Source organism: Nocardiopsis moroccensis (assembly GCF_055763695.1).
In genome coordinates this window covers 5,999,025-6,056,695 of record NZ_CP199747.1, presented here as the reverse complement: position 1 = coordinate 6,056,695, position 57,671 = coordinate 5,999,025, and the positions used below count along the sequence as shown (strand labels likewise).

At 70.6% G+C, this 57,671-nt stretch carries 45 protein-coding genes and 1 riboswitch (2 of these 46 cut by a window edge); of the genes, 10 read left to right on the top strand and 35 right to left on the bottom strand.

Annotated features, from left to right (window positions below):
- Positions 1-535, top strand: the final stretch of a protein-coding gene (locus tag ACUKCB_RS26775) for an acyltransferase family protein (protein WP_473038297.1). The gene continues 851 nt to the left of window position 1, outside the view; the window shows 535 of its 1,386 coding nt (coding positions 852-1,386); its start codon lies off the left edge, out of view; it ends in the stop codon at positions 533-535.
- Positions 536-566: 31 nt separating this feature from the next.
- On the opposite strand, the gene ACUKCB_RS26770 is transcribed toward ACUKCB_RS26775, so the two are convergent.
- Positions 567-2,606, bottom strand: a complete 2,040-nt coding sequence (locus tag ACUKCB_RS26770; protein WP_473038296.1) for a hypothetical protein — start codon at positions 2,604-2,606, stop codon at positions 567-569.
- A gap of 170 nt (positions 2,607-2,776) precedes the next feature.
- Between ACUKCB_RS26770 and ACUKCB_RS26765 the strand changes: the two genes are divergently transcribed.
- The 3 genes from ACUKCB_RS26765 to ACUKCB_RS26755 all read left to right on the top strand — a co-directional run bounded on the left by ACUKCB_RS26765 (position 2,777) and on the right by ACUKCB_RS26755 (position 5,002).
- Entirely contained in the window at positions 2,777-3,517 is a 741-nt protein-coding gene (locus ACUKCB_RS26765; protein WP_473038295.1) for a class I SAM-dependent methyltransferase, read from the top strand.
- Positions 3,514-4,275, top strand: a complete 762-nt coding sequence (locus ACUKCB_RS26760; RefSeq protein WP_473038294.1) for a class I SAM-dependent methyltransferase — start codon at positions 3,514-3,516, stop codon at positions 4,273-4,275. Before ACUKCB_RS26765 ends, ACUKCB_RS26760 begins: the two co-directional genes overlap by 4 nt.
- Before the next feature lie 184 nt (positions 4,276-4,459).
- The gene (locus ACUKCB_RS26755) at positions 4,460-5,002 is read left to right on the top strand and encodes a class IV adenylate cyclase (protein WP_473038293.1); all 543 of its coding nucleotides are present in this window, start codon (positions 4,460-4,462) and stop codon (positions 5,000-5,002) included.
- A 98-nt stretch (positions 5,003-5,100) separates the two neighbouring features.
- On the opposite strand, the gene ligD is transcribed toward ACUKCB_RS26755, so the two are convergent.
- The 9 genes from ligD to ACUKCB_RS26710 form a co-directional block, all read right to left on the bottom strand.
- On the bottom strand, positions 5,101-6,018 hold the full coding sequence (gene ligD / locus ACUKCB_RS26750) for a non-homologous end-joining DNA ligase (protein WP_473038292.1): 918 nt from the start codon (positions 6,016-6,018) through the stop codon (positions 5,101-5,103).
- A gap of 179 nt (positions 6,019-6,197) precedes the next feature.
- Entirely contained in the window at positions 6,198-7,142 is a 945-nt protein-coding gene (locus ACUKCB_RS26745; RefSeq protein WP_473038291.1) for an electron transfer flavoprotein subunit alpha/FixB family protein, read from the bottom strand.
- A 33-nt stretch (positions 7,143-7,175) separates the two neighbouring features.
- Entirely contained in the window at positions 7,176-7,955 is a 780-nt protein-coding gene (locus ACUKCB_RS26740; RefSeq protein WP_473038290.1) for an electron transfer flavoprotein subunit beta/FixA family protein, read from the bottom strand.
- 431 nt (positions 7,956-8,386) lie between these two features.
- The gene (locus tag ACUKCB_RS26735; protein WP_473038289.1) at positions 8,387-10,717 is read right to left on the bottom strand and encodes a protein kinase domain-containing protein; all 2,331 of its coding nucleotides are present in this window, start codon (positions 10,715-10,717) and stop codon (positions 8,387-8,389) included.
- 310 nt (positions 10,718-11,027) lie between these two features.
- Positions 11,028-11,837 (bottom strand): enoyl-CoA hydratase/isomerase family protein, encoded by an 810-nt coding sequence (locus tag ACUKCB_RS26730; RefSeq protein WP_452547284.1) that lies wholly within the window; start codon positions 11,835-11,837, stop codon positions 11,028-11,030.
- A gap of 38 nt (positions 11,838-11,875) precedes the next feature.
- Entirely contained in the window at positions 11,876-12,667 is a 792-nt protein-coding gene (locus ACUKCB_RS26725; RefSeq protein WP_473038288.1) for an energy-coupling factor transporter transmembrane component T family protein, read from the bottom strand.
- Positions 12,664-14,307: an ABC transporter ATP-binding protein gene (locus tag ACUKCB_RS26720; RefSeq protein WP_473038287.1), complete on the bottom strand. Its 1,644-nt coding sequence runs from the start codon at positions 14,305-14,307 to the stop codon at positions 12,664-12,666. Before ACUKCB_RS26720 ends, ACUKCB_RS26725 begins: the two co-directional genes overlap by 4 nt.
- Positions 14,308-14,310: 3 nt before the next feature.
- Positions 14,311-14,940, bottom strand: coding sequence for an ECF transporter S component (locus ACUKCB_RS26715; protein WP_191274356.1), 630 nt, complete (start codon positions 14,938-14,940; stop codon positions 14,311-14,313).
- 82 nt (positions 14,941-15,022) lie between these two features.
- Positions 15,023-15,130: riboswitch (TPP riboswitch) on the bottom strand.
- A gap of 157 nt (positions 15,131-15,287) precedes the next feature.
- A complete protein-coding gene (locus tag ACUKCB_RS26710) occupies positions 15,288-17,423 on the bottom strand; it encodes a transglycosylase domain-containing protein (RefSeq protein WP_473038286.1) in 2,136 nt (711 codons plus the stop codon).
- A 742-nt stretch (positions 17,424-18,165) separates the two neighbouring features.
- On the opposite strand from ACUKCB_RS26710, the gene ACUKCB_RS26705 reads away from it, so the two are divergent.
- From ACUKCB_RS26705 to glgB, 4 genes are all read left to right on the top strand, one after another.
- Complete coding sequence (locus tag ACUKCB_RS26705; protein WP_473038285.1) at positions 18,166-20,133, top strand: alpha-1,4-glucan--maltose-1-phosphate maltosyltransferase; 1,968 nt, start codon at positions 18,166-18,168, stop codon at positions 20,131-20,133.
- A gap of 92 nt (positions 20,134-20,225) precedes the next feature.
- The gene (treS, locus tag ACUKCB_RS26700; RefSeq protein ID WP_473038284.1) at positions 20,226-22,139 is read left to right on the top strand and encodes a maltose alpha-D-glucosyltransferase; all 1,914 of its coding nucleotides are present in this window, start codon (positions 20,226-20,228) and stop codon (positions 22,137-22,139) included.
- A 1-nt stretch (position 22,140) separates the two neighbouring features.
- The gene (locus tag ACUKCB_RS26695; RefSeq protein WP_473038283.1) at positions 22,141-23,538 is read left to right on the top strand and encodes a maltokinase N-terminal cap-like domain-containing protein; all 1,398 of its coding nucleotides are present in this window, start codon (positions 22,141-22,143) and stop codon (positions 23,536-23,538) included.
- Positions 23,539-23,938: 400 nt separating this feature from the next.
- Positions 23,939-26,083, top strand: a complete 2,145-nt coding sequence (glgB, locus tag ACUKCB_RS26690) for a 1,4-alpha-glucan branching protein GlgB (protein ID WP_473041152.1) — start codon at positions 23,939-23,941, stop codon at positions 26,081-26,083.
- A gap of 114 nt (positions 26,084-26,197) precedes the next feature.
- On the opposite strand, the gene ACUKCB_RS26685 is transcribed toward glgB, so the two are convergent.
- From ACUKCB_RS26685 to rpsB, 6 genes are all read right to left on the bottom strand, one after another.
- Positions 26,198-27,379: a pyridoxal phosphate-dependent aminotransferase gene (locus tag ACUKCB_RS26685; RefSeq protein WP_473038282.1), complete on the bottom strand. Its 1,182-nt coding sequence runs from the start codon at positions 27,377-27,379 to the stop codon at positions 26,198-26,200.
- 125 nt (positions 27,380-27,504) lie between these two features.
- Positions 27,505-28,458 (bottom strand): phosphatidate cytidylyltransferase, encoded by a 954-nt coding sequence (locus tag ACUKCB_RS26680; RefSeq protein ID WP_473038281.1) that lies wholly within the window; start codon positions 28,456-28,458, stop codon positions 27,505-27,507.
- Between the two features lie 3 nt (positions 28,459-28,461).
- On the bottom strand, positions 28,462-29,019 hold the full coding sequence (frr, locus tag ACUKCB_RS26675; protein ID WP_191274340.1) for a ribosome recycling factor: 558 nt from the start codon (positions 29,017-29,019) through the stop codon (positions 28,462-28,464).
- Positions 29,020-29,078: 59 nt separating this feature from the next.
- A complete protein-coding gene (pyrH, locus tag ACUKCB_RS26670) occupies positions 29,079-29,822 on the bottom strand; it encodes a UMP kinase (protein WP_191274687.1) in 744 nt (247 codons plus the stop codon).
- A gap of 171 nt (positions 29,823-29,993) precedes the next feature.
- Positions 29,994-30,830 carry a translation elongation factor Ts gene (gene tsf / locus ACUKCB_RS26665; RefSeq protein WP_473038280.1) on the bottom strand — a complete coding sequence of 279 codons (837 nt, stop codon included), beginning with the start codon at positions 30,828-30,830 and terminating at the stop codon, positions 29,994-29,996.
- 133 nt (positions 30,831-30,963) lie between these two features.
- Entirely contained in the window at positions 30,964-31,920 is a 957-nt protein-coding gene (gene rpsB / locus ACUKCB_RS26660) for a 30S ribosomal protein S2 (protein ID WP_473038279.1), read from the bottom strand.
- A gap of 341 nt (positions 31,921-32,261) precedes the next feature.
- Between rpsB and ACUKCB_RS26655 the strand changes: the two genes are divergently transcribed.
- Entirely contained in the window at positions 32,262-32,885 is a 624-nt protein-coding gene (locus ACUKCB_RS26655; protein ID WP_473038278.1) for a M23 family metallopeptidase, read from the top strand.
- 425 nt (positions 32,886-33,310) lie between these two features.
- On the opposite strand, the gene ACUKCB_RS26650 is transcribed toward ACUKCB_RS26655, so the two are convergent.
- The 18 genes from ACUKCB_RS26650 to ACUKCB_RS26565 all read right to left on the bottom strand — a co-directional run bounded on the left by ACUKCB_RS26650 (position 33,311) and on the right by ACUKCB_RS26565 (position 51,363).
- Positions 33,311-34,222: a tyrosine recombinase XerC gene (locus ACUKCB_RS26650; RefSeq protein WP_473038277.1), complete on the bottom strand. Its 912-nt coding sequence runs from the start codon at positions 34,220-34,222 to the stop codon at positions 33,311-33,313.
- Positions 34,219-34,578, bottom strand: coding sequence for a RidA family protein (locus tag ACUKCB_RS26645; RefSeq protein WP_473038276.1), 360 nt, complete (start codon positions 34,576-34,578; stop codon positions 34,219-34,221). Before ACUKCB_RS26645 ends, ACUKCB_RS26650 begins: the two co-directional genes overlap by 4 nt.
- A gap of 79 nt (positions 34,579-34,657) precedes the next feature.
- Positions 34,658-35,818, bottom strand: coding sequence for a DNA-processing protein DprA (locus ACUKCB_RS26640; RefSeq protein WP_473038275.1), 1,161 nt, complete (start codon positions 35,816-35,818; stop codon positions 34,658-34,660).
- 83 nt (positions 35,819-35,901) lie between these two features.
- Positions 35,902-37,425: a YifB family Mg chelatase-like AAA ATPase gene (locus ACUKCB_RS26635; RefSeq protein WP_473038274.1), complete on the bottom strand. Its 1,524-nt coding sequence runs from the start codon at positions 37,423-37,425 to the stop codon at positions 35,902-35,904.
- Positions 37,425-37,796 carry a YraN family protein gene (locus ACUKCB_RS26630; RefSeq protein ID WP_452548094.1) on the bottom strand — a complete coding sequence of 124 codons (372 nt, stop codon included), beginning with the start codon at positions 37,794-37,796 and terminating at the stop codon, positions 37,425-37,427. Before ACUKCB_RS26630 ends, ACUKCB_RS26635 begins: the two co-directional genes overlap by 1 nt.
- 619 nt (positions 37,797-38,415) lie before the next feature.
- Positions 38,416-38,730: a DUF2469 domain-containing protein gene (locus tag ACUKCB_RS26625; RefSeq protein ID WP_191274323.1), complete on the bottom strand. Its 315-nt coding sequence runs from the start codon at positions 38,728-38,730 to the stop codon at positions 38,416-38,418.
- A gap of 237 nt (positions 38,731-38,967) precedes the next feature.
- Entirely contained in the window at positions 38,968-39,843 is an 876-nt protein-coding gene (gene lepB, locus ACUKCB_RS26620; RefSeq protein WP_473038273.1) for a signal peptidase I, read from the bottom strand.
- Between the two features lie 62 nt (positions 39,844-39,905).
- Positions 39,906-40,262, bottom strand: a complete 357-nt coding sequence (gene rplS, locus ACUKCB_RS26615) for a 50S ribosomal protein L19 (protein ID WP_191274319.1) — start codon at positions 40,260-40,262, stop codon at positions 39,906-39,908.
- A 178-nt stretch (positions 40,263-40,440) separates the two neighbouring features.
- The gene (gene trmD, locus ACUKCB_RS26610; protein ID WP_473038271.1) at positions 40,441-41,268 is read right to left on the bottom strand and encodes a tRNA (guanosine(37)-N1)-methyltransferase TrmD; all 828 of its coding nucleotides are present in this window, start codon (positions 41,266-41,268) and stop codon (positions 40,441-40,443) included.
- An 11-nt stretch (positions 41,269-41,279) separates the two neighbouring features.
- On the bottom strand, positions 41,280-41,798 hold the full coding sequence (gene rimM / locus ACUKCB_RS26605; RefSeq protein WP_473038270.1) for a ribosome maturation factor RimM: 519 nt from the start codon (positions 41,796-41,798) through the stop codon (positions 41,280-41,282).
- 150 nt (positions 41,799-41,948) lie between these two features.
- Positions 41,949-42,191 carry an RNA-binding protein gene (locus ACUKCB_RS26600; RefSeq protein ID WP_191274314.1) on the bottom strand — a complete coding sequence of 81 codons (243 nt, stop codon included), beginning with the start codon at positions 42,189-42,191 and terminating at the stop codon, positions 41,949-41,951.
- A 2-nt stretch (positions 42,192-42,193) separates the two neighbouring features.
- Complete coding sequence (gene rpsP / locus ACUKCB_RS26595; RefSeq protein ID WP_473038269.1) at positions 42,194-42,694, bottom strand: 30S ribosomal protein S16; 501 nt, start codon at positions 42,692-42,694, stop codon at positions 42,194-42,196.
- 249 nt (positions 42,695-42,943) lie between these two features.
- Complete coding sequence (gene ffh / locus ACUKCB_RS26590) at positions 42,944-44,536, bottom strand: signal recognition particle protein (RefSeq protein ID WP_473038268.1); 1,593 nt, start codon at positions 44,534-44,536, stop codon at positions 42,944-42,946.
- A gap of 94 nt (positions 44,537-44,630) precedes the next feature.
- The gene (locus ACUKCB_RS26585; RefSeq protein WP_473038267.1) at positions 44,631-45,893 is read right to left on the bottom strand and encodes a hypothetical protein; all 1,263 of its coding nucleotides are present in this window, start codon (positions 45,891-45,893) and stop codon (positions 44,631-44,633) included.
- A gap of 391 nt (positions 45,894-46,284) precedes the next feature.
- Positions 46,285-47,628, bottom strand: a complete 1,344-nt coding sequence (locus ACUKCB_RS26580) for an ammonium transporter (RefSeq protein ID WP_473038266.1) — start codon at positions 47,626-47,628, stop codon at positions 46,285-46,287.
- 415 nt (positions 47,629-48,043) lie between these two features.
- Positions 48,044-49,234, bottom strand: coding sequence for a signal recognition particle-docking protein FtsY (gene ftsY, locus ACUKCB_RS26575; protein ID WP_473038265.1), 1,191 nt, complete (start codon positions 49,232-49,234; stop codon positions 48,044-48,046).
- Between the two features lie 59 nt (positions 49,235-49,293).
- Positions 49,294-50,325 (bottom strand): FecCD family ABC transporter permease, encoded by a 1,032-nt coding sequence (locus ACUKCB_RS26570; RefSeq protein WP_473038264.1) that lies wholly within the window; start codon positions 50,323-50,325, stop codon positions 49,294-49,296.
- Positions 50,326-50,367: 42 nt separating this feature from the next.
- Positions 50,368-51,363, bottom strand: coding sequence for an ABC transporter substrate-binding protein (locus ACUKCB_RS26565; RefSeq protein ID WP_473038263.1), 996 nt, complete (start codon positions 51,361-51,363; stop codon positions 50,368-50,370).
- A 636-nt stretch (positions 51,364-51,999) separates the two neighbouring features.
- Between ACUKCB_RS26565 and ACUKCB_RS26560 the strand changes: the two genes are divergently transcribed.
- A complete protein-coding gene (locus tag ACUKCB_RS26560; protein ID WP_473038262.1) occupies positions 52,000-54,669 on the top strand; it encodes a S8 family serine peptidase in 2,670 nt (889 codons plus the stop codon).
- A 112-nt stretch (positions 54,670-54,781) separates the two neighbouring features.
- On the opposite strand, the gene smc is transcribed toward ACUKCB_RS26560, so the two are convergent.
- Positions 54,782-57,671, bottom strand: the 3' portion of a protein-coding gene (gene smc, locus ACUKCB_RS26555) for a chromosome segregation protein SMC (RefSeq protein ID WP_473038261.1). 656 nt of this gene lie beyond the right edge of the window; only the last 2,890 of its 3,546 coding nucleotides appear in the window; its start codon lies off the right edge, out of view; its stop codon occupies positions 54,782-54,784.

Genomic DNA, 57,671 nt, shown 5'->3' with positions numbered 1-57,671 from the left:
CGCCGCGGCCTTCTACGTGCTGGAGGCGACCCCGGCCGCCGGGGGCAGGTTCTTCGAGCCCGGCAACCTGTGGATGTCGATCGTCGAGTCGACCGCGAGCATCGGCTTCGCCTTCTTCGTCGTCGCCCCGGTGGCCCTGGCCCCGCCCGCGCCCGACGGTCCCCGCCGCCGCCTGCGCTCCCTGGCCACCTGGGCCGAGGGCGCCTGGCTGGACGGGCTGATGCGGCACCCGGTGATGGTGTACTTCGCCCCGATCAGCTACGGCGTGTTCCTCTGGCAGTTCGTCGTCCTCTACCTGTGGCGCGACTTCACCGGCCAGGAGATCTTCACCGGGTCGTTCTGGCTGGACCTGGTCCCGGTGCTGATCGGCAGCGTGCTGCTGGGCAAGCTCACCCACCACCTGGTCGAGGAGCCGAGCCGGAGGTGGTCGCGGGAGTTCTTCTCCTCCGGGACACGCTCCGGGCGCGGCCGGAGGCGACACGGAGGGGACGGGCGGGACCCGCGGCCGCCCGCGCAGGACCGCTCCCGGGAGTGAGCCGGGTCCGACCGGTCGACCCGGCCGGGCCTCACTCGCCCTCACCGGCGTCCTCCGCCCCGCCCTCCTCGGCTTCCCCGGCCGCCGCCTCCTGCTCCGCGACCTGGCTCGCCGGGGCGAGCTGACCCAGCGAAGCCCAGGTCACACAGGTCTTCCCCGCGTCGGTGAACAGGGTGAACTTCGTGTCGCGCTCACTGACGGGCACGTACCAGAAACCGCCCTCGGGGGCGGCGGGGAGTTCGGTCCGGACCTCCTGCTCACCGACCACCACGACCAGGTCGGCGTCCTCCTCGGAGGTGTAGCCGATGGTCGCGACCTGCGCGACCCCGCCGACCTCCCACACGTTCCAGGACATCAGGCCGTCCCAGCTCGCCATGCACTCCTCGCCCTCCTGCGGACGGAAGGCGTTGGCCCAGGAGATCGGCGCGGCCTCCACCAGGTGCCCGTCGTCGTCGAAGACGTAGGCGCTGTCGGACTCCTCCGGCGTGTACATCCGGGCGGCCACCTCGCGGTCGGCCAGCGGGGCCAGGACGTAGGAACTGAGCCTGCGGGGCCCGTTCCACTCCAGGACGAGGTCGGTGGGGACCGGTCGGCTGTACAGGCCCGCGTCCCCGGGCACGTCCTCCAGGGACTCCCGCACGTTCGCCAGGTACTCGCGCTGCCGGTCGCCGCTCAGGGTCTCGGTGTAGGTGTAGGTCGAATAGGACGCCGAACCCGCGTACACGAGCGTGACGGCCGTCGCGGCCACCCACACGCCCCGGGTGTGGCGCAGGAGCTGGAGCCGGCTCCGTCCGCGCTCCTCGCCCGCGTTGCCGACCCACTCCCGGGCCCGCTCCTCCCGGGTCGCCAGGAAGGCCAGCGCCAGGACGAGGGCGAAGACCAGGGCCGCGTCGGCGACGTAGCGCGGGTCCGAGCCGACCTCGCCGTACATCCGTCCGCGGGCGATGACGGTGGGGAGCGCGTCGACGAACACCAGGTAGCCCGCGAGCAGGGCCCAGGCCCGCCAGGACGCGCGCCGCACCCGCACACTGGCGAGCACGATCGCGACGAGGACCGCCCAGGCACCGATCAGCACGACCCCGGGGGGATCCACCAGGCCGCCGGCCGGGGTGATCGGCCCCCACTGGAAGGGCCCGCCGAGCGCACCGGTGGGGAAGACCTCGCCGAGCATCCGACCCACCAGTTGGGCCACGACCTCGGACTCGGGCACCGAGGCGCCCTCCCCCGAGGTCGAGGCGCGCTGTCTGAACAGGTAGAGCAGGAGGTAGCCGCCGGTGACCGCGACCATCGAAAGCCAGTACGTGCGGTGCCGCCGGAAGGCGTGACCCAGCGCCGTGAACAGGCCGCCGGGGTAGAGGAAGGCGACCGCGAACACCAGCGCCAGGGACGGCAGGAACAGCGCCTTGACGGAGAACAGCATCCCGAACACGACGGCGCCGCCCGCCCACCAGGCGAAGAGCGGGGTTCCGGTGCGCAGGTAGCGGACGGTCCACAGCAGCGCCAGCACGGTCGCCAACTGGAGGGGGACGGCGTTGAGCGCGGCCGCCCACCAGCCCAGGACCGGGATCGTCAGGGGCGCCAGCGCGTACACCGTGAGTGGGACGAGCAGGGCCCAGCGGCGTCCGAACAGTTCCCACAGCAGGCGGAGGAAGGCCAGGATCGACACCGCCTGCAGGAGCAGCATGGTGCCGGCCGCGGACGCCCAGTGGTAGGGGCCGAAGGCCGTCTGGACGTACACCAGGAAGAGCCCGCCGGGCATGAAGTGGCCCTTGTGCAGCTCCAGCAGGTACGCGGGGGCGAGCTCGCTGGTACGCGCGCCGGCGAAGAAGAGGAAGTCGTCCTCGACGAAGTAGGACTCGCTGAGCACGTACACCTTGAGCAGGAGGGCGGCGAGAACGATCAGGAGACCGGCCTGGAGGACCCGGTCCCGCAGCACCCCCCGCAGAGAGGCGATCGAGTCGCCCAACACGTCGCCGTACGTGGGCTCCTGGTCGTCGGCCTCCTCCACCGGTCGGCGTAGCCTGGTGGCTCCGTCGTCCTCTGCGCGCCCTGTGGGGGAATCAGGCGACATGGGTACTCTCCCCGACGTAGGTTGGCCAACCCGGAAAATGGGTGCCAGAATACAACACGTTCCACTTTTTCCTTGACCCTTGGCGCAGGTCCTGATGACCCGCGCGCCCATAACAGGAACAAGCTCCAGTCGGAGCTGACCGGTGGGCGGTCGCAAGCACTGTGGGGGTGATGTCGGTGGGGCTCGAACAGGTCCGCCGCGACTGGACCCGACTGGGTTCCACCGAGCCGCTCTGGGCGGTCTGCGTGGACCCGGACAAGCGCGACGGCGGGTGGGACGACGACGAGTTCCTCGCCTCCGGCCGCGCCGACATCGACCCGGCTATCGCCCGTCTGGACGAGCTCGGGCTGGCGCCGGGACGCGGCCGTGTCCTGGACTTCGGCTGCGGGGCGGGGCGGCTCTCCAACGCCCTGGCCGCGCACTTCGAACGGGTGGTGGGTGTGGACATCTCCGCGCCCATGCTGGACGAGGCGCGCCGCCTGGACCGCTCCGGGGGCCGGATCGACTTCGTGCTGAACGAGCGCCCGGACCTGTCGCTGTTCTCGGACGACTCCTTCGACCTCGTCTACACCGACCTCGTCCTCCAGCACCTGCCGACCGACCTGGCCGAGGGCTACCTGCGCGAGTTCGCCCGGGTGGTCCGCCCCGGCGGCGCCCTGGTGGTCGGCGTGCCCGAGTCCGAGCGGCGCACCTTCAAGGGCCTGGTGTTCCGGTACGCGCCGTGGCCGCTGGTGGCCCTGGCCCAACGGGTGATCCTGCGCTACCCGGCGCCGATGCGGATGCACACCCTGCGGACCGGGCGGATCGCCGAGCTGCTGCCCGGGTCGCGGATCGCCGCCTCCGACGAGTACTGGGGCGGCGACCACTGGCGCCACCTGCGCCACTACGTCGAGGTCGGTGGCGCGCGGTGACCCCGACCGCCACCCGTTCCGACGGCACGGTGCCCTTCCGCGCCACCCTCGCCCGTTCCGTGGGTCTGTTCACGGCCTTCCGCAGGGAGCAGACCGACCCGGCGTTCTTCTACGGCAGGCTGGCCCGCGACACGGTCGACCAGTTGCGGTCCTACACCCCGTTGGCCGGAGAGCTCGTGGTGGACGTGGGCGGCGGCCCCGGTTACTTCGCCGACGAGCTCCGGGCCGCGGGCGCGCGCTGCCTGTGCGTGGACTCCGACGCGCACGAGATGACCCTGCACGGCCGCGAGGCCGACTCGGGGGCCGTACAGGGCAGCGCTCTGGACCTGCCGCTGCGCAGCGGGACCGTGGACGTGTGCTTCTCCTCCAACGTGCTGGAGCACGTTCCCGACCGCGTCCGGATGGCCGACGAGATGGTGCGGGTGACCCGGCCGGGCGGTCTGGTGTACCTGTCGTACACCCTGTGGCTGTCACCCTGGGGCGGGCACGAGACCTCGCCCTGGCACTACCTGGGCGGGTCCTACGCGGCCGAGCGCTTCACGCGCAAGCACGGCCGGCGGCCCAAGAACGACTTCGGCCGGAGCATGTACGCGGCGCACGCCAAGGAGATGCTGCGCTGGGCGCGGGGGCGTTCGGACGTGGATGTGGTCGACATCCGGCCCCGGTACCTGCCCTCGTGGATGAAGCCGGTCGTGCACGTGCCGCTGCTGCGGGAGATCGTCACCTGGAACCTGCTGATCGTCCTGCGCAGGCGCTGACCCGCCCCGGTCTCCGCGTCGACCGCGCCCCGGGCCCCTCGGGCTTTCGCGGGGTTACGGCGGGCCCCAGAAGGGCTTTTGGGTCGCAGGGACCGTTCCGTGTTCCGCCGAAACCGGGACACGGGGAGCACACGCGGTTACGCTCCCCCGGGAATGATCACGGTGAGACGCTGGGGGGCGGCTGGTGCGGGAGATCGAGGCGAAGTACAGGACCGGTGACCTGGAGGCCCTTCTGGCCGCGTTGAAGTCCGCCGGGGTGATGGTCACCGACCCGGTCTTCCAGGACGACCAGACCTATGCCCCGGCCGGGTGGGAGCCCGGGTACGGGAAGGTCGGGCACACGTTCGCCCGTCTGCGCACGGAGGACAACACCCATGTCCTCACCACCAAGACACCGCTGGGCAACGCCATGGAGTGCATCGAGTACGAGACCGTGGTGGCCGACCGGGAGCAGACGCACGGTGCGCTGTTGGCGCTGGGGTACGAGCCGTTCGTGCGCATCGTCAAGGACCGGCGCAGTGGGACCGTCGGGTCGGTGGGGGTGTGTGTCGACGTCGTCGAGGGCGCGGGCACCTTCCTGGAGTTGGAGCTGGTGGTCGACGACGACCGGGACGGGAGGGCCGCCCAGGATGAGCTCGATGCCTGGGCGCGGGGGCTCGACGTCGAGCTGGAGCGCACCACCGAGACCTACGACGCCCTGGTGCGGCCCGGCGCGCGGTCCCGATGATCCTCCCCCACCCCAACCCTCCGTGATCTTGCTACCAGGGGCGATTCCGGCGCCGAAGTTGCCCCTGGTAGCAAGATCGCCGCGAAAAGGGGCCAGCCCTACTCCGCCTGGCTGGCTCGGGGGCGCGGCACCACGCCGCCCTCGCCCCGGTCCAGCAGGGACAGCGCCCGGCGCGGGGACCTCGCGTGCCTGCGCATCCCCGCGAACGGGCACTCCTCGCGTTCCAGGTCGATCGTGAAGTCCCGTGACGAGGTGAGCTGGTCCAGTTCCTCCCAGGTCACCGGGGCGGCCACCGGAGCCCCGGGCCTGGCCCGGACCGAGTACGGCGCGACCGCGAGCTGGGCGGGACCGTTGCGCAGGTAGTCGACGAACATCCGGCCGCGCCTGGCCGCCTTGCGCACCCGGGTGGTCCACTCCTCGGGTGCGCGGGCCGCGACCCGGTCCGCGACCGCCTTGGCCAGCCGCCGCACCTCCAGGTCACCCACCTCGGGCCGCAGCGGCGAGTGGACGTGCAGCCCCCGGGAGCCGGTGGTCATCACGTACGCGGCCAACCCGAGTTCGGTCAGGACCTCGCGCACGCTCCAGGCGGCGTCCCGGCAGGACTCGAAGGCGTCCTCACCCTCGCCCACCGGGTCGAGGTCCAGGACCATCCGGTCGGGCAGGCCCAGGCGCGGGGTACGCGAGGACCAGGTGTGCAGGGTGATGGCGGCCTGGTCGGCGCACCACACCAGGGCGGCCGCCTCCTGGCACTCCATCATCCGCCCCGAGGAGGTCCACACCGTACGTATCCACTTGGGGTGCGGCGGGTGCTGGGACAGGAAGCCGGAATCGTCGATGCCGTCCGGGAATCGCTCCAGCGCGACGGGCCGGTCCCGGACCAGCGGAAGCATGAGCGGCGCGATCCTGGCGTAGTAGTCGGCGAGGTCGGCCTTGGTCGCCCCGTCTGGCCCGAAGAGCGGCTTCTCGGCGTGCTTGACCTCCACCTTGCGCCGCCCGGCCCGTACCGTCGTCCGCATCGACCGGACCTCCTCCGGTCAGGAACATCGTGCGCCGGACTTACCCGGACACACCACGCGAAAACCACACGGAACCTTTCACATAGGGCAAACCACCTGCCCTTCCGCACACAAAAGCCAACGCCCGGCCGGGGCGGACCCCGGTCGGGCGTTGGCTCGGATACGCGAAGCGCTCGCTACTACTTGCGCTTGTTGATCTCCTCGGTCAGCTGCGGGGCGACCGTGTGCAGGTCACCCACGACGCCGAAGTCGGCGAGCTCGAAGATCGGGGCCTCGGGGTCCTTGTTGACCGCGAGGATGTTCTTCGAGGTCTGCATACCCGCCCGGTGCTGGATCGCGCCGGAGATACCCAGGGCGACGTACAGGTTCGGGCTGACCGTCTTACCGGTCTGGCCGACCTGGAACTGGTTCGGGTACCAGCCGGAGTCGACGACGGCGCGCGAGGCACCGACGGCGGCACCGAGGGAGTCGGCCAGGTTCTCGACGACGGTGAAGTCGTCGGAGCCCACGCCGCGGCCACCGGAGACCACGATGGCGGCCTCGGTGAGCTCGGGGCGCGCGCCCTTCTCCTGGACGACGCGCTCGACGACCTTGGCACCCTTGGCGGCGTCGGAGATGTCGACCGAGACGGCCTCCTCGGCGGCGGCGCCGGCGGCGGCCTCCGGGACGACCGAGTTCGGGCGGACCGCGACGATCGGCACACCGGTCCGCACGCGGGCGTGGGTGACGGTGGCGCCACCGAAGATGCTGTGCTCGGTGACGAGCTCAGCGGTGACGTCGACGACGTCGGTGAGCACACCGGAGCCCAGCTTCACGGCGGTACGGCCGGCGACCTCCTTGTTCTCGGCGGTGGCCGAGACGAGGATGGCGGCTGCACCCTTGTCCTGGGCGAGCTTGGTGAGCAGCTCGGCCTTGGGGGCGACGACGTAGTCGTTCACCTCCGCCGGAGCCACGTAGACCTTCTCGGCGCCGAACTCGGCCAGCGTGGCCTTGCCCGACTCCGCACCTTCGCCGACCCACACCGCGGCGGGCTCGCCGATGCGGCGCGCAGCGGTCAGCAGCTCGGTGGTGACCTTCTTGACCTGTCCGTCGACGTGGTCGACGAGGACGAGGACCTCAGCCATAATCCTTGAACCTTCCTGAGTCTCTCGCCTGACCTACACGAACTTCTTCTCGGCGAGGAAGTCGGCAGCCTTGGCGCCACCGTCGCCCTCGTCCTTGACGATCGTGCCCGCGGCGCGCGGCGGCGCGGCGGCGAAGTCAACGGTCTCGGTGGTGGCGTTGGCCAGACCGACCTTGCCGGTGTCGATGCCCGCGTCGGCCGCGGACTTCTTGTCGACCGGCTTCTTCTTCGCCTGCATGATCAGCTTGAAGGACGGGTAACGGGGCTCGTTGATCTTCTCCATGACGGAGACGACCGCCGGGAGCTGAGCCTCGACCACGTCGTAGCCGTAGTCGGTCTGACGCTGGATCTTGATGGCGCTGCCGTCGATGTCGACCTTGCCGGCCAGCGTGAGCTGGGGCAGGCCGAGGTACTCGGCGAGCGCGGCACCGACGACACCGGTACGGGCGTCGGTGGACTCCGAGCCGAGGACGACCAGGTCGAACTCGATGGTGCCCAGGGCCTGCGCGAGCGCGTAGGCGGTCTGGATCGCGTCGGAGCCGTGCAGCGCCTCGTCGTTGACGAAGACGGCCTTGTCGGCACCCATGGACAGGGCCTTGCGGATCGAGTCCGTGGCCTGGTCCGGTCCCATCGTCAGGATGGTGACCTCGCCGCCGTGCTTCTCCTTGAGCAGGAGAGCCTCTTCGATCGCGTACTCGTCGAGCTCGTTGATGACGCCGTCGGACGCTGCGCGGTCCAGCGTCTTGTCATCGGCGTTGAGCTTCCGTTCGGTCGCCGTGTCCGGGACCTGCTTGACCAAAACGACAATATTCATGGCCGGTGGCCGACCTCCCTGCACTCCCATATCCGCCGTCAGGCGGGTGGGCGCTGGCGCGCCCCGTTACTGCCAACAATGCCGAATGCCGTTCGGTCATCCGACGGCGGGTCCGGTGTACACGTCTACACCCGCCCCGCCAGTGCTCATAACACAGATGTTACTCGCTAGTAGCTTGAAGGCCAACCCGTGACCCCAAGTTCGACTTAGGAAACCCTAACCAAGTTGCCCGCGACGGTCGTCGCCGGGCCGCGGGTACTGCGCCCACCAGCGTCGACGGACCGGGAACGCGGGGCCCCTGCCCCCACCTTAGTGACCGGTTCCACGCCCTTGGCGGGCGCACCACCGCCAACGGCCGAGGCGCCCCCTCCCGGTGGGAGTGGGAGCGCCCCTGATCGCCTCGCGCCCCGGCCGGGGCCGGATCTCGCCCGCTAGTCGCTGAACCAGTCGGACGGGCCACTGAGCGAGCCCATCGTCCAGATCGGCGCCGCCGTGAGGCCGGTCGACAGGACGAGCATGGTGAACAGGATGATCGCGATCACCACACCCGCGTACACGTACAGGTTGCTGAACCGGATCCGCTCCACCAGCCAGACCGCCTGGTGACGAGTCTCACGCCCGCTCGGCATGATGTAGCTCAGCAGGATCATCACGAACACCGCGAAGGCGCCCGTGTAGTTGGCCCCTTCGCCCGGCATGTCCATGATCCTCGCGTAGACCATCCCGATCAGGATGCCGCCCAGCAGGTAGATCAGACCGAACCCGACCGTGCGCACCGCCATGCGGCCGAAGGCCCACGGAAAACTGAGCGCCACCACCATGCTGTCGGAGTTGCGCGGCCCCCGGGTCTGGAGGCGCCGAGCGTGCTCGGACTTGACCACGTCCAGCGCGCCCAGCCCCGCGATGACCACGATCCCCAGGAAGATACCGATCCACGGGAACCACAGGGCCACCCCGGCCAGCATGACCATGACGGGAACGAGCACCAGCGGGTGCATCCGCCAGGACTCCTCGTACTCGTCGTACTCGTCGTCGTAGTCCTCGTCGCCGCCACGGAAGTAGTCACCGAACCGGTCGCCGCCGCCGCGCCGGAAGCGCGCCAGCAGGCCGCCGCGCTCCTGGTAGTCCTCCTCGTCGAACTCCTGAGTGCTGTTGGGCCTGTTGTCCCGGCCCACCGGGGTCAGGATGTCCTGGAAGGCGTTCGGGTCCAGCGGGGAGTTGAAGAACTGGGTCTGCGGGGCGTCCTGCGGCCCGCGGTGGTCGTGCTGGGGCCGGCCGGGCTCGACCGGGCCCATCATCATGGTCCCGGCCGGGTCCTCGGGGCGCGCCAGGTCGCCCGGGTCGATCCGCTGAGTGCCCTGGACGTCGTTCTGGCCGGGCTGGATCCGCATCGTGCCCTGCGGGTCGTTCAGGTCCTCCGAGGAACGCGGGGCGATCCGATCCGTACTGGGCAGGTTGTCCGACAGGTCGTCGGTGGCCTCGTCATCGGAGGCCCAACCCGAACCGGAGGCGTGTCCGACACCGGCGGAACGGGCACCGCTCAGGTCGTCGGTGGCCTCCTCGTCGGAGTTCCAACCCGAACCGGTGTTGGCGGGCCGTCCTCCGCTCAGGTCGTCGGTGGCCTCGTCGTCGGCCGTCCAACCGCCGGAGCGGGCGTGACTGGTCTGTGGCGCCGAGGGGTTGGACCAGGCGCTCACCGTGTTGGGCGGGGTCGCGGCACGCGTGTGGGAGGGGCCCCAGCCCTCGCTGGCCCGGCCCGCGAGGTAACCCGCGGCACCGCCCATCCCGGCGCCCGCCGCGCCGGCCGCGGCCGCACCGCCCGCCCCGGAGCCGCCGCCCCGGGTCCCGGGCTCGTGGACGGGCGCGGGCGCCTGCATCGTGTGGTTGCCGGTCAGGCCCGTGGCCGGGGCGCTTCCGGTGGTCTCGGTCCAGGGCAGGTCGAGGTTGAGCCGACCGGTCTCGACGACCAGCTCCGCGGCGGTGGGCCGCGCCGACATGTCCCGGGAGACCGCGCGGTTGACGAGCGGGCGCAGCGCCTCGTGCATCCCGTCCATGTCGATCTCGCCGTTGAGGATCCGGAAGAAGATGACCTCGAACGAACCCGCGCCGTAGGGCGGGCGCCCGGTCGAGGCGAAGGCCACGGTGCCGCCCCAGGCGTGCACGTCGGTGGCCGGACCCAGGTCCGTACCCTCGATGACCTCCGGGGAGAGGTAGCTGGGCGTACCGACGAACGTACCGGTCTGGGTCAGCTTGGCGCCGTCCACGGCGTGCGCGATACCGAAGTCGATGACGATCGGCTCACCGTTGGAGATGATCACGTTGCCGGGCTTGAGGTCGCGGTGGATCACGTCCACCGCGTGGATGTCCTTGATCGCCCGGGCCATGCCGGTGACGAAACGGGTCAGAGCGCGGCCGCGCAGGGGCCCGTGGTCGGTGACGGTCGCGTCCAGGGTGGGCCCCGGAATGTACTCGGTGACCACCCAGGGCAGTTCGGCCTGGGTGTCCGCGTCGATGACCTCGGCCACGTTGGGGCTCTGTACACGACGCATCGTCTCGACCTCGCGGGCGAGCCGGGCGCGGGCGATGTGGTCTCCGGCGACCTCGGGCTTGAGGACCTTCACCGCGACGAACTGGTCCGTCCGGGTGTCCTCCGCCTGGTACACCACGCCCATCCCACCGGCACCGATGCGACGACGGATCACGTAGTGGCCGATGCGCTCCGGCAGCTCTTCACCCGTGGGGAAACCTGCCGACATTGACATCGAGAACTCATCCCCTCAAAAGACCGCATACCGCCACGTCCAGCTTATCGGCCGGGGGGATGGGTCAACGTTGGCTTGTGTGGCCCCTCCGAGGGGCGCGTGTGGTCTTCCTCGGCCCCCGCCGGAGGGTGCGGACGCGGCGCGCACCACCGGGAACTCCGGGCGGACCGGCCGCCTCGGACGACCATTGACGAGTATGACGGAAAAACCACGCGGGCGGTTCCCCGCCCCATGTCCCGGTTGGCCGGATCCGGACGTCCTGCCCGGTTGGAACATTGCCGGGCGACCGGGAACCGGCCGCCCGGAGCCATCAGCGGCCGTTGAAGACGGCCTTGCCCGGTCCCTGCTCGACGAAGCTGCGCATACCGGTCTTCTGGTCCTCGGTGGCGAAGAGGCCGGAGAAGTGGAGGCGCTCGATCTCCAGGCCGGTGTCCAGGTCGGTCTCCAGTCCGCGGTCGATCGATTCCTTCGCTGCGGCCAGCGCCACGGCCGGGCCGTCGACGTACCGGGCGACCAGGGCGACGGCGGCCGAGTAGACCTCCTCGTCGGCCACGACCTCGTCCACGAGGCCGATCTCCCTGGCCTCCTCGGCGCGCACGTGACGACCGCTGAACACCAGGTCCTTGGCCCTGGCCGGGCCGACCAGGCGCGGCAGCCGCTGGGTGCCGCCCGCACCCGGGATGACGCCCAGCTGGATCTCGGGCTGACCGAGTTTGGCCTTGGTGCCCGCGACCCGGAAGTCTGCGCACAGTGCCAGTTCGCAGCCGCCGCCCAGCGCGTAGCCGCTGATCGCCGCGACCACGGGCTTGGGGATGCGGGCGACCGCCGTCAGGGCGCGCTGGAGGGCACGCGAGTACTCCAGCATCCGGGCGTGGGTGAGGTCGGCCATCTCCTTGATGTCGGCCCCGGCCACGAACGCCCGCTCACCGCCGTAGATCACCACCGCCCGCACGGAGTCGTCGGCGGACACTGCGGCTGCCGCCTCCCCGATCTCCTTGGTGACCTGGCCGTTCAGCGCGTTCAGCGCCTTGGGACGGTCAAGCCGGATGACGGCCACACCGGGGTTTTCCGGGTCGGCCTCGACTCGCACGAACTCGCCCACGTTGGACACCTTCCTCACTTCGACGTCTGTGTCAGTTTCCCACCCAACCACCGGGGTCAGGAGAACAGCAGCACCAGGGTCCCCAGCCGGGTGGACAGGGTGTAGGCGCCCACGAGCAGCAGGACGGTCCCCGCCAGCAGCAGGGTGTCGGCCGCGCGCCAGCGGCTGTGCCGCGCGTGCGTGCGCCTGCCCGTGCCGAAGGCGCGCGCGTCCATCGCCGTGGCCAGCAGGGTCCCGGTCCGGATGGAGCGCACCAGCAACGCGAACAGCCGCCCGAAGAACAGCGTGACGATCCGCACCGGATTCCGTCCGGCCTCCAGCCCGCGGGCCCGGCGGGCGAGCGTGATGGTCCGCCACTGGTCGGCGAGCAGCGGGATGAGCCGCAGCGCCGCGAGCACGCCCATGGCGGGCCGCTCGGGCACCCTGAGCTTCTGCACGAGCCCGTCGGACATCTCCGTGGGATCGCTGCTGACCGCCGCGAGCAGCCCGGGCAGGGCGATGGCCAGCAGACGCACCGCCGCGCCCACCGCCCCCTCCAGCCCGTGTTCGCCGTACAGGTAGTTGACAGCTCCGCTGCTGAGTCCCATCAGCAGGAAGGGGCCGCCCAGGACGAGCAGGGTGCGCCGATCGACGCCGCTGAACGGCACGGTCAGCAGGACCGCGAGCAGGACCACGCCGCCGGTGACCGCGTCCACGGCAGGAATCAGCCCGATCCCGATCGCCAGCGCGGCCAGCAGTTTGGCGGCCGGGTTCAGACCGGTGAGCCAGTAGCGGGCTCCCCCGCCTCCGGGCACGTCAAGGGTCAGCGTGTCCCCGCCCGTCGCGCGGGTGTGCGGTGGGGTGCTCACGAGTCCCCCTCACGCCGTGCCGGCCGCGGGTTCGCCGCAGCCGGGACCCCCAGGGGCGGGCCCACGACGGGCGGAGCCCTGTCCGGGGGCGCGGTCGGGGGCGGGACCGTTTCCCGGGGCCCCGTCGCAGGGTCGGGGACGGCACGGCCGTCGGCCACCCGCACGCGCACGTCCGTCAGACTGCGCAGGAGCAGTTCGTCGTGCGTGGCCATGGCCACGGCCCGGCCCTCGGCCCGCAGGGCGCCGAGCAGCTCCACCAGCTCCGTCCAGGTGCGGGTGTCCTGGCCGAAGGTCGGCTCGTCCAGGGCCAGTACGTCGGGTGCGTGCGAGGGGCCCGAACTGAGCGCGGTGGCCACCGAGAGCCGCCGCTTCTCCCCGCCGGAGAGCGTGTACGGGTGCGCGTCGGCCAGGCCGCTGAGCCGCAGCCGTTCCATCAGCTCACCGACCCAGCGTTCCGTCCCGGCCTCGTCCAGCCCCGCGCGCAGCGGGGCGAAGCGCAGCTCGTCGCGGACGGTGCCGGTGACGAACTGGTCCTCGGCGTGCTGGAAGACCGTGCCCACGTGCCGGGCCAGGCGCCGTGCGGGCCAGCGCACGAGCGGACGCCGGTCGGCCTCGGCCAGCGGTCCGCGCGGCAGCACCCGGCCCCGGTGCGGCTTGGACAGTCCGGCCAGCATGGTGAGCAGCGTGGACTTGCCCGCGCCGTTGGGGCCGGTCAGGGCGGTCGCCGTTCCGGCCGCCAGGGTGAGGTCCACCCCGTCGAGCACCGTCCGCCGGGGTGCGGCCCGCACGCCCACCTGGAAGGGGGTGCGCGCGGCGACGCCGACGGTCTCGACCAGGGCCGGCCCGCCGGGCGCAGGCGGGACCTCGGGCACCGGTTCGTTCCCGGGGATCCACACGCCCTGTCGGGCCAGGGACCGTCCGTGCTCCGCGAACACCCTCCTCGGCGCCCCGTCGGCGATCACTCCGCCGCCCGGCTCGACCACCACGACCCGCTCCACCAGGTCCACGACGTCGGCGACCCGGTGTTCGACCAGCACGAGAGTGGCCTCGGTCTCGGTGAGCAGGCGGGCCAGCAGCGCGCGTACCAGTTCGGCCCCGGCGGGGTCGAGGTTGGCGGTGGGCTCGTCCAACAGCAGCAGGCGCGGACGCATCGCCAGCGCCCCCGCGATGACCAGGCGCTGCTTCTCACCGCCGGACAGGGCCCCGGTGGAGTGCCGGAGTCCGTAGGGGAAACCGACCTCGGCCATGGACCGCTCCACCCGGGGCCAGATCAGCTCCGGGTCCACACCCAGGTTCTCCAGGCCGAACGCGACGTCGTCACCGGCTCGGGCCATCACCAACTGGGTCTCGGGGTCCTGGCTGACCAGCCCGACGCCTCCCCTGCCCCGGTCGGCCGGGCGGCCGTTCACGAGCAGCGATCCCTCCTGGTCGCCGCTGATGGCGCCGTCCTGGCCGGTGAGCCCGGCCAGGGAGTGCAGCAGGGTGGACTTACCCGCCCCGGAGGCGCCCAGCAGCAGTACGCGTTCACCGGGTTCGATGGTCAGGTCCACGCCCCGCAGCGCGTGGGTGGCACGACCCGAGTGCTTCCAGCCCCACCCGGAGAGTTCCACGCGCGCGCCGCGGGCGTTCGGTCCGGCCACGGGTCAGCCCTTGGCCGACGGGAAGGGCGCCAGGGCACCGGAGCGGGCCAGCGCCGTGGTGAGCAGACGCGCACCCACACCCGCGATGACCGCCGCGCTGATCACCACGATCACCCCGTAGGTCACCTGGTAGTGGAGCGGCCAGGTGACGTTGTAGGCGATGTTGTCGCGGATGGCCGGGGAGACACCCGCGACCGCGGCCGCGAGCACGGCCACGCCCATGTTCCACCGCCGGTAGGCGAAGGCCAGGAAGACCAGTTCGGGCAGCAGCCCCTGGAGGGTGCCGTCGAGGATGACCATGATCCCCCACTGGGTGCCCAACACCGCCGAGACCGAGGCGGCCGCGACCGAGGTGAGCAGGGCCGCGCCCGGCTTGCGGATGATCAGGCCGCCGAGCACGCCGGAGATCAGCCACATGCCGTAGACGACGGCCTGCCCGGGCGGGAAGGCGACGAACAGCGGCGTGGTGACCGACCAGACGATGTTCCACAGCCAGAAGACGACGCCGACGGCGACGCCGATCACGGCGGCCACGACGATGTCGACGGTGCGCCAGCTCCGGAACCTCTCGCGGATCTGACGGACGAAGCCCGTCCGCTCGGTGCCGGTTCCGGGGTCGGATTCGGTACTCATTCTGGTGATGTCCCTTCGTCGGGGGTGACGAGGGCCCATGTGGCTAAGAGCGCCACACCGGCGTACCCGGGTACGCGCACGGTGGCGAGTTCCTATGACTTCCTTCGCTGGCATGACCCAGATCAGGTGTGTAAGGGTCTGCGGCTCGGTGCCGCACTCTCAGCGCTCACGCGCTCCCCTGTCGGATTGGCTCCATTATGGGGCAACAAGGAGAGCTGTGGGATGTTTCCACCCCACAGCCCTCACTGTGACCGTTTGGAGGTTCCGCCCAGTGACGGCCCCGTTCCCGTTCCCGGCACGGGATCCGGTCCGGGTGTGGAACCCCGTTCCAGGCCTCGGATTCCGGCCTAGGCGTCGGAGTCGTCCTCCTTCTCCTTGGGTGGTTCGGCCTTCGGGTCGCCGAAGGCGCCCGGCGAACCGGCGAAGCTCTCCGCGGGCAGCGAGCCGGTGGCGCCGCGCATGCTCTCCTGCCAGATCGGACCGGGCAGGGTGCCGCCGTAGACGATGCCGTAGTAGCGGCCGCCGATGGTCACGCCCTGGAGCGGGTGCTTCTCACCGCCGCGCACGTCGCCGACGGCCACCGTCGAGGCGAGGTTCGGGGTGTACCCGGCGAACCAGGCGTAGGCGGCGCTGTCCGTGGTGCCGGTCTTGCCCGCGACCGGACGGCCCAGGCCCAGACCGTTGGCGGTACCGCCGTTGAAGGTCTGCTGGAGCAGGTGGTTGACGCCGTCTGCGGTCCGCTTCTTGATCACCTGCTCGCACTCGGAGCTGGCCTTGGTCTCCTCGCCCGTCTCGTCGTCGGTCACCGAGCGCACCGGGCGGGGCTCGCAGTACTCGCCACGGGCCGCGAAGGTCGCGTACGCGGCGGCCATGGTCAGCGGGGAGACCTCCTGGTCGCCGAGGGTGAACGAGCTCCACACCCCGAGTTCACCGCCGTCGGCGCGGTGCACGCCGAGTTTCTTCGCCATCTTCGCGGTGTCGCACAGGCCCACCCGCTTCTGGAGCTGGGCGAAGTAGGTGTTCACCGACCCCTTGGTCCCGCTGATCATGTTGTGGCTGCCCCCGTCGCTCTCACCGGCGTTGCGCACGCTCCACGAGGACATCGTGCCGCCCTCGCAGTTGGTCATGCCGCTGATCGACATGCTCTTGGGCGCGGAGAAGCTGGTGCCGTACCCCAGGCCCTCGTCCAGCGCGGCGGCCAGCGTGAAGGGCTTGAAGGTCGACCCGGCCTGGTATCCGGTGGAGCCGCCGTCGGCCTGGTCGACCGCGAGGTTGATCGAGGTCGTGCCGACCTGGTCGTCGTCGAACCCGTGGCGGAGGTTCTGGGCCAGACCGCGCACCCGGCCGGAACCGGGTTCGACGAAGGCCTGGGCGGCGAACTTGGTGGAGTCATCGTGCGGGACCCGCTTGTCGATGGCGGCCTGCGCAGCGTCCTGCGCGGCGGCGTCGAGCGTGGTCCGCACGGTGAACCCGCCCCGGCTGATGAGCTGTTCGCGTTCGGCCGCGCTCTCGCCGAGCAGGTCCGACTCCTTCAGCCAGCGCATGGTGTAGTCGCAGAAGAACGGGTAGTCGCTCTCCGAGCAGCTGCCCGCCCGCGGGGTGGGGTCCAGTCCCAGGTCGCTCTCCTTGTACCCGGCGGCCTCCTCGGCTCCCAGCACCTCGGTGGCGACCATGCGGTCGAGCACCAGGTTCCGGCGCTCCAGCGCCGCCTCCGGGTTGCTGAGGGGGTCGTAGAACGAGGGTCCGCGGACCAGGCCGGCCAGCAGGGCGGACTGCCCGGGGTCGAGTTCGGCGGCGGACACGGAGAAGTACCGTTGCGCGGCGACCTCGATGCCGTGCGCGCCGGCGCCGAAGTAGGAGAGGTTGAGGTAGCCCTCCAGGATCTCGTCCTTGGTGTGGCGTTCCTCGATGTCGATGGCGTAGCGCAGTTCGACGAGCTTGCGGTTCAGGGTCTGCGCACTGGCGCTCTCGATCTCCTCCTCGCTCTCGGCGGTCTCGATGAGGAGGTTCTTCACGTACTGCTGGGTGAGGGTCGATCCGCCCTGTGTGTCACCCTGGGCCGTCCGCGTCGCCGCGCGCAGGACACCCCGCAGGTCCAGGCCGCTGTGCTCGTAGAAACGGTCGTCCTCGATCGCCATCAGGGCACCGGTCATCCACGGGCTGATCTCGTCGAGGCCGACGACCTCGCGTTCGCGCTCGGCGACCTCCGCGAAGGGCTCGCCACCGTCGGTGGTGAGCAGGATGCGCGAGGACAGGGGCGGGACCTCCAGATCACTGGGCATCGCCATGAACCCGGCGGCCGTGTCCCTGGCGACCAGCCCGATGCTGCCCGCCCACGGCAGGACCAGGGCCGCCGACAGGAGTCCGGCGACCACACCGAGCCCGGACAGGCGCAGCAGTGTGTCTCCCCTTCCCTTGAACAGGTCACCCTTCAGGAACTCCCGGGCCCCCCGGAACGGACCACTCCGGTTCGACTCCGTCACGTCGCCCCCCTACGGCCGTGTGCTGTCCGTCCGCGGTGCGGAACGAACACTGCGTCGCCCACACTCGCAGGGACGCCGTAAAGGGAACTCCGCCAAATCGGGCGTGTCGCCGAAAAGCTTCCCCAATCTACGGCAAAAAGCACAGATCACCCATGAGGCACGAGCAAGGGCGCATCACACGAAACCCACCGCCCTCTTTCTTGACGTCAAGAAGAGTTGGCCAACAAAGTCACCCCCGGAACGCCAGCTCGACCAGATATGGGGCGAATGCTTCGCATGGGACCCAACGGACACAAGGGGATGTCCGGAATACGGCTCGACTTCCCGCTGGATACATTCGGTCATCCCTACCCACCCCGAAGGCATCGACAACACACGGGCGGAATTTTCCGACTTTTCACGAGGGGGAATGCGAAAACAACCACAGAGACCCCTGAATCGCATGTGTACTTATGCCCGCTTTGAGAGGTTCACCCGGGCGAAACGCGGCAAATACCAGGTCTTGGCGCTGACAGCGAGTGTGATGAGGATCACATAAATTATCCGGCCCCGACACTCCGCCAAACCCAACCAGAGGACCGACGATAGACAGGGGAGAGCACCGAAGCCGCAATCCGGACAGTTTCCGATCCAGCACTTCGTTAACTCCACCTCACCCCGGATTAAGTTCCGATTATTTCCGCACGTAAGCCACTGCGTGCTACCCCATAACGCCCGAACCACGACAATTACGGTGTAGCCAGTGATCGGACGACTGCCCATCCTCGATATCTCTCCAGACAACGACCTGGGCCCGGTGAAAGCCGTTCCCGGAGAGCGCTTCACGGTGAGCGCCACCGTGATCCGGGAGGGGCACGACTCCCTCGCAGCGGGCGTGGTGGTCCACCCGCCCAAAGGCCGCCGGACGGCCCTGGTCCCGATGCGCGAGAAGGCCCCCGGAACCGACCGGTACGAGGCCGAGATCAGCCTCCCCCGGGAGGGGGACTGGTCGTTCTCGGTCGAAGCCTGGAGCGACCCCTTCACCACCTGGCTCCGCGTCGCCCGCGTGAAGCTGCCCCTGGACACCGACACCGACCTCGTCCTGGAGGAAGGCGCGCGCCTGCTGGAGCGGGCCGGCCGCCGAGTCCCCCGCGTACCCGCCCTGAACAGGGCAGCCAAGATCCTGCGCGACACCTCCCTGCCGCCCGTGGAGCGTTTCGCCGCCGCCGTCACCGACGACGTCCTCGCCCGGATGGAGCGCAACCCCCTGCGCGAACTCCTCACCCGCTCCAGGCGCACCAGGGTCGTCGTCCACCGCGAACGGGCCCTCTTCGGCTCCTGGTACGAGTTCTTCCCCCGCTCCGAGGGAGCCCAGGTGGACACCGCGCCCGGCCAGGAGGTGTCAGGGACCTTCTCGACCGCGGCCAAACGCCTGCCCGCCATCGCCGACATGGGCTTCGACGTCGTCTACCTGCCACCGATCCACCCCGTCGGCGAGTCCCACCGCAAGGGCCGCGACAACACGCTCCGGGCTGGCCCGGGAGACCCCGGCTCGGTGTGGGCGATCGGTTCGGCCGACGGCGGCCACGACGCCGTCCACCCGGACCTGGGCACCCTCACCGACTTCGACTCCTTCGTCGCGGAGGCCCACGAGAACGGCCTGGAGATCGCCCTCGACCTGGCCCTGCAGTGCTCCCCCGACCACCCCTGGGTGGCCGAGCACCCCGAGTGGTTCACCCGGCGCGCCGACGGGTCGATCGCCTACGCCGAGAACCCGCCCAAGAAGTACCAGGACATCTACCCGCTCTGCTTCGACCACGACTTCGAGGGGCTCTACCGGGAATGCCTGCGGGTGGTCAGGCACTGGATCGACCACGGCGTCCGGATCTTCCGCGTCGACAACCCGCACACCAAACCGGTCGCCTTCTGGCAGCGGCTGCTCGCCGACGTCGCCGAACGGGACCCGGACGTGCTCTTCCTCGCCGAGGCCTTCACCCGCCCCGCGATGATGCGCACCCTGGCCAAGGTCGGCTTCCACCAGTCGTACACCTACTTCACCTGGCGCAACGGCAAGGACGAGCTCACCGACTACCTCACCGAGCTCAGCCAGGAGACCGCGCACTACCTGCGTCCCAACTTCTTCGCCAACACCCCGGACATCCTCAACGCCTACCTCCAGGAGGGCGGCCGCCCCGCCTTCGAGGTGCGCGCGGTGCTCGCCGCACTGCTCTCCCCCACCTGGGGCGTCTACTCGGGCTTCGAGCTGTGCGAGAACACCCCCGCCGCCCCGGGCAGCGAGGAGTACCTGCACTCGGAGAAGTTCGAGTACCGGCCCCGCGACTGGGCCGCGGCCGACGCCTCCGGCGAGACCATCGCCCCGCTGATCACCAGGCTGAACAGGCTGCGCCGGGCCCACCCCGCCCTGCGCGAGCTGCGCAACCTGCGGTTCCACCACGTGGACCGGCCCGAGCTGATCTGTTTCTCCAAGTACCGCCCCGGATCCCCCGGTGAGCCCGACGACGCCGTGATCGCCGTCGTCAACCTCGACCCGCACCACGCCCGCGAGGCGACGGTGCATCTCGACCTGCCGTCGATCGGCCGCACGTGGGAGGAGGACCTCAGGGTGACCGACGAGCTGACCGGACGCGACTACACCTGGCGAGCGGACAACTACGTCCGCCTCGACCCGGCGACCGGACCCGCGCACGTGTTCACCGTCAACGGCAGATGAGGGGCCGAGGCGGAGCGCCCGGCCCGAGCGCCGTGCCCCCGCCCGAAACGCCTGTTGATCAGATGTCGAACATTCTTGGTGGGGAGCAGTAGATGAGCAACGACGAGCCCGGACCCGGTGCCCGCGAGCACGCCGAACACGGTCCGCTCGCCCCAGCCACCGGGGCCGCCACCGGCCCGCTCATGTCCTCCGGCGGTACCAGTGACCCCCACTGGTTCAAGCACGCCGTCTTCTACGAGGTACTCGCACGGGGTTTCTTCGACTCCAACGGCGACGGCACCGGCGACCTCGCCGGGCTCGTACAGAAAATGGACTACCTCCAGTGGCTCGGCATCGACTGCGTCTGGCTGCTGCCGATGTACGAGTCCCCGCTGCGCGACGGCGGATACGACATCTCGGACTACTTCAAGATCCTCCCCGAGTTCGGCAACACCGCCGACTTCGTGGAGCTCCTGGACGAGGCGCACCGACGCGGCATCCGCGTCATCACCGACCTGGTCATGAACCACACCAGCGACCAGCACCCGTGGTTCAGGGCCTCGCGGGAGGACCCGAACGGCCCCTACGGCGACTTCTACGTGTGGTCCGACACCGACGACCGCTACGACGAGGCCCGGATCATCTTCGTCGACACCGAGACCTCCAACTGGACCTACGACGAGGTCCGCGGCCAGTACTACTGGCACCGGTTCTTCTCCCACCAGCCCGACCTCAACTTCGAGAACCCGGCGGTCCAGGAGGCGATCCTGGAGGTGCTGCGCTACTGGCTGGACCTGGGCATCGACGGGTTCCGCCTGGACGCCGTGCCGTACCTGTACGAGCGCGAGGGCACCAACTGCGAGAACCTCAAGGAGACCCACGAGTTCCTCAAGCGGGTGCGCGCCGAGGTGGACCGCCTGTACCCGGACCGGGTGCTGCTGAGCGAGGCCAACCAGTGGCCGTCGGAGGTCGTCGACTACTTCGGCGACTTCGAGTCCGGCGGCGACGAGTGCCACATGAACTTCCACTTCCCGCTGATGCCGCGCATGTTCATGGCGGTGCGGCAGGAGCAGCGCTTCCCGATCTCGGAGATCCTCGCCCAGACCCCGGAGATCCCGCGCAACTGCCAGTGGGCGATCTTCCTGCGCAACCACGACGAGCTGACCCTGGAGATGGTCACCGACGAGGAGCGCGACTACATGTACTCCGAGTACGCCAAGGAACCCCGCATGCGTGCCAACGTGGGGATCCGGCGGCGGCTCGCCCCCCTCCTGGACAACGACCGGAACCAGATCGAGCTCTTCACCGCGCTCCTGCTCTCCCTCCCGGGCTCACCGGTCCTGTACTACGGCGACGAGATCGGGATGGGCGACAACATCTGGCTGGGCGACCGGGACGCCGTGCGCACACCCATGCAGTGGAGTTCGGACCGCAACGCCGGGTTCTCCCGCGGCGACCCCGCCCGGCTCTACCTCCCGCTGGTCCTGGACCCGGTCTACGGGTACCAGGCGCTCAACGTGGAAGCCCAGCGCGACAACCCGGGCTCCCTGCTGCACTGGACGCGCCGGATGATCCAGATCCGCAAGCGCCACCCCGTTTTCGGCACCGGGGAGTTCACCGAACTGAACGCCACCAACCCCAGCGTGCTGGCGTTCATCCGGGAGCACGGCGACGACCGCATGCTGTGCGTGAACAACCTGTCCAGGTTCCCGCAGCCCGTGGAGCTGGACCTGCGCCGCTACGCCGGAGTGAGCCCGGTGGAGTGCGTGGGCGGGGTCCGCTTCCCGGAGATCGGTGAGCTGCCGTACCTGCTCACCCTCCCGGGCCACGGCTTCTACTGGTTCCAGCTCCCGCCGGAGCACACGGGTGCACCACGCTCCGAAAGCCGCGAGGGCGTGCCCTCCTACGGGCTGCCCGAGGCGGGGGTCAGCGCCCGTGACGCCTTCGACACCGGCCGCCCCACCGCGACCACCACAACGTCGGACGCCCAGCGCAGGGGCGGCGGGAAGGGACACAGGACTGTCTGAGATGTCGCAACTAGAGGAACTCCTGGCAGTCTGGCTACCCCGGCAGCGATGGTTCTCCGGCAAGGGGATCCCGATCCGGCAGATCCGGGTCGAGAGCAGGTACACCCTGGTCTCGGCCGGCCCCGGCGGACCGGACCTGAACGTCCTCGTCGTACAGGCGGGACAGCGCGGCCTCAGCTCCCGGTACCAGGTGCTGCTCGGTTCGCGTCCGCCCCGGTCCCTGCCGCCGAACCTGGCCCGCGCCGCGATCGGTGTGTGCCAGGTCGCGGGCGGCCGTCCCAGGGTGGTCTACGACGCCGCACACGACCCGCAGCTCACGGCGCTGCTCCTGGAGCGGTTCACTGTCGGGGAGGACCCGGGGCGGCGCGGCCGGGTACGGTTCCGCACACTTCCGGGCGCCACCGTCGACGCCTGTGGGCCGGGTCGGCTGCTGACCGGGGAGCAGTCCAACACCTCGCTGGTCTACGGCAGCGAGTACGTCCTCAAGACCTTCCGCAGACTCTGGCCCGGCCGCAACCCGGACCTGGAGCTCAACATGGCTCTGTCGGGTTCGCCGTACGTGGCGCGCCCCTGCGGGTGGATCGAGGCGGACCTGTCCGGCCACACCACGCCGACCACGCTCGCCCTGCTCCAGACCTTCGTCCCGAACGCCGCGGACGGCTGGGTGCTGGCCACGGAGAACGTGCGCACCCTGGTGGAGGGCGAGGACGCCGACTTCAGCGAGGAGGCCGCCCGGCTCGGCCACACCACCGCGCAGGTGCACAGTTCGCTGGCGCAGGCGCTGCCCACCGACGTGCTGGCGCCGACCTCGGCGGCCGAACTGGCCGACGCCATGGTGGAGCGCCTGGCCATGGCCAGTGCGGAGGTCCCCGAACTCGCGGAGCACGCGCCCAGGGTGCTGGAGGCCTACGCCGACTTCGCCCGGGTGGACGAGCCGCTGCCCATCCAGCGCATCCACGGCGACTACCACCTGGGACAGGTCATCCGCCCCGAGCGGGGGTGGGTCCTGCTGGACTTCGAGGGCGAGCCGACCGTCCCGGTGCGCGAACGCCAGCGACTGTCCAGCCCGCTGCGGGACGTGGCCGGGATGCTGCGTTCCTTCGACTACGCGGCCGGTTACCTGCTGGTCGGCGAGGAGGAGGACCCGCAACTGTCGTGGGCGGCGCGAGCCTGGGCCCGGCGCAACCGGGAGGCGTTCTGCCGGGGCTACGCCGACGGCGGCGGGGCCGACCCCGAGAAGCACCTGACGGTGCTGCGGGCCTTCGAGTTCGACAAGGCCGTGTACGAGGTCCTGTACGAGGCACGCAACCGGCCGAACTGGCTCCGGGTGCCGTTGGAGTCCATCGCCACCGCGGCCATGGCGGCCACGGGAAGCTCGGGGCCGCCGATGCCCGGCTGATTCCCGGGCGGCCGCCTCGCGCACGGCGGCCGCCCTCCCGTACCCCCGTTGACCCCTCCCCTCTCACCGCCCGTCCACCACGAGTCACCACGGAGTCGAATTGTCACCGCGTCCGACCAACAAGTCCGCCACCGCCGACGAGCAACCGACGGCAGCGGAGCCCGCGGCCGCGAAGAAGGCGCCCGCCAAGGCGGCCGCCGGCAGAACCGCCGCCAAGGCAGCGCCGGGGAAGGCTGCGCGGACGGCACCGGAGAAGACCTCGAAGACCGCGGAGAAGGCCCCGGCCGCGAAGAAGACGACGGCCCGGAAGACGGAACCGAAGAAGACCGCCGCGAAGAGGACCGCATCCGGGAAGTCGGCGCCCAAGCGGACCCGCACACCCGCCGCCCTCGATCCGGAGCTGGCCGCCGAACTGGACCGGGTGGTGGACGGCCGGCACCACGACCCGCACTCCGTTCTCGGACTGCACGGCCGCGACCTGCGCGTACTCCGCCCAGGAGCCATCGAGGTCGACGCTGTCCTGCCCGACAACACCCGCGTCACCCTCCCGCACCGGCACCGCGGAGTGTTCGCCGCCCGCCTCCCGAAGCAGACCGACGACTACCGGATCGCGGTCCGATACGAGGAGGGCGGTCCGGAGCTGGTCGAGGCCGACCCCTACCGGATCGCGCCCACGCTGGGCGAACTGGACCTGCACCTGATCGGCGAGGGCCGCCACGAGGAACTGTGGCGGGCTCTGGGCGCGAACACGGCGACCGCGGACAGCCCCATGGGAGAGATCCCGGGTACGGGCTTCGCGGTCTGGGCTCCGGACGCCCGCGGGGTGCGGGTGGTCGGTGACTTCAACTACTGGAACGGAACCGCGCACCCGATGCGCAGCCTCGGTTCCAGCGGTGTGTGGGAACTGTTCGTGCCCGGGACGGGCGACGGCGACCTGTACAAGTTCCAGATCCTGGGCGCCGACGGGCACTGGCGGGACAAGGCCGACCCGATGGCGCGGCGCACCCAGATGCCCCCGGCGACGGCGTCGGTGGTCACCACCTCCGAGCACGTGTGGTCGGACGAGCAGTGGATGGCCGAGCGCAAGGGCGTGCAGGCGCACCGCGCGCCGATGAGCGTGTACGAGGTACACCTCGGTTCCTGGCGCCCCGGGCTGGACTACCGGGAACTGGCCGAACAGCTGGTGGAGTACGTCAGCGACCTGGGCTTCACCCACGTGGAGTTCCTGCCGGTGGCGGGCCACCCCTTCGACGGTTCCTGGGGTTACCAGGTCACCTCCTACTACGCGCCGACACCGCGTTTCGGTTCACCGGACGAGTTCCGGCACCTGGTGGAATCGCTGCACCGGGCCGGGATCGGGGTGTTCCTGGACTGGGTGCCCGCGCACTTCCCCAAGGACGAGTGGGCGCTGGCCCGGTTCGACGGCACCGCGCTGTACGAGCACCCGGACCCCCGCCGCGGCGAGCACCCGGACTGGGGGACGCTCATCTTCAACTACGGGCGGACCGAGGTGCGCAACTTCCTCGTGGCCAACGCCCTGTACTGGCTGGAGGAGTTCCACATCGACGGCCTGCGCGTGGACGCCGTCGCCTCGATGATCTACCTCGACTACTCGCGGGACTCCGGGCAGTGGGAACCGAACATGTTCGGCGGCCGGGAGAACCTGGAGGCGATCGACTTCATCAAGGAGCTCAACACCACGGTCTACCGGCGCAACCCGGGCGCGGTGATGATCGCGGAGGAGTCCACGGCGTACACGGGTGTGACCCAGCCGGTCGACCTGGGCGGACTCGGCTTCGGGTTGAAGTGGAACATGGGCTGGATGCACGACTCCCTGGAGTACGTGAAGAAGGAGCCGATCCACCGCAAGTACCACCACAACGACATCACGTTCTCGATGATGTACGCCTACAGCGAGAACTACGTGCTGCCGCTGTCGCACGACGAGGTGGTGCACGGCAAGCAGGCGCTGTTCAACAAGCCGCCCGGTGACGAGTGGCAGCGCGCGGCCACGCTGCGGGCCCTGCTGTCGTTCATGTGGTCCCACCCGGGCAAGCAGCTGCTGTTCATGGGCGGCGAGATCGCCCAGGGGGACGAGTGGTCGCACGAGGCCGGGGTGCCGTGGTGGCTGCTCCAGTTCGAGCACCACGCCGGGACGCAGAAGCTGGTGAAGACGCTCAACGACACCTACCGTCCCCGCCCCGCGCTGTGGTCCCTGGACACCGACCCGGCCGGTTTCCGCTGGCTGGACGGGGGCGACCACGAGGGGAACACCCTCAGCTACCTGCGCCACGGCGAGGACGGCTCGGTGCTGGCGTGCGCGGTGAACTTCTCGCCGGTGCCCCGACCGGGCCGGCGGGTCGGCCTGCCCTCCGAAGGCCGGTGGACGTCGGTGCTCAACTCGGACGATCGCCGTTTCGGCGGCTCCGGGTACGAGGCGCCCTCCTCGGTGGTGGCCGAGCCCCGGGAGTGGCACGGCCAGCCGTACTCCGCGGAGATCACCCTGCCCCCGCTGGGCGCGGTCTGGTTCGAGCCGGAGCGGTAGACCGGACGCGGTCAGTCCGCGGTTCCGCGAGGTGAAGGACCCCGGAACGCTCGCCCGACGGTGAGCGTTCCGGGGTCCGCCCCGGCTCCGTGAGGAGCCGGGGCGGAGGACCGGCTACGCCCCGTTCCCGTGCCAGGCGGTCAGGCGGCGGACCGCCTCGTCGAGGACCTCGTCCTTCTTGCAGAAAGCGAAGCGCAGCAGGTGCCGCCCCTCCTCCTGGTGGTCGTAGAACACCTTGGCGGGCACCGCCGCCACACCGGCTTCCCGGGGCAGCGCCCGGGCGACGTCCTCGCCGTCCAGGTAGCCCAGCGGCCGGATGTCGGCCATCAGGAAGTACGTGCCTTCGCACACGTTCACGTCGAAACCGGCTTCGGCCAGCCCCGCCGCGAGCCGGTCCCGCTTGTCCTGGAGCGAACGGCGCTGCTGCTGGATCCACTCCCACTCGGAGTCCAGCGCGTCGGCGACCGCCAGCTGGAGGGCGCCGTTGGCGGAAAAGGTGAGGAACTGGTTGACCGTGCGCACCGCGCGGACCAGCGGTTCGGGGCCGGTGACCCAGCCGGTCTTCCACGCGGTCACCGCGAACGTCTTGCCCGCGGACGAAACGGACAGGGTCCGCTCCCGCATCCCCGGGAGCGTGGCCAGCGACACGTGCCGGCGGTCGTCGAAGGTGAGGAACTCGTACACCTCGTCGGTGACCGCGAGCAGGTCGTGTTCACGGCACACCCGGGCGATCTCCTCCAGTTCTGCGGCGGTGAACACCGTGCCGGTGGGGTTGTGCGGGGTGTTGACCATGATCAGCCTGGTACGCGGGGTCACCGCGGCGCGCAGTTCGGCGGGGTCGAAGGTGAGGCGCCCGCTCGCCGGGTCGCGGCGCAGGGCCACCGGACGGCGCACCCCGCCCGCGAGGGAGATCATCGCGGCGTAGGAGTCGTACATCGGCTCGAAGACGACCACCTCGTCCCCGCGCTCCACCAGGGCCAGCAGCGAGGCCGCGATCCCGGCGGTCGCGCCGACGGTCACGTACACCTCGGAGTCCGGGTCGAAGTCCAGCCCCTGGTGGCGGGACCGGTACCGGCTCACCGCCCGGCGCAGCTCGGGGCGGCCCGGACCGGGCGGGTACTGGTTCACCCCGGCCGTGATGTTGCGGGTCGCGCCCTCCAGCAGGGATCGCGGCCCGTCGGTGTCGGGGAAACCCTGCCCGAGGTTGACGGAATCGGTCTCGACGGCCAGGCGCGTCATCTCGGCGAAGATCGTCTCACCGTAGGCGCGCATTCGTTCGATCAGCGGTTCTTCCACCCGTCGAGCGTATCCATCCGGGCGCGCACGGACGGCAGCCCGCCCCCCGGACACGGCGAAGGCCCCCGGTCTCGTGGCATCCGGCCGGTTACCGGGTGCCACGAGGCCGGGGGCCAGTCCCCCGTCTAGGGAAGGAGGAGGCTCAACACGACCCAGACCACGGGACCCGCGATGAGCAGCGAGTCCATGCGATCCATCAGGCCGCCGTGGCCCGGCATGAACCGGCCCATGTCCTTGACCCCGAGGTCGCGCTTGAAGAGCGACTCGATGAGGTCCCCGACCGTGGCGGCCAGCACGACGGCCAGACCCAGGACCACGCCGACCCACCAGGGGCCGTCCAGGAGCAGGGTCACGCACAGCGCGCCCGCCACCGCACAACCCAGCACGGAGCCGCCGAAGCCCTCCCAGGTCTTGTTCGGGCTGATCACCGGGGCCATCTTGTGCCGCCCCAGCATGATCCCGGCGAAGTAGCCGCCGATATCGCTGGAGATCGTCACCACGATGAACACGAGGAGCCGGTACTGGCCGTCCTCCGGATGCGCGATGAGCAGCAACCAGGTGGCCAGCAGGAACGGCAGGTACACCAGGACGAACAGGTTGGCCGACGCGTCGGCGACGAACCCCTCCGCGCCCCCGCGCAACCGCCAGACCAGGCAGACGATCGCGGTGAGGGCGGTGATGCCCACCAGCCACTCCGGCCCGCCGAAATAGGCTCCGGCCTGCATCGCGACCCCGCCCACGGCCAACGGGGCCAGGGCCAGGGTCACGCCCTTGCCGCCGAAGGCCCGGTTGAGTTCGCGCAGCCCGATCAGCGCGGCCAGGGAGGTGATGACCGTGAACAGCTCCGGTCGGGGAAAGACCGAGAAGAAGACGAGCGCGCCCAGGACGCACCCGCTGGCGATGGCCACCGGGAGGTTACGGCCGGTCTTGACCGGATCGCCCCCCGGTTTGTGCAGCACGAAGCGCTGCCCGGCGGCCGTGTCCGTCACGGAGGACTCCGCCTCGGACGGGGAGGTGTCGTCGGGTCTGTGCTCCGGCGATTGGTCATCGCCTCCGGAGCCGTTGGAAGGTGTGGTCACCGGCTAAACCTCGAGAAGTTCAGATTCCTTGTGCTTCAGCAGCTCGTCGACCGAGGCCACGTACTTCTGCGAGAGCTCGTCCAGTTCGGCCTGGGCGCGGTGCGCCTCGTCCTCACCGATGTCGCCGGCCTTGACCGCCTTCTCGAAGCTGTCCTTGGCGCGGCGGCGCACGTTGCGGATCGAGACCTTGCTGTCCTCGGCCTTGGTGCGCGCGACCTTCACGTACTCCTTGCGGCGCTCCTCCGACAGGTCCGGGAACACCACCCGGATGACCTGGCCGTCGTCGGAGGGGTTGACCCCGAGGTCGCTGTTGCGGATCGCGTTGATGATCGAGGTGCGCGCACTGACGTCGAACGGGGAGATGACGACCATCCGCGGTTCGGGCACCGAGAAGGAGGCCAACTGGTTGATCGGGGTGCGGGCACCGTAGTAGTCGACGGTGATCTTGTTGAAGGTGGCGGGGGTGGGACGGCCGGTCCGGATCGTCGCGAAGTCCTCCTTCGCCACGGTCACGGCCTTCTCCATCTTCTCTTCGGCCTCAAGGAGGGTTTCATCGATCATTGGGGCGCTCCCGGATTCTCGGCTGGATGTTCGTGGCTTGGTGCGTGGCCCGACGCCGTCTAGACGGAGGCCGGACCGACGATGGTGCCGATCTTCTCACCACGGACGGCGCGCAGGATGTTGCCCTGGCTCATGAGGTCGAAAACGACGATGGGCAGACCGTTGTCCATGCACAAGCTGACGGCCGTGGCGTCCATGACCTTCAGGCCACGGGTGAGGACCTCGTTGTAGTTGAGCTTGTCGAACCTGACCGCGTCCGGGTTGCGCTGCGGGTCGGCGTCGTAGACCCCGTCCACCTGGGTGCCCTTGAGGACTGCCTGGGCACCGATCTCCAGCGCCCGCTGGGCGGCGGTGGTGTCGGTGGAGAAGAACGGCGCGCCCAGACCGGCACCGAAGATGACCACGCGGCCCTTCTCCAGGTGGCGAATGGCGCGACGCGGGATGTAGGCCTCGGCGACCTGGCTCATGTGGATCGCGGTCTGCACGCGTGTGTCCACACCCAGGCGCTCCAGGAAGTCCTGGAGGGCGAGGCAGTTGATGACGGTGCCGAGCATCCCCATGTAGTCGGCGCGGCCGCGCTCGATACCGCCCTCGGTGAGCTGCGCGCCGCGGAACATGTTGCCGCCGCCGACGACAACGGCGACCTGGATCCCCTCGGAGACCGCCTCGGCGATGGACTCAGCAACGTACTGGACGACCTCGGGCTCTATCCCGAGACCGCCACCGCCCGCGAACGCCTCCCCCGAGAGCTTGAGCATGACACGCTTCCAACCGGAATTGTGCATGGCGGGTGCGGTGGTCATCGCTTCGTTCTCCGACACGGCCTGCGGCCTCCCTTATTGTCCCCGAGTGGCACAGGGTCCCCCGAGTGTTCCTGCTGCGGGCGGGGCGCACGACAGCGCCCCGAATCTGCCCATATCCACCGAAGGTGCCGGGGAGAGAAGTCTCCCCGGCACCTCCATCATCCCAAAGCCCTAGGCCTGACCGACCTTGAAGCGGACGAAGCGCTTGACGGTGACGCCGGCCTCGTCGACGACCTTCTGGACCGTCTTCTTGTTCTCCTTGACGAACGGCTGGCCGAGCAGCGTCACGTCCTTGAAGTAACCGTTGAGGCGGCCCTCCACGATCTTCGGGATCGCCTGCTCGGGCTTACCCTCCTCGCGGGTGGTCTCCTCGGCGATGCGGCGCTCGTTGGCCACCACGTCGGCGGGAACCTCGTCCTTGCTGACGTACTGGGGGGCCAGCGCGGCGATCTGCTGGGCGAGGTCCTTGCCGACCTCCTCGTCCTTCTTGTCCAGCTCGACCAGAACACCCATGGTGGGGGGCAGGTCCGGGTCGGACTTGTGCAGGTAGCTCGCGACGTAGGCGCCGTCGAACTTGGCGATGCGGCGGAACTCGAGCTTCTCGCCGATGATCGCGCTCTTGCCCTCGACGTAGGCCTGGAGGCTCTTGCCCGGCTCGATCTCGGCGGCGGCGACGGTGGCGAGGTCATCGCTGTCCTGGGCGGCGACGAAGTCGGCGACCTGGTTGGCCAGCTCGATGAACTGCTCGTTCTTGGCGACGAAGTCGGTCTCGCAGTTGAGCTCGACCAGGGTGGCCTTGCCCTCGCCCTGTTCGCGCAGGACCACGGTGCCCTGGGCGGCGGTGCGGTCCGCGCGCTTGTCGACGGACTTGGCGCCCTTGATGCGCAGGGCCTCGACAGCCTTGTCGTAGTCGCCGTCGGCCTCGGTCAGGGCCTTCTTGCAGTCCATCATGCCGGCGCCGGTCGCGTCGCGCAGCTTCTTGACGTCCGCGGCGGTGAAGTTCGCCATGACTCTTCTCGGTTCCCTTGGAGTGAAGTCTGATCTGGAAGTGGAGCGACCCGGGTGAGCACCGCGCGGGCCGCCCCGCCCACGAGGGGCGAGGCGGCACTCAGGCGACGGTGCGCCCGGAGGGGGCCGCTGACTACTCGGCGGCCTTGTCCTCGGCGGGGGCCGAGTCCTCGGCAGGAGCCTGCTCGGGAGCGTCCACCGGGGACTCCTCGGCGACGGCCTCGGCCGGAGCCTCGGCAGCGACCTCGTCGGCCGGGGCCTTGGTGGGGGTCTCGCCCGGAGCCTGCTCGGCGGCGGCCTCGGCGGCAGCCGTCTCGCTCTTGCCTTCGAGGAGCTCGCGCTCCCACTCGGCCAGGGGCTCCTCGGCGGCCTTCTCCTCGGTCGCGCCGGAGGCACCGGAGCGGACCAGAAGACCGTCGGCGACGGCGTCGGCGACGACGCGGGTGAGCAGGCTGACGCTGCGGATGGCGTCGTCGTTACCCGGGATCGGGTAGTCGACCTCGTCCGGGTCACAGTTGGTGTCGAGGATCGCGACGACCGGGATGTTCAGCTTGCGAGCCTCGCTGATCGCGATGTGCTCCTTCTTGGTGTCCACGATCCACACGGCGCTGGGCACGCGGGCCATGTCGCGGATACCGCCGAGGGTGCGGTCGAGCTTGTCCTTCTCGCGGCGAAGGTTCAGCAGTTCCTTCTTGGTGAGCGTGGAGCCGGCGACGTCGTCGAAGTCGATCTCCTCCAGCTCCTTGAGGCGCTGGAGCCGCTTGTGCACGGTGGAGAAGTTGGTGAGCATGCCGCCCAGCCAGCGCTGGTTGACGAAAGGCATGCCGACACGGCGGGCCTGCTCGTCAATGGCCTCCTGCGCCTGCTTCTTCGTACCGACGAACAGGATGGTGCCACCGTGGGCGACCGTCTGCTTGACGAACTCGTAGGCGCGGTCGATGTACGCCAGCGACTTCTGGAGGTCGATGATGTAGATGCCGTTGCGCTCGGTGAAGATGAAGCGCTTCATCTTGGGGTTCCAGCGACGAGTCTGGTGCCCGAAGTGGACGCCGCTCTCCAGGAGCTGGCGAATCGTCACGACTGTGGCCATGACCTGGTCCTCCTTGCGGTGGCGGAAGCTTTCTCCGCCGTCGGTTGATCCTGACGCCCCGGCCGTACCGCCACCCCGCCGAAGCGGTGTGGACCGTAGGTGCGGCCCCTCCCGGAGGAGGCGAGTGGGCGTGCGTATTGTGGTTTGGCCCAGCGGGCCACGGATGATTCTATCCTCCCTCGGACACACCGTGGAACGGCCTCGTGTCCAGCGAGATCACCGGATGCGCGGGGGCGCGCCGAGGGGGTGTCGGAGGGCGGCGGCCCGGGGCCGCGGCGAAGGTTTTCCACAGGCTCGGGCCGGGTCTGGCGAAGGGCGTCCGTCCAGCACACCCTGAATACATGAGACACCGCCGCATCTGGCACCTCCTGCTCTCGCTCTCGCTCTCGCTCCTGCTCTTCCCCCTTTTCCCGTACCGAACCGCGCCGGCCGCGACCTCGCCCGAGACCCCGTGGCGCTGGCCGGTGGATCCGCCGGTGCAGGTCCTGCGCCGCTTCGACCCCCCGGAGCAGCGCTGGCTACCCGGGCACCTGGGGGTGGATCTGGCCGCCGAACCCGGGCAGCCGGTGCACGCGGCGGGCCCCGGCCGGGTCCACTTCGCGGGCCGGGTGGCCGGGGTGGGCGTGGTGAGCGTCTCGCACGGCGGGCTGCGCACCACCTACCTCCCGGTGGACGCCGCCGTCGCCCGCGGCGACCCGGTCACCGACCAACCCCTCGGCACCCTGGCCGCCGAACCCGCGCACTGCCCCGCACGCCCCTGCCTGCACTGGGGCCTCCTGCACGGCGACGGCTACCTCGACCCGCTGTCCCTCCTGGGCCGGGGCGAGATCCGCCTACTGCCGTGGGGAACCCGTCTCGAAGGCCGTCAGCGTCGCCGCAGCAGCCCGTACCCGCCGAACGCCCCTGCGGCGGCCGTCGGCACGGCCAGGAACAGCCCCGCCACGGCCCGCCCCCGGCGTACGTGAGTGCACTGTTCCCTCGTCCAGGAGTTGAGCTGTTCGTTGTCGAAGCGCGGATCGTCCGGTGGGAACAGCCACGAAACCACGGGGCGGCAGGGGCTGGGTTCGTGTGAGCCCAGGTGGTGACTGGACGGTGTCACGAGCAACAGGAGCACACCGGCCAGCCCGAGGGCCGCGATCACCAAGCTCGCCGGCGCCCCGGGCCGCAGCCGTGCACCCCAGCGGGGACGTGTCTGCGCACCTGTGGGTGTTCGCTCTCCAGGCGCTCGCATACGTGGCCTCAGCATTCGTGGGGTGTCGGAACCGCCGGTCGCGTCACGGATTCCTCGTCGACCACCCGGTGAGATGACCGATCGGCCGCTCGGGTTCGGGCCCGGGCACCACCGTCGCCCCGACCGCTTTCGGCCCTGGCGCCCGAACAGGGAGACCGATCAGGCCCTGGGGTGGGCCTGCTGGTAGGCGGAGCGCAGGCGGTCCACGGAGACGTGTGTGTAGATCTGGGTACTGCGCGGGCTGGAGTGGCCCAGGAACTCCTGGACGCTGCGCAGGTCCGCCCCGCCGTTCAGCAGGTGGGTGGCCGCGCTGTGCCGCAGACCGTGCGGGGCGCTGTCCAGCCCGGCCGCGCGCAGATGGGCGTGCACGTCCTCACGGGCCTGGCGGACGCCGAGGCGACCGCCGCGCACCCCCAGGAAGAGCGCGGCGCCCCCGCTGTTGGTCCCGGTGGCGGGGACGGTGAGTTCGGGGCGGCCCCGGATGATCCAGGCGTCCAGGGCGTCCAGGGCCGGGGCGCCCACCGGGACGGTGCGTTCCCTGTCGCCCTTGCCCAGCACCCGAACGGTGTCCCGGGAGCGGTCGATGTCGGCCAGATCCAGGGCGCACAGTTCGGCGACCCGGATACCGGTGGCGTAGAGCAGCTCCACGACCGCGTGTCGGCGCAGCTCCACCGGGGACTCGGGGGCGGCCGCCGACAGGGCGGTCCCGACCTGTTCCTCCTGCAGAACCGCGGGCAGGGAGCGCTGCTGGGCGGGCGTGGCCAGGCGGGGCCCGGGGTCGACGGCCAGAACCCCTTCGCGGTGCAGGTAGCGGGTGAGGGCCCGCACCGCCGCGACCCGGCGTGCGACGGTGGAGCGGCCGGCCCCCCGAGCGCGGGCGCGGGAGAGCCAGGCCCGGACCAGCGGCACGTCCAGGTCGGCCGGGGTGTGTCCGTGCGCGTCGAGGTGGGTGAGAAGGGACCGGAGGTCGGCCAGGTACCCGCGCACGGTGTGCGGTGACCTGCCCAGCTCGCCGGACAGGTAGTCGGCGAAGCGCTCCAGAACACCGGAGGGGGATTCGGGGGCCGTCACGCCCTCTCCCTGGGCAGGCAGGCGACGGCGTCGATCTCCACCAGGAAGCGGGGGTCGACCAGTCCGCTCACCTCGACCAGGCTCGCTGCCGGGAGGTGCCCATCGGGCAGGGAGTCCAGGAGCGCGGCACGGAACTCGTCCAGGTCGGCGATGTGTCGGAGGTAGTAGGTCAGTTTCACCACGTGGCCGAGGCCGGCCCCGTGTCGGGCCAGGATGGCCTCCATGTTCCGGAAGATCTGCCGGGTCTGCCCGCCCGCGTCCCCCACGACGCCACCGTCGGGGGCCGTCGGGGTCTGTCCGGAGACGAACAGGAGCGGGCCGTCGGCCAGCAGGGCGTCACTGTACGGTTTGGCCATAGCGGAACCGTACCCGCGAGGCGGCCCCGATATCCTCCCGCGCACCCCGTTCCGGCGCGCCCCGCGGACCCCGGCCGGTTCACCGGGGTCCCCTCCGGCCGCCGCGCCCGGGCAGACGCCACCCGGCCGGGCAGCGCTCCGCCAGGCCCGCGGCGGCCAGCATTCCCAGGGAGCGGATCGTGCCCTCCAGGTCCCCGCCGCTGTTCAGGGCCACCGTCGCCGTCCCGGCCCCCTGCGGGGTGAGCGCCGCCAGGACCCGGGCGGTCTCCGGGGCCAGGTCGGCGTCGATCCGTGGCGGCCCCTCCTCCACCAGGGCCCCGTCCAGGGGAGCGACCTGTTCCACCACGTCGTCGACACCGGTGACGCAGGTGGCCCTGCCCTCGCGGAGGAGCCGGTGGCAGCCCACCGAGGTCGCGGAGGTCACGGGGCCCGGGACCGCCATCAGGGCCCGGTGCAGGTCGTTGGCGTGCGAGGCCGTGTTGAGCGCGCCGCTGCGCCGACCGGCCTCCACCACCACGGTGCCTGGGGTGAGTGCCGCGATGACCCGGTTGCGGACCAGGAAGTCCGGGGCACGCGGGGTACGGCCCACCGGGCGTTCGCTGACCAGCGCCCCGGTCCGGGCCACGTCCGCGAACAGCCCCGCGTGCCCGCGCGGGTAGTCCATGTCCAGGCCGCAGGCCAGGACCACCACGGTGCGTCCCGCCGCGTGCGCGGCCCGGTGCGCCGTTCCGTCGATCCCGTAGGCCCCGCCGGAGACCACCGTGTAGGAGCGTTCGGCCAGCCCGTAGGAGAGTTCCGCTGCCACGTGCGCACCGTAGGAGGTGGCGGTACGCGAGCCCACCACCGAGACCGATCTCAGGCACAGGTTGCGCAGGTCGCCCAGGCCCCGGACCCAGAGTCCGTAACAGAGCCGACCGCCCCGGGGCTCGTCGAGCCGCCCCGGCCACTCCGGGTCCCCGGGAGCCACGAATCGCACCCCGGCCTCCGCGGAGGCGTCGAGCAGCCGGTCCGGATCCACCTTCCCGGACCGCTGTGCCCAACCCCGCCACCTCCGGGCGGTGTTCCCCCACGCTTCCACCGGCGGCGAACCCGCCAGCCCCGGCGGCGGCGCTCCCGAGACCAGGGCCCACCACACCGGGGCCGCACCGTGTTCGGCCACCACGGCCCCCAGCCAGGGGTCGCTCGGCGGCGCCACCGCCGTCAGGCAGACCCGGGCCCGCACCTCGTCCTCGTCCCCCACACGTCCCCCTCACCGTTCCCGAACCCGCAGCGGCGGGCGGCGGCCTCCCCGGCCACCATCGCTTCACCGGCTGTCGCACACCCTCACCAGGCACGCCCGGACCACAGGGCGTAGGCGTAGGCGGTCTCCTCCTCGCCCGGGCGGTCCCGTCCGGCGATGTCCGCCAGGGTCCAGGCCACCCGCAGCGCCCGGTCCACACCCCGGGCGCTGATCTGTCCCCGGTCCATGGCTTGGCCCAGGACCCGCAGGGCCCTCGGCTCCACCGGGAAGTCCCGGCGCAGCCGCGCACCGGGGATGGCCGCGTTGGTGTTCCACGGGGTGTGTTCGAGTCGTTCCCGGGCGCGGCAGCGGGCCTGCGCCACCCGGGCGGCCACCGTCTCGGAGGACTCGGCGAAGGCCCGGTCGGCGAGCAGCTCGGCCCGGGCCACCGGTTGTAGCTCCACCTTGAGGTCGATCCGGTCCAGCAGCGGACCGGACAGCCGGGAGAGGTACCGGCGGCGTTCGCCGGCCGGGCAGGTGCAGAGGTTCCCCGGTTTGGCGCAGGGGCACGGATTGGCCGCCATCACCAGTTGGAAGCGGGCGGGGAAGGTCACCGTGGAGGACGCCCTGGCGATCACCACCTCGCCGCGTTCCAGCGGTTCGCGCAGCGAGTCCAGCACGCCCCGGCCGAACTGCGGGGCCTCGTCCACGAAGAGGACCCCCTGGTGGGCCTTGGACACCCAACCCGGCTGCGGGTTCCCGTGTCCGCCCCCGATGATCGAGGCGCGGCTGGAGGTGTGGTGCGGTGCGGCGAAGGGCGGGACGGTGACCAGCGGGGACCCGGGCGGGAGCAGCCCGGCCACCGAGTGGATCGCGGTGGCCTCCAGGGCCTCGCCCGGGGTGAGCCTGGGCAGCACCGTGGGCAGGCGTTCGGCCAGCAGACTCTTACCGGTGCCCGGTGGGCCGAGCATCATCAGGTTGTGGCCGCCCGCCGCCGCGACCTCCACCGCGCGCCGGGCCACCGGCTGCCCCAGCACGTCGGCGAGGTCGACCCCCCGCTCTCCGGGTTCGGTCCGCTCCGGGATCGGCCCCTCCCCCGGGTGGTCGGGTTCTCGGCCCTCGCGCAACCAGTCGCACAGCTCTGCGAGGTCGGCCACCGCCGTCACCTCGACGTCGGGTACCAGCCGGGCCTCCGCCGCGTTGCCCGCGGCCACCACGAACCGTTTGAACCCCTGCTCCGCGGCTGAGGCCATGGCCGGCAGCACCCCGTGCACGGGACGGGCCCGACCGTCCAGACCGAGTTCGGCGATGAGCACGGTGTCGGCCAGCCGCCCGGCGGGGACCTCGCCCGCCGCGGCCAGGACCGCACCCGCGATGGCCAGGTCGAAGAGGCTTCCGGACTTGGGCAGGCTGGCCGGGGAGAGGCTGACGGTGATCTGGCCGCTGGGCCAGCTCTCGGAACTGTTGGCCACGGCGGCACGGATCCGGTCCCGTGCCTCGCGCAGGGCGGCGTCGGGCAGGCCCACCAGGGTGACCCCGGGGTCACCGCCGCCCAGGTGCACCTCCACCTCGATGATGTGTCCCTGCACGCCCAACAGGGTCACGCAGTGGGTCCGGGAGAGCGACATCAGGCCATCCCCCGTTCGTGGGAGACGAACACGCGGCCACCGGTGACCAGCACACAGACCCCGTCGATGCGCAGCGGTCCCGGGGCGCAGCGGTGCTGCGCGGCCCAGGTCCGGCCCAACCCGCGCAGGCGGTGCCGTTTGCGCGCGGTGATGGCCTCCACCGGGTGTCCGTGCCTCAGCGAGGTCCTGGTCTTGACCTCGGCCACGACCAGGACGGGGCCGTCCCGGGCCACGATGTCGATCTCCCCGGCCCCTCCGGGGGCGCACCAGTTGCGGGCCACCACCCGCATCCCCGCGCGTTCCAGATAGGCCGCGGCGAGCTCCTCGCCACGGCACCCCAGCTTCCTTCGGTATCCGGCCCACCGATCCACCGGCGACCACCTCCCGTTACCACGGTCGGTGATCGGCGTCCTGCGCACCAGGGGTCAGTTTTTCCTGTGGAAAACCCTCTCTCCGGGCCGCCTTGGCCCCCGCGGGGGATACCTGCTCCCCCACCTCAGCCACGGGGGGCACACCCCGTTCACCTCAGTCGTAGGAGGTGTTCCTATCCACTCGCCTTCACCCCAGAGGAAGTGCTTCCCGCTGCCTCCACCACAAGAGGTGCCCCTGACTGCGCGCTCCGTCCCAGGAGAAATGCCTGCTCTCCCACCTCAGTCACAGGAGAACCCCCCGCCCGTGCACCTGAGCCACAGCAGGAGCAACATCCCCGCTCACCTCAGCCAGCAGGGGGCGTCCCCGTGCACCTGAGCCACAGCAGGAGCAATATCCTCGCCCACCTTCACGCCAGGGGGTGTTCTTTCGTTCGGGCGCGGGAGTGTTCTGCAAGACGAGTCAAGCCGCCGGCGAGGAACGAGCCAGGCGCAGACGAGGATGAAGAACATCTCCCCTCAAGCGCCCGAACACGGGCCGAAGCGAAGCGGAGGCCCAAAGCAAGCACAAACACGGGCCGAAGCGAAGCGGAGGCCCCAAGAAAACACAGCAAACACCGCCCTAGTCGGTCGGGGGCAGTTCGAGGTCGGACTTGGTGATCTCCTCGACGTTCACGTCCTTGAACGTCACCACGCGCACGTTGCGCACGAACCGGGCGGGACGGTACATGTCCCAGACCCAGGCGTCCTCCATCACGACCTCGAAGTACATCTCCCCGTTCTCGGTGGTCCGGGGTTGCAGGTCCACGTGGTTGGTGAGGTAGAAACGGCGCTCGGTCTCCACCACGTAGCCGAACAGGCCGACGACGTCGCGGTACTCGCGATAGAGCTGGAGCTCCATCTCGGCCTCGTACTTCTCCAGGTCCTCAGAACTCATGTGCGCGCTCGCTTTCGTCAGCACTCTCCGGGCGTGGTCTGCCGGTTCCCCTCACGTGGACACCGCCGCAACCCGGCTTGTTCCCGCCGCGACCGTGTGCCACGCGTTCGGAGAACGCCAATACGATCCGAGATCCATGATGCGTCACGCAACGGGCTTTTGTGCCTCATCGAGCGAATTTCCTTCGACGAATCAGTCACCCGCACCACGGGCACCATCGCCACCTGTGGCAGTGTGTCACTGGTCGGCCTCGTTCAGTTCGTCGAAGGACGGCGGGATGCTCAACACCCCGGCCTGGTCGAACGGCCAGATGATGACGAAGGCGCGCCCCACGACGTGGTCGATCGGCACGGCCCCGCCGCCGGGGTTGTTCTGGTTCAGCCGGGAGTCGTAGGAGATGGCGCGGTGGTCGCCCATCAGCCACAGGTATCCCTCCGGCACCTCGATGGGGCCGAACTCGGTGTGGCTTTCGACGCTCCCCGGGTGCAGGTAGGCGTCCTCCTCCAGAGGCACCCCGTTGACCATGACCCGGTTCTGCTCGTCACAGCACTCCACGGTGTCGCCCGGCAGACCGATGACCCGCTTGATGTACTCCTTGCCGGTGGGGGCCGCGCCCAGTTGCTGCTGCACCCAGGTGAAACCGCGGCTGATCGGGTTGGGCGACTCGGGGGGCTGAACGATGGTCGGGTCGTCCCACGACCCGTCACCGTTGAAGACGATGACCTCACCGCGCTCGATGTCACGGACCTGGTAGACCACCTTGTTCACCAGGACACGGTCGCCGACGAGGAGGGTCTCCTCCATCGAGGACGAGGGGATGTAGAACGCCTGCATCACCCATGTTCTGATCACGAACGCCAACACGAGGGCGATCACGATCAGGATGGGCAGTTCCTTCCAGAACGACCCCTGCTTCGCACTGCTCTTGGACTCGCCCATGCCAGCGTCCGCCCTTTCCTCCGGCTCCTGGCCAACGGCTTCGGAAACACCACTGGCTCCCAGGCGCTCATGCGTCTGGGAGCCAGTGGCGGAGCTGTGCTCCTCCGGGCCGGGCCGGGCGGAATCCTCGTGCTGGACCCCGTCCGCGCCGAGGTCCCTCTCGTCTTTGCTCATCGGCCGAAAGCCTATCCTGCCGCCCGGCGGGGCGGTGTGGTTCCGGACCGATCAGGTAAGACCTACTTCTTGGGCTCGCGGCGCTCGCGGATGCGGGCGGCCTTTCCGCGCAGGTCGCGCAGGTAGTACAGCTTGGCGCGACGCACGCGACCGCGGGCGGCGACCTCGTACTTCTCGACGGCCGGGGTGTGGATGGGGAAGGTGCGCTCCACGCCCACGCCGTAGCTCACCTTGCGAATGGTGAAGGTCTCGCGGTTGCCCGCGCCCTGGCGGCGGATGACAACGCCCTTGAAGACCTGGACACGGGTACGGGTGCCCTCGGTCACGCGGACGTGAACGTTGAGCGTGTCACCCGGACGGAACTCCGGAACGTCGGTGCGAAGCTGAGCCTTTTCCAGCTCCTGAATGGCGGTGTGCATCTCGCGAATCCTCATCAATAGCGCGCCGCGTCCTGCTCCCAGGCTGTTCCGGGGAGGGGGTTCGCGGGCGAGGCCCTGTACTTGGGTCTGACCAGTCGAACCGCCCGGTGACCGACACAGAGGCCGACGTCGTGCCGCCGGCATGCGGATGCCTTGGGGTCACCAGGGGGGAACTCACCTAGTTTGCCACATGATCCCCGCCGCCCTGAACCGGCTGGTCTCCAGCGGCCCGATCCGACCGGGCCCCGCCGCCTAGGACCGCCTCCTCGGCGAGGACCTCGCGGTCCCGCCCGTCCAGGCTGTCAGCGGGCATGGAACCGATGAGGTCGGGGCGGTTGCGGGCGGTCTTTCGCAGTGCCTGGTCCCGGCGCCAGCGGTCGACGGCGCCGTGGTTACCGGAGAGCAGCACCGGCGGGACCTCCTGGCCCCGCCAGGTACCGGGTTTGGTGTACACCGGCCCTTCCACCAGGTGTTCCATCCCACCGGAGGCGAAGGAGTCCTGGACGTGCGACTCCCGGTTCCCGAGCACTCCGGGCAGCAGCCGGGTGATCGCCTCCACCATGACCAGCGTCGCCGACTCGCCCCCGTTGAGGACGTAGTCGCCGATGCTGACCTCCTCGACCGGCATGCGTCCGGCGGCCTCGACGGCGACGCGGGAGTCGATGCCCTCGTAGCGCCCGCACCCGAACACCAGGTTCTTCTCCCCCGCCAGGCGTTCGGCGTCGGCCTGGGTGAAAGGGCGTCCGCTCGGGGTCGGCAGGATCAGCCGGGCGGGCCGGTCCGCCACGACCTCGTCGAGGGCCTCCCCCCACGGCTCGGGCTTCATCACCATGCCGGGACCACCGCCGTAGGGGGTGTCGTCAACGGTGTTGTGCCGGTCGTGGGTCCATCCGCGCAGGTCGTGGACGTGCACGTCGAGCAGGCCCGCCTCGCGCGCCTTTCCGATCAGCGACAGCTCCAGGGGAGCGAAGTAGTCGGGGAAGATGCTGATGATGTCGATGCGCACTGCGTACTCGTTCAGTCGGTGTTCTGCAGGTCGAGCAGGCCGGGCGGCGGATCGAGCACGATCCGGCCGGCTGCCACGTCGACCTCGGGGACCAGGGCGGCGACGAACGGCACCAGGACCTCGTGTCCGGCCTCGGCGGTGATGACGAGCACGTCCTGGGCATGGTGCAGGACGTCGTCGACGGTGCCCACCGTCTCGCCCCCGGTGGTGACGGCGGTCAGGCCGACCAGTTCGTGGTCGTGGAACTCGTCGGGGTCGTCCAGGGGGGCGATGTCGTCGGAGTCCACCAGCAGGGCGGTGCCGCGCAGCGCCTCCGCGGCGTCCCGGTCCGCCATCCCCGCGAAGCGGACGAGCAGCCTGCCGCTGTGCCGCCGGGTCGAGGCGATCGTCAGCGGACCGGCCGAGGCGGGGTCCGTCTGGAGTACGGCGCCTACGGTGAACCGGGCGTCGGGGTCGTCTGTGCGCACGTCGACGGCGACGTCGCCGCGGATACCGTGCGCGCGGCCGATCCGGCCCACCACGAGTCGCATGAGTGCTTTCCTTCGATCGTTGTCGGTGTTCCCCGCTGTCCCCCGTTCGGGAACGGCCCGCGGGGAACGTCGTGCCCGGGTCCGTTCACACGGTCCCCGGGCACGAGTTCGGGGCGCCGACCGTCAGCGGTCGGCGCCCCAAGAGGCGCGTCAGCGCACTTCGTTCAGGTCCAACAGGTCCACACGGACGTAACGGCCGCCGGCGAGAGAGCCGACGACGGTCCGCAGTGCCTTGGCGGTCCGACCGTTGCGGCCGATGACCTTGCCAAGATCGTCTGGGTGGACCCGGACCTCCAGAACCTTGCCCTTGCGGAGCCGTTTGGCTCTCACCTGGACGTCCTCGGAGTTCGCAACGATCCCCTTCACGAGGTGCTCAAGCGCCTCTTCCAGCACGATTAGGCCTCGCCCTCGGACTTCTTCTCAGCCTCGGCGTTCTCGGCGGGCTTGTCGGCCGCCTTCTCCGCCTTGTCCGACTTCTTCTCGGCCTTGTCGGCCTTCTCGGCCTTGTCGGCCTTCTCGGCCTTCTTGGCCTTCTTCTCCTGGCCGGGGAGCACGAGCTCCTTCAGCGCGGCCTGGAAGGCGGCTTCCTTGGCCTCGGGGTCCTTGGCCTCGGCGACCTGGAGCGGAGCCGGGGCGGCCAGGCCCTTGAACTTCTGCCAGTCACCGGTCTTGCGCAGGAGGACCTTCACCGCGTCGGACGGCTGGGCGCCGACGGACAGCCAGTACTGGGCCCGCTCGGAGTTGACCTCGATGAGGCTCGGGTGCTCCTTGGGGTGGTACTTGCCGATCTCCTCGATCGCCTTGCCGTCACGCTTGTTGCGGGCGTCGGCGACGATGACACGGTACTGGGGCGTACGGATCTTGCCCATACGCTTGAGCTTCAGTTTGACAGCCACTGGAGTGGTCTTCTCCCGAATAACGGTGTTAGGCGCCTGACAGGCGGCCCACGTGGGGTTGTGGAACCCGTCGAGGCAGGACGTGGGTGGCGGGCTAGTTAGAGGGCCGGCCCGGCCACCGTTAGTCGACTACTCATTGTGCCAGACGCGGACGTGTTCCTCGGCCAGGACACCGCCACGCGTCCGACTTCGGCGGAGAAACACCCACGGCCCGGCCGGAGGGTTCCGGACGGGCCGTGGCGGGTCTCACTACTTCTTGGGCAGCTTGAAGTTCGACAGGTCGGGCATGTTGGGCCCGCCCAGACCGGGCGGAAGGTTGGGCTGGCCGCCGCCGAGGCCCGGAGGGAGCTGGGGCATCTCCTGGCCGCCCTCCTCCTGGCGCCGCTTGCGTTCGGCCTCCCGCTCGGCCTCCTGCTGGCGGGCCTTCAACGGGTTGCCGCTGCGCTGCTTGCCCTTCTTGCCCTTCTTGGCCTGGGCCTTGGCCTTCTTCTTGTTGCCGCCGCCCATGCCCGGCATCCCGGGCATCCCCGGCATACCGCCACCGCTCTTCATCTTGCGCATCATCTTCTGCGCCTCGAAGAAGCGGGTGACCAGGCCGTTGACGTCGCTGACCTGGGTACCGGAACCGTTGGCGATCCGCAGGCGACGGGAGCCGTTGATCATCTTCGGGTTGGCCCGCTCGCCCGGCGTCATCGACTGGATGATGGCCTGGATGCGGTCCAGGTCCTTGTCGTCGATGCCCTCGATCTGGTCCCGCATCTGCCCCATGCCGGGCATCATGCCGAGCAGGTTGCCGATCGGACCGAGCTTGCGGACCATCGCCATCTGCTGGAGGAAGTCGTCCAGCGTGAAGTCGTCGTCCGAGGCCATGGTCGAGGCCATCTTCTCGACCTCGGCCTCGTCGAACGTGCGCTGGGCCTGTTCGATGAGGGTGAGGACGTCACCCATGTCCAGGATGCGCGAGGCCATCCGGTCCGGGTGGAAGAGGTCGAAGTCCTCGAGCTTCTCGCCCGTGGAGGCGAACATGATCGGGCGACCGGTGAGGTGCCGGATCGACAGGGCCGCACCGCCGCGGGCGTCACCGTCGAGCTTGGTGAGCGCGACCGCGTCGTAGCCGACACCGTCCAGGAAGGCCTGGGCGGTGTTGACCGCGTCCTGACCGATCATGGCGTCGACGACGAAGAGGATCTCGTCGGGGCTGACCGCGTCGCGGATGTCCGCGGCCTGCTGCATCATCTCGGTGTCCACACCGAGGCGGCCCGCGGTGTCGATGATGACGACGTTGTGGTTGTTGCGCCGCGCGTGCTCGATGGACTCCCGAGCGACGCTGACGGGGTCGCCCACGCCGTTGCCCGGCTGGGGGGCGAAGACGGGGGTACCCGCGCGCTCACCGACCACCTGGAGCTGTGTGACGGCGTTGGGGCGCTGGAGGTCGGCCGCGACCAGCAGCGGGGTGTTGCGGTCGTCGGAGAGCCACTTGGCGAGCTTGCCCGCGAGGGTCGTCTTACCCGCGCCCTGCAGACCCGCGAGCATGATCACGGTAGGCGGGTTCTTCGCGAACCGGACCTGCCGGGTCTCGCCACCGAGGATCTCGACCAGTTCCTCGTTGACGATCTTGATGACCTGCTGGGCGGGGTTGAGGGCCTTGGAGACCTCTTCGCCGCGGGCGCGCTCCTTGATCCGCGAGATGAACTCGCGGACCACCGGCAGCGCGACGTCCGCCTCAAGCAGCGCGAGACGGATCTCCCGCGCGGTCGCGTTGATGTCCTCCTCGGACAGCCGCCCCTTGCCGCGCAGCGAGGAGAAGACCGATGTCAGCCGGTCGGAAAGCGTCTCGAACACGAGTTTGGCCAGTCCTTCGTCGTCGGAATTGACTTCCTAGCCTACCTGCCGCCCCCCACCCGCAGGAGCCGGTGCGCTCCCGGGGCGGGTACCGCTAATCTCCCCCGGTCTCCTCGGCCTCCTCGGTGCCCTCACCACCGGTCTCCTCGGCGTCTTCGCCTTCGGCGCCGCCGGTCTCCTCGTCCGAGCCCGAGAGGGTGGCCTCGCGCTGTTCGGCGAGGGCGGTGAGCATCTCCTGCTGCTGGTCGGAGCTCAGCCCGCTGGTGGACAGCCGGGCCTCGCCCTGGATGTCGTCGTAGGTCCGCGGTTCGGGGGTGGTGATGTCGTAGTTGGCGTCACAGGCCAGGTCGAGGGTGCCGCCCGCCTCCAGGGCCCCGTTGTCGGAGCACTCCTGGTCACCGATCTCCTCCTGGCTGAAGGTGACGTCCATCCGGACCAGGACCGTGCCGCTGCCCGCGGCGCCGGCGTCGCGTACGGTGCCGGACCAGGTGCAGTGCGGCCCCTCATCGCACTCCATCGCGGGCTGCCCGTCCCAGCTGACCTCGATGCGCGCGTCGCGGGAGGACGTGAGCTCCTCCTCGACGGTGGCCGTCAGACCGGTGTACAGCTCCTCGGTCGCGGCCTCGTCGGCCCGGGCCAGGTCCAGGCGGACCTGGGGACCGGTCTCGCCGCCCTCGGGGACCAGCTCCTCGATCTCGATGCGCAGGATCTGGTTGGTCTCGGCGTCGATCCACAACTGGTTGCGTTCGCCGTCGAGGTCGATCCGGTAGGCACGGGTGTCGTCGAGGTTCTCCTCGACCGCCTCCTCGTCCTCCAGGCCGATCCCCTCCAGGATCGTCGAGAGCGCCAGCGGGGCGAGCGTGTTCTGCGGGTTGATGCCCGCCTGTTCGGTGGACGAGCGCACCCAGGTGCCGCCGAACTGGTCGCTGTCCGGGCCGAAGACCCCCTTGTCCAGCCAGAACTCCTCGCCCGCGCGCAGGAAGAGCTTGTCGTCCGCGGCGACCAGCTCGGCCTCGATCCCGTTGGCGCGGACGGTCCCGCTGGACGCGCCGCCATCGGCGACGGTCAGGGTGGTCTCCTGGATGGTTCCGCCGACGGTCGGGGCGACCTGCCCCTCCGCGGTGAGCGCGGGGTAGGTGGCCAGGTCGGTCAGGGCTTCTTCGAGCAGGGGCGCCGCCTCGACCGGCTCCGCGGCCTCCTCGGTGGGCTCCGGCTCCTCGTCTCCGCCACCGAGGCCGCATCCGGCCAGCCCCAGCGCGGCGATGGTGGCCACCGCGGCGAGGGCGAGCCTTCGGCTCCCGGAGCCGGTGTCCACCGAGTACGCCCTGGGGCCCCTGTTGCGAGTAACCGGCGCCATCTTGCCTCCTGACCCCGACCTGTGGGGTGCTGATACGAATGCGCGTGAAGTAAGCCGTCGGGAGGGCCCGGGCGTTGGTATCGCCCTGCCTCTCCGCAGTGTGGGATGCGGGTGCCGATCCGCCGGTTGCGTCCGATGGAACACTGCTCGGACCGCCCCGGCGCCCTGCGCCGTTCCCCCGGAACCGGGTCGGCCGCCGCACCGCCCCGAAAGGGTATCGAACAAGGGCACGGCTCATTGCCAACACCACTCCTTGAACACGTACATATGAGTGGAACCTGTCGGCCGCACGCAGGGCGAACACGGACGGGGCCGACGGGGAAATCCCCGTCGGCCCCTGAGCCGCCTCACCGCGTCATCGGTTCAAGGCCTGCGGCCTCGACATTGAGGGTCAGGACTTGACCTGCGGTGAGGCCGTCTCCCCGCCCGGAGGCGTCGACGAGGAGACCGCTTCCTCCTCCAACTCGTCGAGCTCGTCGAAGGCGTAGGCCGACTCCGCGTGCAGCTCGTGGTCGAGGCCGTTGGTCTCGACCTCCTCGGCGATCCGGAAGCCGATGACGAGGTCGATGACCTTGGCGATGACCCAGGTGACGACGAAGGAGTAGATCATCACACCGATGACCGAGATGGCCTGGGCGGCCAGGAGGCCGATGCCGCCGCCGGTGAACAGGCCGGTGTCGCCGCCGCCGGGCACCGCGGAGGAGGCGATGAAACCGATGGCGAGGCAGCCGACGATGCCGCCGACCATGTGGATGCCCACCACGTCGAGGGCGTCGTCGTACTTGAACTTGAACTTCCAGCTGATCGCGTAGGCGCAGACGGCACCGGACAGGAGGCCGACGACGATGGCGCCGACCGGGGTGACGCTGGCGGCCGCGGGGGTGATGGCGACCAGGCCGGCGATGGCACCGGAGGCGAAGCCCAGGGCGCTGATCTTGCCGTAGCGGATGCGCTCGACCAGCATCCAGGCAGCGGTCGCGGCGGCGGTGGCGACCTGGGTGTTGACCAGGGCCAGGGCGGCCTGCTCGTTGGCGGCGTAGGCGGATCCGGCGTTGAAACCGAACCAACCGAACCACAGGAGCGCGGTACCCAGCAGCACGAACGGCAGGTTGTGCGGGCGCATCGACTCGGAGCCGAAGCCCTTGCGGCGGCCGAGGACCAGGACCAGGGCCAGGGCAGCGGCGCCGGCGTTGATGTGGACCGCGGTGCCGCCGGCGAAGTCGATGACCTCGGGCAGGCCGGTCCACTCGTGCATGGTGGCGACCCAGCCGCCGCCCCAGACCCAGTGGGCGACCGGGAAGTAGACGATCAGGGCCCAGACCGGGGCGAACAGCAGCCAGGCGCCGAACTTGGCGCGGTCGGCGATGGCGCCGCTGATCAGGGCCACGGTGATGACGGCGAACATCAGCTGGAAGCCGGCGTCGACGAGGAGCGGGTAACCGCCCTCGCCGCCCTCTGCGGGCTCGATCTCACCGAGGAGGTTGGTCAGTCCCACGTAGTCGAATCCGCCGACGAACATGTCGAGGGCGCCGTAACCGGGCGCGTAGGAGAGCGAGTGCCCGATGAGCACCCACAGCACGCTGACGATCGCGATACTTCCGAAGCTCATGAGCATCATGTTCAGGACGCTCTTCGCCCGCGACATGCCTCCGTAGAAGAAAGCCAGGCCCGGGGTCATGAGCATCACCAGCGCGGCGCTCATCAGCAGCCACGCGGTGTTGCCTGTGTCGATCATTTCGTCGCCTCCATAGGACGGACGGGGGATTGTCTTGAAGGGCGGCAGTCAGCGAGCGCATCATCGGGCCCGGTGCGCTGGCCACGGCGTCCACTCTCCGTCCGGGGTGTTTCTCTGTCGGACCCGACGTGTTGCGCGGGCGTAAAAGGACAGACAGAAGTGTTAAGGCGGCGTGAACCGAACGCGCAGGCCGCGCCAATGCACGTGCACGGGCACAGGAGACACACACCACAGGGACCGAGGGGTCGGATTTGATCACCCTCGGTGACTTTTCACGGTGGCGGTGTCGGTGCGGTCAGGTTCCCGGCCCCGGTGTTTCCCGGGGGTTGCGCCCCGGTGAACCCGCTTCCGGGGCGGGGTGGACGCGAAAAGGCCGGACACCCGCGTGCGGATGTCCGGCCGGAGGGCCGGCGGTTCAGCCGAGGATGGCGTCCACGAAGACCTCGGGGTCGAAGGGCGCGAGATCGTCGGGGCCCTCGCCGAGCCCGACGAGTTTGACGGGCACACCCAGCTCGCGCTGGACCTGGACGATGATGCCGCCCTTGGCGGTCCCGTCGAGCTTGGTCAGGGCGATGCCGGTGACGTTGACGACCTCGGCGAACACGCGCGCCTGGCGCAGGCCGTTCTGGCCGGTGGTGGCGTCCAGGACGAGGAGGACCTCGTCGACCTGGGACTTCTTCTCCACCACGCGCTTGACCTTGCCCAGCTCGTCCATGAGGCCGGTCTTGGTGTGCAGGCGTCCGGCGGTGTCGATGATGACGGTGTCCGCGCCGTCCTCGATGCCCCGCGCGACGGCGTCGAAGGCCACGCTGGCGGGGTCGGCGCCCTCGTCCTTGCGCACGACCGGGGCGCCCACCCGTCCGCCCCAGGTCTGCAGCTGCTCGGTGGCCGCGGCGCGGAAGGTGTCCGCGGCGCCCAGAACGACGCTGCGGCCGTCACCGACCAGGGCACGTGCGAGCTTGCCGGTGGTGGTGGTCTTGCCGGTGCCGTTGACGCCCACGACCATGATCACGGCCGGGCGGCCGCTGTGCGGTTCGGTGCGCACCGCGCGGTCGGTGTCGGCGCCGATCTGGTTGAGGAGTTCCTCGCGCAACAGGCCCCGCACCTCCTCGGTGTCGCGGGTGCCGAGCACCTTGACCCGGGTGCGCAGGTTCTCGACGATCTGGGTGGCCGAGGTGACGCCGATGTCGGCGGTGATCAGGGTGTCCTCGATCTCCTCCCAGGTGTCCTCGTCGAGGGTCTTGGCGGAGAGGAGGGTGAGCAGGCCCTGCCCGAAGGAGCTCTGGGAGCGGGCCAGGCGGGCGCGCAGGCGGACCATGCGCCCGGCCGACGGGGGCGGGGTCTCGATCTCGGGTGCGGCTGGTTCGGCGGGGGCCGGGGCGGCGGCCTCCTCCGCGGGAGGGGCGTGGGCGGGGGGTGTGCCGACCGTCCCGGCGTCCCGTTCCCGGTCCTCCTCCGGGGCGGCCTCCTTGGGCTCCCCGGTGACCTCGGGCTTGGTCTCCTCCTTACCCGGCGTGACCGATCGTCGGGTCCTGACCAGGAAGAACCCGCCAACCGCCAGGAGGGCGACGACGACGATGATGCTTACGAGCAAGGTGATGTCCATAGCGTGAACCAGTCTCCCAGAGTGTTCGACGCCTTCGCATCACGCGGGGTGGCGTGCCGTCAGGTACCGCGGTGGCGGGTGGTCCGCAGGATGAGGACGAAGAAGGGTGCGCCGAGGAACGCGGTGACCACCCCGATGGGCAGTTCCGCGGGGGCGACGATGGTGCGCGCCACGATGTCCACCGCCACCAGGAAGGCGCCGCCCGCCAGCACGGTGACGGGCAGGATCGCCCGGTAGTTGGAACCCACGAGGCGGCGCACGATGTGCGGGACGACGATGCCGACGAAGCCGATCAGGCCGCTCACCGAGACGGCGGCCGCGGTGGCAAGGGAGGCGGCGGCGATGACGACCATCCGCACGACGGCGGGGTTCAGGCCGAGGCTGACCGCCTTGTCGTCGCCCAGGGCGAGCATGTCCAGCAGGTAGCCGCAGAGCAGCAGGACGAGGAGTCCGACGACCGCGTACGGCGCGACGAGGCGGACGTCGTCCCATCCGCCCCGGCCGAGCCCGCCCAGGAGCCATGCGTAGATGCGCTGGAGCTGGTCCACGCCCATCTGCTGGACGAGGGTCTGGGCGGCGGAGAGGAACGAGGAGACGGCCACCCCCGCCAGCACCAGGGCGGCGGTGCCGCCTCCCCCGGCGGTGGAACCGAGGGCGTAGGCGGCCGTCACCCCGGCCAGGGCGCCGAAGAAGGCCGCCACGGGGACCAGGGAGCGCGGGTCGGCGGTCAGTTCCTGCCCGAAGACCATGACCATGGTGGCGCCCAGCCCGGCCCCGGACGCGGCGCCGAGGAGGAAGGGGTCGGCGAGCGGGTTTCGGAAGACGCCCTGGTAGGCACCGCCCGCCGTGGCCAGGAGCGCGCCGACCACGGCGCCCATCACCACCCGGGGCAGGCGTAGCTCCATCAGGAGCGCCTCCTGCCGGTCGGTGAGCGGTGACTCGGTGCCGAACGGCAGGAGGCTGAGCATGTGGCGGAGGGTGTCCGCCGCGGAGATCGAGGCGGCGCCAGCGGAGATGCCGAGGAGCCCGGCCGCGAACAGCGCCGCCGCGGCGCCCAGGAGCCAGCCCCACGGGACCCCGAAGCCCTTCACGCCCTGTTCCCCCCGTTGCTCCTCGTGCCGCCCGTGCCGGTACTACCGGTTGGCGGTCTCGGTGACCGCGTCCCCGACGGCCTGGGCGAAGTCGACCACGCGCGGCCCCCAGCGGGAGGCGATGTCGCCGTCGAGCACGTGGACCGACCCGGTCTCGACCGCGGAGACGGTGTCGAAGGCCGGGCGCTCGGCGACGGCCTCGGCCGCGGCCTCGTCCCCGTAGGAGAGGAAGATCAGGTCGGGGTTCTCCTCCACCACGAACTCCGCGGACAGTTGCGGGTAGTCGCCGCTCTCGTCGTCGGCGGCCTGGTCGGCGATGTTCACCAGGCCGAAGGCGTCGTAGACCTGACCGACGAAGGTGTTGGAGGTCGCGGAGTAGAGGGTGTCGTCGAGTTCCTGGTAGAAGGTCAGCTCGGCGCCCGCGAGTTCGGCGCAGGCGGCGTCGACGATCTCGGTGAACTCGCTCTCCACCCGGTCGGCCTCGGCGTCGGCCTCCTCCGTGTGGCCCGTGGCCTCGCCCAGCAGGCGGATCTGGGAGTAGACGTCCTCCATGTCGGCGGCTCCGCCCAGCACCAGGGTGGGGATGTCGACGGCGTCGAGCTGCTCCGCGGTGTCGATGGCGCTGTCGGCGAGGATGACGAGGTCGGGGTCGTACTCGCTGATCGCCTCGACGCTGGGGGTGAAGCCGCTGAGGTCCGTGGTGGGGGCCTCGTCAGGGTAGTTCGAGTACTCGTCGGCCGCCTCGACCCGATCGCCCGCCCCGATGGCGAAGAGCGTCTCGGTGTTGCTCGGTGAGAGGGAGACGATGCGTTCGGGCGCCTCTTCGAGGGTGACCTCGCCGAGCACGCCGGCCACGGTGACGGGGAAGGTTCCGTCTCCGACGGGCTCCCGGTCGGCGGCCGGCTCGGGGGCCCCGCAGTCGGCGGAGGCGGCCCCGGTCTCCTCCGTGGCGTCGGGTTCGGCGTCGGTGGTGCCGCAGGCCGTGAGGGCGAGGGTGGCGCCCAGGAGTGCGACGGGCAGTTGGCGAGCGATCCGCACGGTGCTCCTTCGGTGAGCCGGGAAGGGAGCACGGCCCGGTCGGGGACGGCCGGTCCTTCCCACGAGGACGGGTTCGTCGGGGCCGAAGAGGCGACCTGGCTCGTCCCCGCGCTCGGGCGGGGCCTCACAGTTGCGGGACAGCACCGGGTTGGGCGGCCGGATGTGGCCGCAGGACCGGATTTCGCTCGTTCGGCACCGGTCGTGCCGCCCGGAGGGTGGCACAACCCCTCCACTGTACGGGCACCCCTTCAGCCGCCGCGCGCCCGGGTTCACCTGCTCCGAGCTGCGCTTTCCGTACGGTTTCAGGGCCGGCTCCCCAAGCCGGAGGCATTCGGTACCGCGTTCCCCGATCCGAGTTTTTGTTTGGTTTCAAACTAAAAATGCTTTATGTCCAATTTATTAACTTCTGGGGCATCAGAAGAAACTCGCACCACTTGGACCTGCTGCGTGGCCATATTGAGTCTTAATGCACATTGACACCTCGATCGCACACAGCAATGATCTCGTTGCCATGCGCGCCGATTATCCGAATACGGACATCAAGCGGCGTATCCCCCGTGCGCGTACACCCGCACCCGGCGGGTCGTCGCTCCCCCGGTGTCCTGAGGCGCGCACGAGAAGGGATGTGTTGACAAGGTGGCACCCCACCGATCACGCCTGGCGCCGCTCGCCGGGCTGACACTCATTGCGGGCCTGGTCGCGGTCGCACCGGCAGGCGCCGACGAGAGCTCGGAACTCGCACCCCTCCACCCGGCACCCACGGCGGAGAACGGCGAGCTGACACACCAGGTACAGGACCTGTGGTTCATTGAACTGGAGAGCCCTCCCACCTCCAGGGGAACGGCCTCCGCACGCGTCGACGACGAGCACGAGGATTTCCGCGCCGAAGCCGAGGAGTACGGCCTGGAGTACAGCGAACGGCTGTCCTTCAGCGAGCTGTGGAACGGCGTATCCGTGGAGATGGACGACTCCCAGGTAGGTACGGCCCGGGAGATCCCCGGCGTCGCCGCGATCCACCCGGTCGTCCGCCACGAGATCCCCGAGCAGGACGAAAGCGCACCGGAGATGGACACCGCGCTCGGCATGACCGGCGCGGACGTCGTACAGAGCGAGCTCGGGCTGTCCGGTGAGGGCCTGCGGGTGGCCGTCATGGACACCGGGGTCGACTACACCCACCCCGACCTCGGCGGTTCCGGCGAGTTCCCGTCCGAGCGCGTGGTCGCCGGCCACGACTTCGTCGGCGACGACTTCAACGCCGGCGACCCGGCCAGCTCCACCCCCGCCCCCGACGACGACCCGCAGGACTGCAACGGTCACGGCACCCACGTCGCCGGCATCATCGGCGCCGAGGGCGAGGTCACCGGGGTCGCACCCGACGTGGCCTTCGGTGCCTACAAGGTGTTCGGCTGCTCCGGCTCCACCACCTCCGACATCATGGTCGCGGCCATGGAGCAGGCTCTGGCCGACGACATGGACGTGCTCAACATGAGCATCGGCTCGGCCCACTCCTGGCCCCAGTACCCGACCGCCGTCGCCTCGGACAACCTGGTCGACGAGGGCATGGTCGTGGTCGCCTCCATCGGCAACTCCGGGGACACCGGCCTCTACTCCGCGGGCGCCCCGGGTCTGGGCGCCAACGTCATCGGCGTCGCCGCCTACGACAACACCCACATCCGGGCCGCGGCCGCCGAGGCCACCCAGAGCGGCGAGACCATCGCCTACATGGAGATGGACGACGCGGTCCTGCCGCCCGGATCCGGGGAGAGCGACGAACTCGTCTACGTCGGCCGGAGCTGCTCGTCCCTGGGCGACGAACTGGAGGGCGACCCCGAGGGCAGGACGGCCCTCGTCGTCCGCGGTGACTGCACCTTCGCCGAGAAGTACGACGCCGCGGTCGACGCCGGCGCCACCGGTGTCGTGATCCACAACAACGTGCCCGGCATGTTCGCCGGAGGCGGCATCACCGACCGGGGCGCCTTCGCCGTCGGCATCTCCGCCGAAGCCGGGACCCACCTCCTCGAACTCCTGGAGGGCGACGAGCCCGTCACCCTGACCTGGACCGGTGAGCAGGCCACGGTCCCCAACCCGACCGGCGGCCTGATCAGCAGCTTCAGCTCCTACGGCATGGCCGCCGACCTGGACCTCAAGCCGGACCTGGGCGCCCCGGGCGGTCTGATCAACTCCACCTACCCGATGGCCAAGGGCGGTTACGCCACCATCAGCGGTACCTCGATGTCCTCCCCGCACGTCGCGGGCGGCGTCGCCCTGCTGCTGGAGGCCCGCCCCGAGCTCGGCGCGCACGAGGTGCGCGACGTCCTGCAGAACACCGCCGACCCGACGATGTGGTGGGGCAACCCGGACCTCGGTGTCCTGGACAACGTCCACCGTCAGGGCGCGGGCATGCTCGACCTCCCCGGCTCGATCCTGACCACCACGAGCCTGGCCCCCGGCAAGCTGGCCCTGGGCGCCACCGAGGGACCGGTGACCGAGACCGTCACCGTCTCCAACGACGGTGACCAGGCCGCCACCTACGAGATCTCGCACGAGCCCGCGCTGGGCACGCACGGCAGCACCTTCACCCCGTCCTTCAACGCGGCCTCCGCCGAGGCCTCCTTCAGCACGGACGCGGTGACCGTCGGCCCCGGCGAGTCCGTGGAGGTCGACGTGACCGTCACACCGCCCGCCCGCGACCACGAGCAGATGCTCTACGGCGGCTACGTCACGGTCACCGAGGTCGAGGGCAAGGGCGCGGGTGAGTCCCACCGCGTCCCGTACGCCGCCTACAACGGCGACTACCAGGAGATCGAGGCGATGACCCCGATCACCGACGCCAACGGCGACGTGCACGAGCTGCCGTGGCTCACCCGCATCACCGAGTGCGAGGCCTTCTCCGGCCTGGAGTGCGCCGACGACAACGGCGGCACCTTCGAGAACCGGCCCGACGGCGCCACCTACACGCTGGACTGGGTGGACGGGCTGCCCGACGTCCCGTACGTGATCGCGCACTTCGACCACCACGTGACCAAGCTGGAGATGACCGTCGTCGACGAGCGCACCGGCCGCCCGGTCCACCCGGACCGCAACGTGGCCGTGGACGTCGACTACGTCAACCGCAGCGCCACCAGCACCGCCTTCTTCAGCTACGCCTGGGACGGCACCGTGGTGGACTCCCGCGACCGCGTCAAGCCCGTGCGGGACGGCGACTACCGGCTGGAGGCCCGGGCGCTCAAGGCGCTCGGCGATCCGGACAACCCGGACCACTGGGAGACGTGGACCTCTCCGGTCATCACCATCGACCGGGGCTGAGTCCGGCCCGGTAACGGAGCGACGGGGCCGCCCTTCTCGACCGAGAGGGCGGCCCCTGCGTGTGCGGTGTCCGCCGGCCGGTCCCGCAGGAACCGGCCCCGGAAGGGCGGGCTCAGGCCGGGCGGTCGAGCTTCTGGCTGATGACCTGGGAGATACCGTCACCCTGCATGGTGACGCCGTACAGCGCGTCGGCCGACTCCATCGTGCGCTTCTGGTGCGTGATGACGATGAGCTGCGAGGACTCCCTCAGTTCCTCGAAGATCACCAGCAGACGCTGGAGGTTGGTGTCGTCCAGGGCCGCCTCCACCTCGTCCATCACGTAGAAGGGCGACGGACGGGCCTTGAAGATGGCGGCGAGGAAGGCCACCGCGGTCAGCGAACGCTCACCGCCGGAGAGCAGCGACAGCCGCTTGACCTTCTTGCCCGGCGGTCGGGCCTCCACCTCGATACCGGTGGTCAGCATGTCCTCCGGCGTGGTCAGCACCAGTTTGCCCTCACCGCCGGGGAACAGCCTGCCGAAGATCGCCGCGAACTCCCGCTCCACGTCCAGGTAGGCGGCGGAGAACACCTCCTGCACCCGGGCGTCCACCTCGGCGACGATGTCCATCAGGTCCCGGCGGGTCTTCTTGAGGTCCTCCAACTGCGCGTTGAGGAAGGCGTGCCGCTCCTCCAGCGCCGCGAACTCCTCCAGCGCGAGCGGGTTGATCTTGCCGAGCTGGTTGAGCTGGCGTTCGGCGGCCCTGAGCCGTTTGGCCTGCACCTCGCGGACGTACGGCAGCGGTACCGCCTCCTCCCCCGCGTCCACCGGCGGCGGCACCGGGACCCGGGGGCCGTACTCGGCGACCAGAGCGGGCACGTCCACACCCAGCTCCTCCACCGCCTTGGTCTCCAACTGCTCCAGGCGCATCCGGCGCTCGGCCCTGGCCACCTCGCCGCTGTGCGCGGAGCTGGTGAGCTTCTCCAGTTCCACGGACAGCTCCCGGACCCGGGCGCGCACGGTCCTGAGTTCGCCCTCGCGGGCCTCGCGTTCGGCCTCGGCGGCCACCCGCTCGCTCTCGGCCGCGGCCAGGGACACGGCGATCCGCTCCAGGGCCAACCGTGCGCTCTCCGCCACCGCCCGGGCGACGGTGGCCTGCGCGGCACGTTCGCGGCGCCGCTCGGCCTCGCGCTCCACGGCGCGGCGCTCCTCGGCGGCCTGGGCGAGCAGCGCGTCGGCCCGGCCCGCGATGGAACGGGCCCTCTCCTCGGCGGTGCGCACGGCCAGCCGGCGCTCCATCTCGGTGGCGCGGGCGCGGGAGGCCAGCGCGGCGAGCTCGTCGCGGTGGTCGGCGTCGGGCGCCTCCTCGTCGACGGCGGCGGCGATCTCCTCGGCCTCGGCCAGTTCCTCCTCCAGGCGCTCCAACTTCCGGGCGTCCTCGCCACGCGAGGCGGCGGCCTTCTCGGCGGCCGCGGCGTAGCGTTCGGACTCGGCCTCGGCGGAGCGGGCCTGTCCGCCCAGCTTGCCCAGCCGCTGCGCGGACTCGTTGCGCCTGCGGTCACTCTGCCGGCGCCGCGCCGTGACCTCCTCCGCGGCGGCGGCGATCTCGGCCCGCTCGTGTTTCTTGGCGTCCAGCTCCACGGCCACGTGCTTGGCCGCCTCGGTGGCGGCCTCCAACTGTTCGGCAGCCTCGTCGACCGCCGCCTGGACCTCCAGGAGGCTGGGCGCGGCCGCGGTACCGCCGTGGACCATCTCAGCGGCGAACACGTCACCTTCGGGGGTGACCGCGCGGACCCCGGGCAGTGCGCGGACCAGGTCACGGGCACCACGGGCGTCGGAGGCCAGGGCCACCCGGTCGAGCAGCGCGTGGACCGCGTCGGACAGGTCCTCGGGCGCGGAGACGGCGTCGGCGGCGTAGCGCACGCCGCCGGGCAGGGACGGCCAGTCGGCGCGGTCCGCGGAGGGAATGGCGCGCGCCACCACGATCCCGGCCCGCCCGGCGTCCTCGGACTTGAGGAGTTCCAGGGCCGCGATGGCGCCGGCCTCGTCGCGGACGGCGACGGCCCCCGCCGCCGCCCCGAAGGCCGCGGCGACGGCGGTCTCGTGGCCGGGATCGACCTGCACGAGGGCGGCGAGGCTGCCGAGCATGCCGGGAAGTCCGGCCTCCAGCAGGGTCCCGGCGCCGTCCTTGTGCGCCAGCCCCAGTTCGAGGGCCTCCTTGCGGGCGGCCAGCGCGGCACGCTCGCCCTCGGCGGTGCGTTCGGCGTCGCGGAGCTCGTTGAGCTCGGCGTCCACGGCCGACAGACGGCGGGTGAAACGCTCCTGGGTCTGGTCGAGCTCGGCGTCGCCCTCGTCCAGCCCGGCGGCCTCCTCGGCTGCCATCTCGTACTCGGCCTGGGCGGCGACGGCTCGTTCGGCGGCCTGCCGGGCGGCCTCCTCCAACCGGCTGATCTCGCTCTCCTGCGAGGTCAGCCGCCCCCGAAGGCTCTCCACTCCGGCACTCTTGCGGACGATGACCTCCCGGCGTTCGGCCGCGGCGCGGGAGGCGGCCTCCAGCCGGCGCTCCTCGCGGTGCAGAGCGTCCTCCGCGGCGGAGCGCTCGGTGACGCCGGCCTCCAGGACCTCGCGGGCCTCCTCCAGCCGGGTCTGGAGTTCCTCCTCCTGGGCGGCGGCCTCCTCGGCCTCCATCTCCAGTTCCTCGGGGTCGCGGCGCTGGACGACCTCGCCCTGCACCGCGACCAGGTTCCGGTGGCGTTCGGTCGCCAACCCGCGTACGGCTTCGAGGCGTTCGGTGAGCCGGGACAACGCGTGGTAGGTCTCGGTGGCCCGGGCCAGGACCGGAGCGGCGGCGGTGGCCCGCTCGTCCAGTTCGGCCTCACGGGCCTGGGCCTGGTTGAGGGAGGCCTCGGCGGCCTTCCGGTGCGCCAGGACCTCCTTCTCGTCAGCCTCCTCCTTGGCCAGCTGGTCGGTGAGGGTGACGATGTCGTCGGCGAGCAGGCGCAGCCGGGCGTCGCGCAGGTCGGCC

Excerpts from the sequence above, each read along its gene's own strand:
- ACUKCB_RS26770 (WP_473038296.1), bottom strand. The coding sequence starts at position 2,606 with ATGTCGCCTGATTCCCCCACAGGGCGCGCAGAGGACGACGGAGCCACC.
- ACUKCB_RS26765 (WP_473038295.1), top strand. The coding sequence starts at position 2,777 with ATGTCGGTGGGGCTCGAACAGGTCCGCCGCGACTGGACCCGACTGGGT.
- ligD (WP_473038292.1), bottom strand. The coding sequence starts at position 6,018 with ATGCGGACGACGGTACGGGCCGGGCGGCGCAAGGTGGAGGTCAAGCAC.
- ACUKCB_RS26745 (WP_473038291.1), bottom strand. The coding sequence starts at position 7,142 with ATGGCTGAGGTCCTCGTCCTCGTCGACCACGTCGACGGACAGGTCAAG.
- ACUKCB_RS26740 (WP_473038290.1), bottom strand. The coding sequence starts at position 7,955 with ATGAATATTGTCGTTTTGGTCAAGCAGGTCCCGGACACGGCGACCGAA.
- ACUKCB_RS26735 (WP_473038289.1), bottom strand. The coding sequence starts at position 10,717 with ATGTCAATGTCGGCAGGTTTCCCCACGGGTGAAGAGCTGCCGGAGCGC.
- ACUKCB_RS26715 (WP_191274356.1), bottom strand. The coding sequence starts at position 14,940 with ATGAGTACCGAATCCGACCCCGGAACCGGCACCGAGCGGACGGGCTTC.
- treS (WP_473038284.1), top strand. The coding sequence starts at position 20,226 with ATGAGCAACGACGAGCCCGGACCCGGTGCCCGCGAGCACGCCGAACAC.
- ACUKCB_RS26695 (WP_473038283.1), top strand. The coding sequence starts at position 22,141 with ATGTCGCAACTAGAGGAACTCCTGGCAGTCTGGCTACCCCGGCAGCGA.
- frr (WP_191274340.1), bottom strand. The coding sequence starts at position 29,019 with ATGATCGATGAAACCCTCCTTGAGGCCGAAGAGAAGATGGAGAAGGCC.
- pyrH (WP_191274687.1), bottom strand. The coding sequence starts at position 29,822 with ATGACCACCGCACCCGCCATGCACAATTCCGGTTGGAAGCGTGTCATG.
- tsf (WP_473038280.1), bottom strand. The coding sequence starts at position 30,830 with ATGGCGAACTTCACCGCCGCGGACGTCAAGAAGCTGCGCGACGCGACC.
- rpsB (WP_473038279.1), bottom strand. The coding sequence starts at position 31,920 with ATGGCCACAGTCGTGACGATTCGCCAGCTCCTGGAGAGCGGCGTCCAC.
- ACUKCB_RS26655 (WP_473038278.1), top strand. The coding sequence starts at position 32,262 with ATGAGACACCGCCGCATCTGGCACCTCCTGCTCTCGCTCTCGCTCTCG.
- ACUKCB_RS26645 (WP_473038276.1), bottom strand. The coding sequence starts at position 34,578 with ATGGCCAAACCGTACAGTGACGCCCTGCTGGCCGACGGCCCGCTCCTG.
- ACUKCB_RS26635 (WP_473038274.1), bottom strand. The coding sequence starts at position 37,425 with ATGTCGCTCTCCCGGACCCACTGCGTGACCCTGTTGGGCGTGCAGGGA.
- ACUKCB_RS26625 (WP_191274323.1), bottom strand. The coding sequence starts at position 38,730 with ATGAGTTCTGAGGACCTGGAGAAGTACGAGGCCGAGATGGAGCTCCAG.
- lepB (WP_473038273.1), bottom strand. The coding sequence starts at position 39,843 with ATGAGCAAAGACGAGAGGGACCTCGGCGCGGACGGGGTCCAGCACGAG.
- rplS (WP_191274319.1), bottom strand. The coding sequence starts at position 40,262 with ATGCACACCGCCATTCAGGAGCTGGAAAAGGCTCAGCTTCGCACCGAC.
- rimM (WP_473038270.1), bottom strand. The coding sequence starts at position 41,798 with ATGCGACTCGTGGTGGGCCGGATCGGCCGCGCGCACGGTATCCGCGGC.
- ACUKCB_RS26585 (WP_473038267.1), bottom strand. The coding sequence starts at position 45,893 with ATGGCGCCGGTTACTCGCAACAGGGGCCCCAGGGCGTACTCGGTGGAC.
- ACUKCB_RS26580 (WP_473038266.1), bottom strand. The coding sequence starts at position 47,628 with ATGATCGACACAGGCAACACCGCGTGGCTGCTGATGAGCGCCGCGCTG.
- ftsY (WP_473038265.1), bottom strand. The coding sequence starts at position 49,234 with ATGGACATCACCTTGCTCGTAAGCATCATCGTCGTCGTCGCCCTCCTG.